General features: G+C 63.4%; 56 protein-coding genes and 3 tRNA genes (1 of these 59 running past the window's edge). 45 read left to right on the forward strand and 14 right to left on the reverse strand.

What is annotated here, in order from left to right; genetic code table 11:
• Positions 1-98 precede the first annotated feature (98 nt).
• Entirely contained in the window at positions 99-1,724 is a 1,626-nt protein-coding gene (locus ACOYJL_RS07765) for a DEAD/DEAH box helicase (protein ID WP_433569653.1), read from the forward strand.
• 94 nt (positions 1,725-1,818) lie between these two features.
• Here ACOYJL_RS07765 and ACOYJL_RS07770 read toward each other — a convergent pair.
• A tRNA-Ile gene (locus tag ACOYJL_RS07770) sits at positions 1,819-1,894 on the reverse strand.
• 46 nt (positions 1,895-1,940) lie between these two features.
• Positions 1,941-2,016 (reverse strand) — tRNA-Ala (locus ACOYJL_RS07775).
• A 195-nt stretch (positions 2,017-2,211) separates the two neighbouring features.
• Between ACOYJL_RS07775 and ACOYJL_RS07780 the strand changes: the two genes are divergently transcribed.
• From ACOYJL_RS07780 to ACOYJL_RS07915, 28 genes are all read left to right on the forward strand, one after another.
• Positions 2,212-2,586 carry a hypothetical protein gene (locus ACOYJL_RS07780; protein WP_433569654.1) on the forward strand — a complete coding sequence of 125 codons (375 nt, stop codon included), beginning with the start codon at positions 2,212-2,214 and terminating at the stop codon, positions 2,584-2,586.
• An 82-nt stretch (positions 2,587-2,668) separates the two neighbouring features.
• Positions 2,669-2,743 (forward strand) — tRNA-Val (locus tag ACOYJL_RS07785).
• Positions 2,744-2,902: 159 nt separating this feature from the next.
• Positions 2,903-3,277, forward strand: a complete 375-nt coding sequence (locus tag ACOYJL_RS07790; protein ID WP_433569655.1) for a VOC family protein — start codon at positions 2,903-2,905, stop codon at positions 3,275-3,277.
• Between the two features lie 95 nt (positions 3,278-3,372).
• A complete protein-coding gene (locus ACOYJL_RS07795; RefSeq protein ID WP_433569656.1) occupies positions 3,373-5,373 on the forward strand; it encodes an ABC-F family ATP-binding cassette domain-containing protein in 2,001 nt (666 codons plus the stop codon).
• Positions 5,363-5,686 (forward strand): hypothetical protein, encoded by a 324-nt coding sequence (locus ACOYJL_RS07800; RefSeq protein ID WP_433569657.1) that lies wholly within the window; start codon positions 5,363-5,365, stop codon positions 5,684-5,686. Before ACOYJL_RS07795 ends, ACOYJL_RS07800 begins: the two co-directional genes overlap by 11 nt.
• A 2-nt stretch (positions 5,687-5,688) precedes the next feature.
• Positions 5,689-6,396: a site-2 protease family protein gene (locus ACOYJL_RS07805; protein WP_433569658.1), complete on the forward strand. Its 708-nt coding sequence runs from the start codon at positions 5,689-5,691 to the stop codon at positions 6,394-6,396.
• A gap of 3 nt (positions 6,397-6,399) precedes the next feature.
• Entirely contained in the window at positions 6,400-7,314 is a 915-nt protein-coding gene (locus tag ACOYJL_RS07810) for a segregation and condensation protein A (protein WP_433569659.1), read from the forward strand.
• On the forward strand, positions 7,307-8,035 hold the full coding sequence (gene scpB / locus ACOYJL_RS07815) for an SMC-Scp complex subunit ScpB (protein ID WP_433569660.1): 729 nt from the start codon (positions 7,307-7,309) through the stop codon (positions 8,033-8,035). The genes ACOYJL_RS07810 and scpB overlap by 8 nt, the downstream gene beginning before the upstream one ends.
• A complete protein-coding gene (locus ACOYJL_RS07820) occupies positions 8,028-8,840 on the forward strand; it encodes a pseudouridine synthase (RefSeq protein ID WP_433569661.1) in 813 nt (270 codons plus the stop codon). The genes scpB and ACOYJL_RS07820 overlap by 8 nt, the downstream gene beginning before the upstream one ends.
• Entirely contained in the window at positions 8,841-9,524 is a 684-nt protein-coding gene (locus tag ACOYJL_RS07825) for a histidine phosphatase family protein (RefSeq protein ID WP_433569662.1), read from the forward strand. It begins immediately after the preceding gene.
• Positions 9,521-10,222 carry a (d)CMP kinase gene (gene cmk / locus ACOYJL_RS07830; RefSeq protein ID WP_433569663.1) on the forward strand — a complete coding sequence of 234 codons (702 nt, stop codon included), beginning with the start codon at positions 9,521-9,523 and terminating at the stop codon, positions 10,220-10,222. Before ACOYJL_RS07825 ends, cmk begins: the two co-directional genes overlap by 4 nt.
• The gene (locus tag ACOYJL_RS07835; protein WP_433569664.1) at positions 10,215-11,021 is read left to right on the forward strand and encodes a lysophospholipid acyltransferase family protein; all 807 of its coding nucleotides are present in this window, start codon (positions 10,215-10,217) and stop codon (positions 11,019-11,021) included. Before cmk ends, ACOYJL_RS07835 begins: the two co-directional genes overlap by 8 nt.
• 2 nt (positions 11,022-11,023) lie before the next feature.
• Complete coding sequence (gene ispH, locus ACOYJL_RS07840) at positions 11,024-11,869, forward strand: 4-hydroxy-3-methylbut-2-enyl diphosphate reductase (RefSeq protein WP_433569665.1); 846 nt, start codon at positions 11,024-11,026, stop codon at positions 11,867-11,869.
• The gene (locus ACOYJL_RS07845; protein ID WP_433569666.1) at positions 11,866-13,245 is read left to right on the forward strand and encodes a DUF512 domain-containing protein; all 1,380 of its coding nucleotides are present in this window, start codon (positions 11,866-11,868) and stop codon (positions 13,243-13,245) included. Before ispH ends, ACOYJL_RS07845 begins: the two co-directional genes overlap by 4 nt.
• A gap of 96 nt (positions 13,246-13,341) precedes the next feature.
• On the forward strand, positions 13,342-14,679 hold the full coding sequence (der, locus tag ACOYJL_RS07850) for a ribosome biogenesis GTPase Der (RefSeq protein WP_433569667.1): 1,338 nt from the start codon (positions 13,342-13,344) through the stop codon (positions 14,677-14,679).
• Entirely contained in the window at positions 14,679-15,368 is a 690-nt protein-coding gene (gene plsY / locus ACOYJL_RS07855; RefSeq protein ID WP_433569668.1) for a glycerol-3-phosphate 1-O-acyltransferase PlsY, read from the forward strand. The genes der and plsY overlap by 1 nt, the downstream gene beginning before the upstream one ends.
• A complete protein-coding gene (locus ACOYJL_RS07860) occupies positions 15,365-16,393 on the forward strand; it encodes an NAD(P)H-dependent glycerol-3-phosphate dehydrogenase (protein WP_433569669.1) in 1,029 nt (342 codons plus the stop codon). The genes plsY and ACOYJL_RS07860 overlap by 4 nt, the downstream gene beginning before the upstream one ends.
• A gap of 54 nt (positions 16,394-16,447) precedes the next feature.
• A complete protein-coding gene (gene rpe / locus ACOYJL_RS07865; protein ID WP_433569670.1) occupies positions 16,448-17,134 on the forward strand; it encodes a ribulose-phosphate 3-epimerase in 687 nt (228 codons plus the stop codon).
• A 4-nt stretch (positions 17,135-17,138) separates the two neighbouring features.
• A complete protein-coding gene (locus tag ACOYJL_RS07870) occupies positions 17,139-18,320 on the forward strand; it encodes a cysteine desulfurase family protein (protein WP_433569671.1) in 1,182 nt (393 codons plus the stop codon).
• A gap of 33 nt (positions 18,321-18,353) precedes the next feature.
• A complete protein-coding gene (locus tag ACOYJL_RS07875) occupies positions 18,354-19,088 on the forward strand; it encodes a zinc ribbon domain-containing protein (RefSeq protein ID WP_433569672.1) in 735 nt (244 codons plus the stop codon).
• Positions 19,085-20,329 (forward strand): bifunctional phosphopantothenoylcysteine decarboxylase/phosphopantothenate--cysteine ligase CoaBC, encoded by a 1,245-nt coding sequence (gene coaBC / locus ACOYJL_RS07880; RefSeq protein WP_433569673.1) that lies wholly within the window; start codon positions 19,085-19,087, stop codon positions 20,327-20,329. Before ACOYJL_RS07875 ends, coaBC begins: the two co-directional genes overlap by 4 nt.
• Complete coding sequence (locus ACOYJL_RS07885; protein WP_433569674.1) at positions 20,316-21,218, forward strand: deoxyribonuclease IV; 903 nt, start codon at positions 20,316-20,318, stop codon at positions 21,216-21,218. Before coaBC ends, ACOYJL_RS07885 begins: the two co-directional genes overlap by 14 nt.
• Positions 21,219-23,051 (forward strand): ABC-F family ATP-binding cassette domain-containing protein, encoded by a 1,833-nt coding sequence (locus ACOYJL_RS07890; RefSeq protein ID WP_433569675.1) that lies wholly within the window; start codon positions 21,219-21,221, stop codon positions 23,049-23,051.
• Between the two features lie 12 nt (positions 23,052-23,063).
• Positions 23,064-24,806: an ABC transporter ATP-binding protein gene (locus tag ACOYJL_RS07895; protein WP_433569676.1), complete on the forward strand. Its 1,743-nt coding sequence runs from the start codon at positions 23,064-23,066 to the stop codon at positions 24,804-24,806.
• The gene (locus ACOYJL_RS07900; protein WP_433569677.1) at positions 24,806-26,692 is read left to right on the forward strand and encodes an ABC transporter ATP-binding protein; all 1,887 of its coding nucleotides are present in this window, start codon (positions 24,806-24,808) and stop codon (positions 26,690-26,692) included. The genes ACOYJL_RS07895 and ACOYJL_RS07900 overlap by 1 nt, the downstream gene beginning before the upstream one ends.
• 65 nt (positions 26,693-26,757) lie before the next feature.
• Positions 26,758-28,242 carry an NAD(P)/FAD-dependent oxidoreductase gene (locus ACOYJL_RS07905; protein ID WP_433569678.1) on the forward strand — a complete coding sequence of 495 codons (1,485 nt, stop codon included), beginning with the start codon at positions 26,758-26,760 and terminating at the stop codon, positions 28,240-28,242.
• Positions 28,239-29,513, forward strand: coding sequence for an NAD(P)/FAD-dependent oxidoreductase (locus tag ACOYJL_RS07910; RefSeq protein ID WP_433569679.1), 1,275 nt, complete (start codon positions 28,239-28,241; stop codon positions 29,511-29,513). The genes ACOYJL_RS07905 and ACOYJL_RS07910 overlap by 4 nt, the downstream gene beginning before the upstream one ends.
• A 3-nt stretch (positions 29,514-29,516) precedes the next feature.
• Entirely contained in the window at positions 29,517-29,876 is a 360-nt protein-coding gene (locus tag ACOYJL_RS07915; protein ID WP_433569680.1) for a DUF1667 domain-containing protein, read from the forward strand.
• Positions 29,877-29,920: 44 nt separating this feature from the next.
• Here ACOYJL_RS07915 and ACOYJL_RS07920 read toward each other — a convergent pair whose 3' ends face one another.
• Positions 29,921-30,235 (reverse strand): MGMT family protein, encoded by a 315-nt coding sequence (locus ACOYJL_RS07920; RefSeq protein ID WP_433569681.1) that lies wholly within the window; start codon positions 30,233-30,235, stop codon positions 29,921-29,923.
• 74 nt (positions 30,236-30,309) lie between these two features.
• On the opposite strand from ACOYJL_RS07920, the gene ACOYJL_RS07925 reads away from it, so the two are divergent.
• Genes ACOYJL_RS07925 through ACOYJL_RS07935 form a run of 3 tightly spaced genes read left to right on the forward strand, consistent with a single transcriptional unit; the run spans position 30,310 to position 32,105 of the window.
• Positions 30,310-30,879, forward strand: coding sequence for a cysteine hydrolase family protein (locus tag ACOYJL_RS07925; protein WP_433569682.1), 570 nt, complete (start codon positions 30,310-30,312; stop codon positions 30,877-30,879).
• Positions 30,880-31,377: an acyl-CoA thioesterase gene (locus ACOYJL_RS07930; protein ID WP_433569683.1), complete on the forward strand. Its 498-nt coding sequence runs from the start codon at positions 30,880-30,882 to the stop codon at positions 31,375-31,377. It abuts the gene before it with no gap.
• 35 nt (positions 31,378-31,412) lie between these two features.
• On the forward strand, positions 31,413-32,105 hold the full coding sequence (locus ACOYJL_RS07935; protein WP_433569684.1) for an alpha/beta hydrolase: 693 nt from the start codon (positions 31,413-31,415) through the stop codon (positions 32,103-32,105).
• Between the two features lie 18 nt (positions 32,106-32,123).
• On the opposite strand, the gene ACOYJL_RS07940 is transcribed toward ACOYJL_RS07935, so the two are convergent.
• Positions 32,124-32,921: a biotin--[acetyl-CoA-carboxylase] ligase gene (locus ACOYJL_RS07940; protein ID WP_433569685.1), complete on the reverse strand. Its 798-nt coding sequence runs from the start codon at positions 32,919-32,921 to the stop codon at positions 32,124-32,126.
• A gap of 138 nt (positions 32,922-33,059) precedes the next feature.
• Here ACOYJL_RS07940 and ACOYJL_RS07945 point away from each other — a divergent pair, with 138 nt between their 5' ends.
• From ACOYJL_RS07945 to ACOYJL_RS07995, 11 genes are read left to right on the forward strand one after another with little or no spacing between them, the layout of a single operon-like run.
• Positions 33,060-34,016, forward strand: coding sequence for a beta-ketoacyl-ACP synthase III (locus ACOYJL_RS07945; protein WP_433569686.1), 957 nt, complete (start codon positions 33,060-33,062; stop codon positions 34,014-34,016).
• A 60-nt stretch (positions 34,017-34,076) separates the two neighbouring features.
• Positions 34,077-34,310 carry an acyl carrier protein gene (locus ACOYJL_RS07950; protein WP_433569687.1) on the forward strand — a complete coding sequence of 78 codons (234 nt, stop codon included), beginning with the start codon at positions 34,077-34,079 and terminating at the stop codon, positions 34,308-34,310.
• Between the two features lies 1 nt (position 34,311).
• The gene (gene fabK, locus ACOYJL_RS07955) at positions 34,312-35,256 is read left to right on the forward strand and encodes an enoyl-[acyl-carrier-protein] reductase FabK (protein ID WP_433569688.1); all 945 of its coding nucleotides are present in this window, start codon (positions 34,312-34,314) and stop codon (positions 35,254-35,256) included.
• Complete coding sequence (locus tag ACOYJL_RS07960; RefSeq protein ID WP_433569689.1) at positions 35,244-36,182, forward strand: ACP S-malonyltransferase; 939 nt, start codon at positions 35,244-35,246, stop codon at positions 36,180-36,182. The genes fabK and ACOYJL_RS07960 overlap by 13 nt, the downstream gene beginning before the upstream one ends.
• Positions 36,183-36,200: 18 nt before the next feature.
• Positions 36,201-36,971 carry a 3-oxoacyl-[acyl-carrier-protein] reductase gene (gene fabG / locus ACOYJL_RS07965; RefSeq protein WP_433569690.1) on the forward strand — a complete coding sequence of 257 codons (771 nt, stop codon included), beginning with the start codon at positions 36,201-36,203 and terminating at the stop codon, positions 36,969-36,971.
• 42 nt (positions 36,972-37,013) lie between these two features.
• A complete protein-coding gene (gene fabF / locus ACOYJL_RS07970; RefSeq protein WP_433569691.1) occupies positions 37,014-38,261 on the forward strand; it encodes a beta-ketoacyl-ACP synthase II in 1,248 nt (415 codons plus the stop codon).
• A 5-nt stretch (positions 38,262-38,266) separates the two neighbouring features.
• Positions 38,267-38,764 (forward strand): acetyl-CoA carboxylase biotin carboxyl carrier protein, encoded by a 498-nt coding sequence (gene accB / locus ACOYJL_RS07975; RefSeq protein ID WP_433569692.1) that lies wholly within the window; start codon positions 38,267-38,269, stop codon positions 38,762-38,764.
• Between the two features lie 3 nt (positions 38,765-38,767).
• Positions 38,768-39,193, forward strand: coding sequence for a 3-hydroxyacyl-ACP dehydratase FabZ (fabZ, locus tag ACOYJL_RS07980; RefSeq protein ID WP_433569693.1), 426 nt, complete (start codon positions 38,768-38,770; stop codon positions 39,191-39,193).
• Between the two features lie 38 nt (positions 39,194-39,231).
• Positions 39,232-40,572, forward strand: coding sequence for an acetyl-CoA carboxylase biotin carboxylase subunit (locus ACOYJL_RS07985; protein WP_433569694.1), 1,341 nt, complete (start codon positions 39,232-39,234; stop codon positions 40,570-40,572).
• Positions 40,562-42,361 carry an acetyl-CoA carboxylase, carboxyltransferase subunit beta gene (gene accD / locus ACOYJL_RS07990; RefSeq protein WP_433569695.1) on the forward strand — a complete coding sequence of 600 codons (1,800 nt, stop codon included), beginning with the start codon at positions 40,562-40,564 and terminating at the stop codon, positions 42,359-42,361. Before ACOYJL_RS07985 ends, accD begins: the two co-directional genes overlap by 11 nt.
• Positions 42,346-43,170 carry a DegV family protein gene (locus ACOYJL_RS07995; RefSeq protein ID WP_433569696.1) on the forward strand — a complete coding sequence of 275 codons (825 nt, stop codon included), beginning with the start codon at positions 42,346-42,348 and terminating at the stop codon, positions 43,168-43,170. The genes accD and ACOYJL_RS07995 overlap by 16 nt, the downstream gene beginning before the upstream one ends.
• A gap of 41 nt (positions 43,171-43,211) precedes the next feature.
• On the opposite strand, the gene ACOYJL_RS08000 is transcribed toward ACOYJL_RS07995, so the two are convergent.
• From ACOYJL_RS08000 to ACOYJL_RS08010, 3 genes are read right to left on the reverse strand one after another with little or no spacing between them, the layout of a single operon-like run.
• Positions 43,212-44,201: an amidohydrolase family protein gene (locus tag ACOYJL_RS08000; RefSeq protein WP_433569697.1), complete on the reverse strand. Its 990-nt coding sequence runs from the start codon at positions 44,199-44,201 to the stop codon at positions 43,212-43,214.
• 39 nt (positions 44,202-44,240) lie between these two features.
• On the reverse strand, positions 44,241-45,200 hold the full coding sequence (locus ACOYJL_RS08005; protein ID WP_433569698.1) for a HaeIII family restriction endonuclease: 960 nt from the start codon (positions 45,198-45,200) through the stop codon (positions 44,241-44,243).
• 37 nt (positions 45,201-45,237) lie between these two features.
• Positions 45,238-46,179 carry a DNA cytosine methyltransferase gene (locus tag ACOYJL_RS08010; protein ID WP_433569699.1) on the reverse strand — a complete coding sequence of 314 codons (942 nt, stop codon included), beginning with the start codon at positions 46,177-46,179 and terminating at the stop codon, positions 45,238-45,240.
• A 243-nt stretch (positions 46,180-46,422) separates the two neighbouring features.
• Here ACOYJL_RS08010 and folP point away from each other — a divergent pair, with 243 nt between their 5' ends.
• The gene (gene folP / locus ACOYJL_RS08015) at positions 46,423-47,610 is read left to right on the forward strand and encodes a dihydropteroate synthase (protein ID WP_433569700.1); all 1,188 of its coding nucleotides are present in this window, start codon (positions 46,423-46,425) and stop codon (positions 47,608-47,610) included.
• A 362-nt stretch (positions 47,611-47,972) separates the two neighbouring features.
• Here folP and ACOYJL_RS08020 read toward each other — a convergent pair whose 3' ends face one another.
• From ACOYJL_RS08020 to ACOYJL_RS08040, 5 genes are all read right to left on the reverse strand, one after another.
• On the reverse strand, positions 47,973-48,317 hold the full coding sequence (locus ACOYJL_RS08020) for a hydrogenase maturation nickel metallochaperone HypA (protein WP_433569701.1): 345 nt from the start codon (positions 48,315-48,317) through the stop codon (positions 47,973-47,975).
• Positions 48,318-51,260 carry an FAD-dependent oxidoreductase gene (locus ACOYJL_RS08025; protein WP_433569703.1) on the reverse strand — a complete coding sequence of 981 codons (2,943 nt, stop codon included), beginning with the start codon at positions 51,258-51,260 and terminating at the stop codon, positions 48,318-48,320.
• Between the two features lie 3 nt (positions 51,261-51,263).
• Positions 51,264-51,938 (reverse strand): hydrogenase nickel incorporation protein HypB, encoded by a 675-nt coding sequence (gene hypB, locus ACOYJL_RS08030; protein ID WP_433569705.1) that lies wholly within the window; start codon positions 51,936-51,938, stop codon positions 51,264-51,266.
• Positions 51,939-51,971: 33 nt separating this feature from the next.
• On the reverse strand, positions 51,972-53,360 hold the full coding sequence (locus ACOYJL_RS08035; protein WP_433569706.1) for an FAD-dependent oxidoreductase: 1,389 nt from the start codon (positions 53,358-53,360) through the stop codon (positions 51,972-51,974).
• Positions 53,361-53,517: 157 nt separating this feature from the next.
• Complete coding sequence (locus ACOYJL_RS08040) at positions 53,518-53,988, reverse strand: nucleoside deaminase (RefSeq protein ID WP_433569707.1); 471 nt, start codon at positions 53,986-53,988, stop codon at positions 53,518-53,520.
• 125 nt (positions 53,989-54,113) lie between these two features.
• On the opposite strand from ACOYJL_RS08040, the gene ACOYJL_RS08045 reads away from it, so the two are divergent.
• Positions 54,114-55,025 carry an ROK family protein gene (locus ACOYJL_RS08045; protein WP_433569708.1) on the forward strand — a complete coding sequence of 304 codons (912 nt, stop codon included), beginning with the start codon at positions 54,114-54,116 and terminating at the stop codon, positions 55,023-55,025.
• Here ACOYJL_RS08045 and ACOYJL_RS08050 read toward each other — a convergent pair.
• Positions 55,022-55,459, reverse strand: coding sequence for a DUF1810 domain-containing protein (locus ACOYJL_RS08050; protein WP_433569709.1), 438 nt, complete (start codon positions 55,457-55,459; stop codon positions 55,022-55,024). The two genes, ACOYJL_RS08045 and ACOYJL_RS08050, sit on opposite strands and share 4 nt — an antisense overlap.
• Before the next feature lie 499 nt (positions 55,460-55,958).
• Positions 55,959-56,366, reverse strand: the 3' end of a protein-coding gene (locus ACOYJL_RS08055) for an MFS transporter (RefSeq protein WP_433569710.1). Its footprint extends 876 nt past the window's final position; 408 of the gene's 1,284 nt are visible here — the last part of the coding sequence; its start codon lies off the right edge, out of view; its stop codon occupies positions 55,959-55,961.

Genomic DNA, 56,366 nt, shown 5'->3' on the forward strand with positions numbered 1-56,366 from the left:
CTGGTACTACACAGGCATCAACCAGAGGGCAGCCTAGATGAGAAGGACTACGATAGGGACACCATCAGGCATGGGCTTTCGCTAGCCAACGCTCGTTCGTGTCGAAGGATCTCAGCCAGTTCACCTCAATTGCACAGAACGCTGAGCTCGGAGACAAGTATCGTGAGTTCGCCTATGTCGTCAACTCGTCAATGGTTCGAAGGCTCCGTGAGAGGCAGATGCTTGACTCATTCTTTTTGGCTGTCGTTGGCAAGGCTGCAGACTTCTCGGTTCCTGGCGCGGGGAAGACGGCTACTGTTCTTGGAGTCTATGCCTATCTCAAGCACCTTGGCAAGGTCAACAAGGTTATTGTCGTTTGTCCCAAGAACGCATTTATGTCTTGGGAATCCGAATGGCGTGCAACGTTTGGCAATAAGGACCCACTAAGGTGCTTCTGCCTTGCCGACCCTCGAATTGCCAGGATGTCGAAAACGATGCAACAGCATACGCTCGAGCTTGACACCGGAAACGATAATCTTTTGTTGCTGAACTACGAGTCCTTGGGTAAATTTGTCCCGCAGCTCAAGGACCTTGTACCAAATCATACGTTGCTCGTCTTTGATGAGGTTCATAGGGTCAAGGCTCTCGGGGGCAAGCGAGCTCGTGCCGCTTTGGATGTGTCTTTTGGCTCAAAATTCACGATAGCCCTGACAGGCACACCAATCCCTAATACCTATCAAGACATCTACAACCTTTTGCATATCCTCTATCCTGACGATTACGATACTTTCTTTGGATTTGACCCTGATGAGCTTAAAGATCCAGATCCTAACTTAGCCGATCGTGTTAACGAAAGTCTCAAGCCCTTCTTCTGCAGGACGAGCAAGACTGAGCTGGGCGTCCCCGCTCCAGAGCCAGATACAATTCTTAGTGTTCCTGCAACATCCAGCGAGAACAGACTCCTCCATATCCTTTACTCGTCTTGCACAAACGCGCTGGCGCTAATCGTTAGAACGTTACAGCTTGAATCTGACCCCGAAATGCTCACGCGTGCAATTGACCCAGAGGATCTTAAGTATGTCCTCGATCAGGTTGGCGAGGACTATACCGACCTCGATTTTGTCGACTATTCACAAGAATTTCCCGAGCTCGTGCGAGAGAGCGGACCAACCAGCAAGCTGCTGCGCTGCGAAGGACTTGTCAAGTCGCTCGTACAAGAGGGGAAACCTGTCATCGTTTGGTGCATTTTTATCCGAAGCATTAACAACATTACAGATGATTTGAAAGCCTCTGGAATTGCAGCGGCTTCTATTCATGGATCAACGCCACAAGAAACGCGGGAGGAAATCCTCAACGACTTCAGAGCTGGAAAATACAGCGTTCTTGTCACTAACCCTCAAACTCTCGCAGAGTCTATTTCGCTCCACAAGGTTTGTCATGATGCTGTCTATTTCGAATATGGCTATAACCTCGTGCACCTTCTTCAATCGAAAGACAGAATTCACCGACTGGGTCTTTCACCAGACCAGAAGACCCGTTATTACTTCATGCAGTCAGATTTCACCAGAGACGGCATGCCCTTTTCTCTTGACGAGAAGATTTACAACCGACTGAAAGAGAAGGAGCAGACAATGCTTGAGGCTATAGATGGGGGTTATCTTGAGCCGGGGTATCTTGACAGCGAGGACTTGAGAATCATCTTCGGAGAGCTGCTTGGTGACGAATCCAGCAAGCTTACGTATTGAGCCGCAGAGCCGCAGCTCACGAAATTGATGAATAACATTGCACCATGGGATAAATAGCAGGTCAGCGAACGTATCCGCTGACCTGCGTTATATTTGGTGGGCCCGGCAGGATTCGAACCTGCAACCCAGGGATTATGAGTCCCCTGCGCTAACCGTTGCGCCACGAGCCCGTATTATGAAAAAAGGCAGCGACCAAAGCCGCCGCCCTTGAGTTTCTGGTGGAGAATAGGGGATTCGAACCCCTGACCTCGTGACTGCCAGTCACGCGCTCTCCCAACTGAGCTAATTCCCCGTGGGTTTGTGCGGGAACTAATATAGCAGACAGAAAATTTGGGTCAAGCTACTTTCCCAAAAAAATTATCGGCATCCAATTTGTCCCAAAGCATATTCCAGCTCTTTTAGAATATGCCCTGTTTATCGTACGATTCAGATTGAATCTGGGTATCTGTTTACCGTCAGCATGATTTGTCTTGCAGAAGGGATCCTCATGTCGCCTGAAGCCAAGAAGCTCAAGATCTCCAGCCTCGTCACCATGATCGTCGGCTTGGTCGCCATCGTGTGCGGAATCGTCTTCCTCGTCCAGGGAGCCGACCTCTCTGACGCGTGCGTGCTTGTCGCAGGCGTCGTCACCACCATCATCGGCGGCAAGGGCGCGCGCGTGGCAAACGTGCCCTCCACGTCCAACAAGCTCGTCGCGCCCGCCGGGGGAGCAACCGCGGCCAATGCCGTCTGCCTTGCGGGCGACGTCGCCTTTGGCGCTGGGCAGATTGCCCCTGTCGTCGTTGGAGCCGTCGTTTGCGTCCTCACGCTGGTCGTGACGCTGTTCGCGCGCACCATCAAGCGCAAGCTCGAGCGCGCTTAGCCGCACTTTCCACGTAAGTTGGGCGAAGAAGGCAATTCTCGCTTCCCAGAAGCAAAAGTTTTGGTATTATCGTTCACCGCACGGGCGATTGGCTCAGGGGTAGAGCACATCCTTCACACGGATGGGGTCGCTGGTTCGAATCCAGCATCGCCCACCATAGAACTGCAGGCGGCGGCGCTTTGGCGTCGTCGCCTTTTGTTTGGCTGCTTGTTTGGTGATGTGCTGCAGCTTGCCTACCGGGGCATTTCCGAGCGCTGAAGTCCCATATACTAGCTGTGCATGTCACTCGAACGCTCATTCAGGAGGGGCTGGTACCATGGCAACATCTGACGATCCCAAGCAGGCGCTCGGCCTGCGCCTTGCCCACGTTGGCATCAACGGCGGAACCCCGGAGAACGCCGAGAAGATCACCAAGCAGCTCTCGGCCCTTCTCGGGCTTGGCATGACGGAGCTCGCCCCCTCGTACTTCGTCGACTCCTACATCGAGATCATGAAGGGCGCCGGCCGTGGCGAGAAGGGTCACATCGGCTTCCACGTAGACGACATCGACGCCGCACAGAAGTGGTTCGAGGAGCGCGGCTTTGCGTTCAACGAGGAGTCTCGCGCCAAGTTCCCCGACGGCTCCACCCACCTCATCTACTTCAAGGACGAGATTGCCGGCTTCGCCATCCACATCACCGTGGACGACTAGCGGCTTGCCCCTTATCTAGGTTCACCAGGCACATCCCAAGGCCGCCGGGCTCAAACCGACGGCCTTGATTGAGAAGGACGGAAAGCAAGAATCTCGTGATTGCACTCGCAGACAAGATCTCAAAGTCATTTGGCGACAGGGTCCTCTACAGCCAGGCGACGCTTCAGCTGAACGCCGGCGAGAGGTGGGCGCTTGTTGGGCCAAACGGCGCCGGCAAGACCACGCTGCTCAAGATCATCATGGGCCTTGAGACCCCCGACGAGGGCACGGTCTCGTTTGCCAAGGACACCACCATCGGCTACCTGGAGCAGGAGACCAAGCTCGCGGGCGACAAGAGCGCCCTCGCCGAGGTGGTCGACTCTGCCAAGGAGGTCAAGCGCTGGGAGAAGCGCGTTGGGGAGCTCGAGAAGAAGATCTCCACTACCGCGCAAGGCCCCGAGCTCGACCGCCTGCTTGAGGAGTACGGCCACGCCCAGGACCGCTTCGAGCGCCTGGGGGGCTACGAGCTCGAGGCCCGCGCGCGCCAGATCCTTGCCGGCCTAGGCTTTCCCGTCGAGGACTTCGACAAGCCTGCCAAGGACTTCTCGGGCGGCTGGCAGATGCGCATCTCGCTCTCCAAGCTCTTGCTGCGCCATCCCGACCTGCTGCTCCTCGACGAGCCCACCAACCACCTTGACCTCGAGAGCGTCCAGTGGTTCGAGCGGTTCCTCTCGACCTACGACGGGGCCGTGCTGATCGTCTCGCACGACCGAGCCTTCATGGACGCGTGCGTGTCACACGTGGCGGCCATCGAGAACCGCCGCCTCACCACCTACACGGGCAACTACACCGAGTACCTGCGCCAGCGCGAGGACAACCTCGAGCAGATGCGCGCCAAGCGCGCCGCCCAGGAGCGCGAGATTGCCCACATGCAGGTCTTCGTCGACAAGTTCCGCTACAAGCCGACCAAGGCCGCCCAGGCGCAGGAGCGCATGAAGCGCATCGAGCAGATCAAAAGCGAGCTCGTGATCTTGCCCGAGGGCTCCAAGAAGGTGCACTTCTCGTTTCCCGACCCTCCGCGCACGGGCGACACCGTGGTGAGCGTGAAGGGCGTCTCTAAGTCCTTCGGCGACAACCACGTCTACTCCGACGTCAACTTCACCCTCTATCGCGGCGACCACGTGGCGCTCGTCGGCCCCAACGGCGCGGGCAAGTCGACCTTGATGAAGCTCATGAACGGGCTTCTGAAGCCCGACGCGGGCACCATCGAGCTCGGGCAGAACGTGACCGAGGCCTACTACGCCCAGCACCAGCTCGAGGAGCTCACCGAGTCGAATACCGTCCTGCAAGAGATGGACGAGGTCGCCCCTGGCTGGACCACCTCTGAGGAGAGAAAGCTCCTCGGTGCCTTTCTGTTCCACGGTGACGACGTGGACAAGCGCATCTCGGTGCTTTCCGGCGGAGAGCGCGCCCGCCTGGCGCTTGCGAAGATGCTTGTGGCGCCCGACCCGCTGCTTCTTCTGGACGAGCCAACCAACCACCTGGACATCGACTCGGTGGACGTGCTCGAGCAGGCGCTGGTCAAGTTCCCCGGGACCATCGTGCTGATCAGCCACGACGAGCACTTGGTGCGCGCGCTCGCCAACAAGGTGGTGGACGTGCGCGACCACAAGGTGACCGTCTACGAGGGCGACTACGAGTACTACCTCTACAAAAGGGCCGAGCTCGAGGCGGCGCAGCAGGGGGAGGCAGGCGACGCAACCGCTGCCGCGCAGACCCAAAAGGCCATGGCGGCCGAGGAGCCAGCGCCCACAGGAAGGAACATCAAGACCAAGGAGCAGCGTCGCGCCGAGGCCGAGGAGAGAAACCGCCGCAGCCGCGCGCTTCGCTCAACCAAGAAGCGCCTGAAGGAGGTAGAGGCAGCGCTCGATCCTGCGCACAAGCGCTATGACGAGCTCATGGGTATGATGGCCGACGAGAGCCTCTACAATGACTCTGCAAAGTTCAACGAGTGCCTGAGCGAGTACAACGCCCTCGCAAAGAAGATTCCGGCGCTCGAGAACGAATGGCTCGAGCTCACCGAGAAGATCGAGGAGGGCGAGGCTGATGACCAGTAGGGCCCGCCACGCCACGGCGAGCGCGCTTCGCGTCCTGCGCATCATCGCGCGAGTTCTTGCGTTCGCGCTTCTCGCGCTGACCGTCGTCAACGTGCTGGACCCCGAGCCTCTCCACGCTACCCTCCGCCGCATCAACGGCGCACTCACGCTGAACCTGCCCTCGCAGATCGCCGGCGTGCTCGTGGTGTCGACGCCCTTGGGAGGCGCCTTGAGGGGCGACTACGTCCTTCTCGCTGTCATCTTGCTTGTTGTTGGCTGGGTCCTGAAGAGGGGAGCGAACGCCTTGGAGTTTGGTCCCTCGAGAGGGGAATGACGATGTACTCAACCACAAGAATCATCCAGATTGCCATCTCCGTCCTTCTCGTGATGCTCTCCGTCGTCCCGCACGAGGTGGCTCACGGCTGGATGGCAGACAAGCTTGGAGACCATACCGCCCGCCAGGCAGGGCGCCTGTCGCTGAACCCCGCAAAGCACATCGACCCCGTGGGCTCGATCCTTCTGCCGCTGATCATGGGGCTTCTCGGCGGACCGATCTTTGCCTACGCAAAGCCCGTCCCCTATAACCCCATGAACTTCAAGCGCGAGACCCGACGCCGCGACGAGGCGCTCGTCGCCCTTGCCGGGCCTGTCATGAACTTCATCGAGGCGCTTGCCGGCACGGCGCTCTACTACCTTGCCTTGAACGGCTTTGAGGGCGCGCTCATGTCGGAGGCACTGCCGATCGACCCCTGGCTTGAGGTGGCCAGCTGGGTCGTGTCGATCCTCTACTCGTACGTCTATGTCAACCTCATGCTCATGTGCTTCAACCTGATACCGCTGCCACCGCTTGACGGCTCCAAGGTGATCTCCATCTTCATCAAGAGCGACGGGGCGCGCCGAGCGTACTACCAGGTGCAGCGCTACTCAATGCCCATCCTGATTGCGGTTCTCTACCTGATTCCATACGCCTTTGGCGTCGACCCGCTGGGATGGCTCTTAGACGTCACCGCTGGCAACCTCTGCAATCTTCTGCTGGGGGCCTAAGCGATGTCGTGGCATGTTCAGACACAGGCGTTCTCAGGACCGTTCGACCTGCTTCTGACGCTGGTCAGCAGGCAGAAGGTAGCCATTGGCTCCATCTCCATCTCGGAGGTGGCTGACCAGTACCTGGCCGAGGTGCAGCGCATGGGCGAGATGGACCTGGACGTGGCCTCCGACTTCGTCTTGGTTGCCTCCACGCTGCTCGAGATGAAGGCCGCCGCGCTCGTGCCGCAGGGCCAAGAGGCCCTGAAGGACGCCAAGAGCGCAGAGGATGACCTCGACGAGGACGAGGACCTTGCGGGCCTTGCGCCTGACGAGGCGCGCGAGGTGCTTATCGCGCGGCTGATCACCTACAAGCAGTTCAGGAACGCCGCCTCCGCGCTCGGCGCGCGCGCCGAGGCAGAGTCGCGCATGTTCCCCCGTACCGTGGGCCCCGACCCCGAGTTCCTGAACCTTATGCCCAACTACCTCGAGGGCATCAGCCTTCGGAGCCTCGCCGTCATCTGCGCGGACCTTGACAGCCGCCGCGAGACCTTCCTGCTTGAGTCCGAGCACATAGCCCCGCGCAGGCTGCCCATCGCCCTTACGGTGTCTTCGGTCGACCGGCTGCTCCGCTCGCGCAAGCACATGACCTTCTCCGAGCTCACCGAGAACTCAGACAGTCCCGAGGTGGTCGTGGCGAACTTCCTTGCCGTTCTCGACCTCTTCAAGCGCGGAAAGCTCTTGGTGTCGCAAAAGGAGCTCTTCGGAGAGATAGAGCTCGAGCACGTCGAGGGGGCCACGCCCTACGAGATGGACGAGTCGGTGATCGAGGAGCTGCACGAGATGGGCGAGGGAGAGCTGGCGGACGCGCTGAGCGACAACGACGAGTACGATGGTGTGGCACCAGACGCCGAGAAGGGCAATGAGGACGATGAGTGAGCTGGATCATCTAGAAGACAATTCGCTGAAGGGGCTCCTTGAGGCGCTGCTTCTTGTCTCTGACGACGCCGTAGCCGCGACCGACCTTGCCAAGGCGACGGGCGCCACCCCTGGCGAGGTGGCAAGCGCCCTGGCCGAGCTTTCGGCCGAGTACGCAGACGCAAACCGAGGCTTCCAGCTGCGCGAGGTCGCCGGGGGGTGGCGCCTCTTCACGCACCCCGCCTTCCATGACCAGGTTGCAGACTATGTGCTCTCGTGGGACCAGCACCGCCTCTCCCAGGCCGCGCTAGAGACCCTTGCCGTCATCGCGTATCACCAGCCGGTGTCGCGCGAGGGCGTGCGCGCCGTGCGTGGCGTCAACTCAGACGGCGTCATCGCCTCGCTTCGCGAGAAGGGGCTGGTGCGCGAGGTCGGACGCGACGCCGAGCACGGGCAGGCGGCGCTCTTTGGCACCACGCGCGCCTTTCTCGAGCGCTTCGGCCTCAAGAGCCTTCGCGAGCTGCCCCCGCTTGAGGACTTTGCCCCCGACGAGGAGTCCAAGCAGTTCATCCGCGAGCGCCTGTCCGGCCGCTCCATTGGCTCTACGCTCGAGGAGACCGCCGACGACATGGACGACGAGCGCGAGCTCATGGAGGACGACTTCTCCGGGGATGACGAAGAGGCCGCGGACCCAGGCCCCTTCGCTCCGAGCGCGCCCGAAGGGAGCGGCGCAGATGAGTGACGAGGGGAATCAGCTCTACCCCATGCGCCTGCAGCGCTTCCTTGCTCGCGCCGGCGTCGCCAGCAGGCGAGGCTCGGAGCGCCTCATGACGGCGGGTCGCGTCCGCGTGAACGGAGAGGTGGTGACCGAGCTGGGAAGCAAGGTCGACCCTGTCCGAGACGTCGTGACCGTAGACGGCAAGGTCTGCGCAATAGCCGAGAAGCCCGCGTACCTCATGCTCTACAAGCCGGCCGGATACCTTACCACGATGGCCGACCCCCAAGGGCGGCCCACGGTGGCCGAGCTTGTGCCAACGGGGCGCTATCCTGGGCTCTTCCCGGTGGGGCGCCTCGACATGGACACCACGGGGCTTCTGTTCTTCACGACCAACGGAAACGTGGGGCAAGACCTTCTCCATCCCTCGAAGCATGTCGAGAAGCACTACGTGGCGCTGGTCCACGGCACGCCATCTGCGCATGACTTGGAGCGGCTTCGCAGGGGCGTCATGCTAGAGGACGGACCGGCATATCCTGCGAAGGCGGAGATATTGTCGCCGGACGACCCGCTCTTCTCGGTCGTGGCGCCGCATGGAGCGGGCATGACGGGAGGGGGAGAGCCAAACGCCGTCGTGGGCATCACGATCCACGAGGGCAGGAAGCACCAGGTCAAGAAGATGATGCTTGCGGTGGGGCACAAGGTCCTTCGCCTCCATCGCGACAAGTTTGGCCCCCTCACGCTCGAGGGAGTCAAGGAGGGCCAGTGGCGCGACCTCACAGACGAAGAGGTCAAAGCCGTCGAGGCCTTAGGAAAGGGAGGGAGACGGTAGGTGGCAATTCAGCATCGCATCCTCGCGATGAGGCATCCGGAGACCTTGGCGAACACCGAGCATTTCTTTTCGGGGAGGCGCGACGTCGCGCTTACCGAGCGAGGCGAATACCAGCGCAAGCGCGCGGTTGACGCCCTCCAGGCATTCGCTCCCGACCGCATATGGTGCTCGCCGCTGTCGCGCTGCGCTGACCTTGCGGCCATGGCAGCCGCACGCTTGGGCATCGAGGCCGAGGTCGTGGACGACCTGGTCGAGATAGAGTTCGGCGTTCTTGAGGGGACGCACTTCAGGGGCGCGTTCCAAGGCGACATCTGGCAGTTCCCCTGGCCCCTGGACGAGAACGGCCACTCCATGCCCGCCGAGGGCGCGGAGTCGTTCGAGCACGTGTCCGAGCGAGCCCAGCGCGTCCTTGACCGCCTGCGCCCGCTCTCAGGCAGGACCGCGCTCGTGACGCACGGAGGCTTCTCGCGCGTGCTCCTCGCCACCATCTATGGGATGCCGCTCGACCGCTTCTGGTACGTGCACCTTTTCAACGCGTCGTCCGCGTTCTATACCTGCAATGGGAAGGATTTCTATCTGGGCGGCTTTAACCTCTCGCCAGACGAGGTCATTGCCCGCGCAACCACCACCAACGAGTTCGACACGCACGACCTCTGGGGCGTGCAGGAAAGGGAACAAGCATGATCGTAGCCATTGACGGGCCGGCCGGCTCGGGCAAGTCTACCGTGGCGCGAGCAATCGCCAAGCGGTGCGGCCTGACGTACCTCGACACGGGCGCCATGTATCGCTCCGTCACGGCGGAGTGCCTGCGACAGGGCATCGACCCCTCCGACGACGAGGCCGCGACGCGCGTCGCGCAAGGCATCAGGATCGTCTTTGGCACCTCCCCTGACGGGCAGACCGTGAGCGCCAACGGCCGCGACGTCACCGCCGAGATCCGCACGCCCGAGGTCGACCGCAACGTCTCCGCCGTCTCGGCCATTCCCGCCGTGCGAGAGGCCATGGTTGCCATCCAGCGCACCTATGGCGAGACCGGCGACGTCGTTGCCGAGGGGCGCGACATCGGCACCGTCGTGTTTCCGCAGGCAGACGTCAAGGTCTTCCTGACGGCCGACCCCAAGGCGCGCGCCCTTCGCCGCGCCGTCCAGCGTGAGGGCGGAGACGTGGCCAAGGACGCAAATGCGACTGCGGACGCCGAAGAGGTAAAGAAGATCCTGGAGGACCTCGAGCGCCGCGACCAGCTTGACTCCACGCGCAAGACCGCGCCGCTCAAGCCCGCCGAGGACTCCCATCACATTGACTCGTCCTCGATGACCGTAGACCAGGTTGTGCGCGCCATCTGCGCGCTCGACCCAAAGCTGGAGGAGCGCCTCGATGCCTAGCGACCAAGAAAAGCCTGCCAAGAATACCGCCGTCACTGCCAAGAAGAAGAGCTCCTCGGCCAAGAAGGGCAAGCTCCGCGCCTTCCACGGCAACACCTTTGACGACTACTTCGACTCGGCGATGAGGGACTTCCCGCTGCCGGGGCGCATAGCCTTGGGCATCGCGGTCTATGGCTGCGGCTTCTGGACCAAGTTCCGCTGGTACTGGAAGTTCGAGAACGACGAGAAGCTCGTGGGCGGCGACAAGCGCCCGCGCGTGGTCGTGATGAACCACACCTCGATGCTCGACCCCGTGGTCATGATCGTCCACCTATGGCTTCGCGGCATTCGCATCCGCACCATCTACAAGAGCGAGTTTGACAAGTCGCCAATCGTGAGCTGGGCCTTCTCGCGCGTTGGCGCAATCCCCATCAAGCGCGGAACGGCCGACATCAAGGCCATCCGCCGAGCAGTCGCATCGCTTAAGCGCGGCGAGTGGGTGCTGATCTTCCCCGAGGGCACGCGCATCAAGAGCGATGACGAGCCCGTTGAGATCCACGAGGGCTATGCTCTCATCGCCCAGATGGCCCACGTCCCCGTGCAGCCCGTGGGCTGCGTCGGCGCGCGCGACATCACCAAGCGTGGCAGCCACCTGCATCACTTCTCTCGCGTCTTCCTGAAGGCGGGGGACCTCATCGAGTTCTCCGACATCAACGCGAAGAGCCGCAAGGAGCAGGCGGAGGCCATGAGCCACGCTGGCATGGACGCCGTCTACAAGCTGCGCGACGAGCTCAGGCAAGAGCACCCCGGAAGGATGTAGCCGTGGCGAAGGTGGTTATTGCAGAAGAGGCGGGAGCGTGCTACGGAGTCGAGCGCGCCCTGCGCATGGTGCAGGAGGCCGTGGAGAAGAACGAGAAGGTCTGCACCCTCGGGCCCTTGATCCATAACCCCCGCGTTGTGGACGGGCTTGCCAGCCGCGGCGTCCGCGTAGTGTCCACGCCTGAGGAGGCGGCGGGCTCGGCGCTCGTGCTGCGCACGCATGGCGTGACGCCCGACGAGGAACGCCGCGCAAGGGAGGTCTGCAGCAAGGTTATCGACGCCACCTGCCCCTTCGTCAAGAAGGTCCACCAGGCCGTCGAGCGCCTTGCCAAGGACGGCTACCAGGTGGTCATCGTGGGCGAGGCCGGGCATCCTGAGGTGGTCGGCACCCTGGCGCACGCTCCCCAGGCGACGGTCATCGCGAGCGCGAAGGAAGCGGAGCGGCTTCCGCATGCGCATCGCATGGGCGTCGTGGTGCAGACGACGCAGTCGATAGCCGTGCTGCGCGAGTGCGTGGGGGCGCTTCTAGCGCGCTGCGACGAGCTGCACGTGGTCAACACCATCTGCGAGGCCACCTCAGGCCACCAGGGCGCCTGCGCCAAGCTTGCTCGCCAGGCCGACGTGATGGTGGTCATCGGCGGGAGGAACTCGGCCAACACGACGCACCTCGCGGAGATTGCCCGCAAGCTCTGTCCCAGCACCCATCACATCGAGGGTGCGGACGAGCTGTCTGGCCCGTGGTTCTCTGGCGCAAAACTGATTGGCGTCACGGCAGGGGCATCGACGCCCGCCGCCCAGATCAACGACGTGGCAGCCGCAATCCGCGCCATGGTGGGGGAGCAGGCGTGAGCGAGGGGCGTGCCGACTACGCATCGACGCGCGAGCGCCGGCTTGGGGCCTGGGTTGCCTCCGTCGAAGAGGAAAGCCCTGCCTGGGAGGCCGGCATCGAGGCCGGTATGCGCATTGACCGCGTGAACGGCATCGTTCCGCGCGACCTCATCGACTGGCGCTGGCATGCAGACGGCGACCAGTGCGACCTTGTCGTCTTTGACCCGCGCGACAACAGCCAGAACGAATGCACGCTCTTTCGCGAGCCTGGCGAGGACTGGGGCATCGACTTCACCGACGTGCTCTTTGACGGGATCAGGACCTGCGTGAACGCCTGCAAGTTCTGCTTCATGCGCATGCTTCCCGAGGGGTCCCGCTCCTCTCTCACCCTTCGCGACGACGACTACCGCCTCTCGTTTCTGCAGGGAAACTTCGTCACGCTGACCAACGTGACGGACGAGGACGTCGAGCGGATCATCGAGTGCCGCTTGGAGCCGATGAACGTGTCCTTGCACGCCGTCTCTGCTGATGTCAGGCGCTCCCTGATTGGGCCGCATGCGGGGCGCGGGATCGAGGCGCTCGAGCGCCTTCTTGCCGCAGGCATCGAGGTCCATGCGCAGATCGTGCTCTGCCCCGGCATCAACGACGGCCCCGAGCTCGAGCGGACGCTCGGCTGGATAGAGGCGCGAGAGGGCATCACCTCGCTTGCCGTCGTCCCCTTGGGCTACACCAAGTACTCGAAGAGCTTCTCTCGCTCGTTCTCTGACGACCAAGAGGCCTCGCGCTCCGTGGTGCGGCAGATCGAACCCTACCAGAGGCGCGCTCGGGAGAAGACCGGGCACACGCGCTTCCAGCTATCCGACGAGTTCTACGTGGATGCTGACCTGCCCGTTCCCGCCGCCGCTACCTATGACGGATACCCGCAGTTCTATGACGGGATCGGCATGCTGAGGAGCTTCTTGGACGAGGCCGCCGTGGCTAGCCGCGAGCGCGCAGATGAGCTCGCTCGGGTTGGGCAGGCGCTCTTGGCTCAGTCGCTGCGCGTTGTGCTCGTCTGCGGCGAGGCCGCCGAGAAGACCATCCAGTCGTTCTGCTCGCTCTTCCCTCAAGGGCTCGTGAGCACGAGGGCCATCCGCAACGACTACTTTGGCGGAGACGTCAACGTCACGGGGCTCATCGTAAGCTGCGACCTTCTCGCCCAGCTTGAGTCTGACCTGGCAGGGCAGCTCGTCGTGCTGCCCGAGGTGATGTTCAACTTCGACAAGGTGACCCTCGACGGGGACACGCAGGCGCGCATCATACAGGAGCTTGGGAGCCGAGGGGCAAAGGTCGTGGTCTCTCAGACCACGCCGAATGCCATCCTCGACGCCATAGAAGAGTCAGCTTCTGCCCGCTAAGGTCTGCCATGTGGGTGGAGTCCTTCCCGCGTTGGCGAGCCGCGCTGGATTGCATGGTAGACTTTCTAGCACTAATGGAATAGCAAGGAGATTTACATGCCAAAGCCCGTAGTTGCCGTCGTCGGCCGCCCGAACGTCGGCAAGTCTACCTTGGTCAATCGCATCGCCCAAAGCCGCGATGCCATCGTCCACGAGTCGCGCGGAGTCACGCGCGACCGCTCTTATCACGATGCGGACTGGAACGGCCGCGACTTCGTGATCATCGACACCGGCGGAATCGAGTCCATACACTCCAAAGACACCTTTGCTCCGCACATCCGCGAGCAGGCGGTCATGGCCGCAACCGAGGCCGACGTAATCATCTTCGTGGTCGACGGCTCCACAGGCGTGACCGACGAGGACGAAGAGGTCGCGCGCATCCTTCGCAAGCAGGACAAGCCCGTCTTTCTCGTTGTCAACAAGAAGGACGACCCTGCGACCGAGGAAGACGGCCTGTGGGAGTTCTACGCCCTTGGGGTTGGCGAGCCGCGCCCGCTCTCGGCAAGCCATGGCTACGGCACCGGAGACCTTCTGGACGACGTCGTCGCCGCCTTTCCGCCTGACGCCGGCGAAGAGGACGAGGAGGACACCCTCAACCTGGCCATCATCGGCAGGCCAAACGTGGGCAAGTCAAGCCTCGCGAACCGCCTTGCGGGCAAGAAGCGCTCGATCGTCTCGGACGTCGCCGGCACCACGCGCGACGCCATCGACACCACCATCGAGTGGCAGGGCCAGCGCATCCGCCTGGTCGACACGGCCGGCATGCGCAAGAAGAGCCAAGTCCACGAGGACGTCGAGTACTACAGCCTGGTCCGCGGGCTTATGGCCATGGAGCGCGCAGACGTCTGCCTCCTTGTGATCGACGCGACGGTGGGCGTGACCGAGCAAGACCAGAAGGTAGCCGGCATGGCCATCGACCGCGGGTGCGGCCTTGTCATCTGCCTGAACAAGTGGGACCTCATCCAGACCGACCAGGATCGCGACCACGTGATGGCCTCGCTCAACCAGCGCCTCTCGTTTGCCACATGGATTCCCTACGTGAACATCTCGGCGCTCACGGGGCGCGCGACAGACAAGGTCTTGAAGCTGGCGCTCAAGGCCCAGGAATCCCGCTGCTCCGCCATCAAGACCTCGCAGCTCAACGACCTTCTCGCCGAGATTCGCGAGGGAGGGCACTCCGTCTCGTACAAGGGTCGCCGCCTCAAGATCCACTACGCAACGCAGACGGGCACCAAGCCACCCGTCTTCACCTTCTTCTGCAACGCGCCCGACCTTGTGGACGACAACTTCGAGCACTTCCTCGAGAACCGCATCCGTGACCGCTTTGACCTCGAGGGCACTCCAATCCGCATGCGCTTTAGGGCAAAGGTCGAGAAGGGCGAGGTGGACCGCTAATGGAATCTGTCGTCATGCCGACGCTCGCGTTCTGCGCGCTGGCTTACTTTGTCTGCGGAATCCCGTTTGGCATGCTGATCGCCCGCGCGCAGGGCGTCGACGTGCGCAAGACGGGCTCGGGCAACATCGGCGCGACCAACGTCGGGCGCTCTGTTGGCGCCTGGGCGGCCGTCCTGACCTTCCTTCTGGACGCGGGGAAGGGCTGGCTCTGCACGGGGCTTGCGAGCTGGCTCATTCCCATGCTGTCCGGGGTAGAGCTGAAGGCGTTTTCCCCTGGCTCGCCCTTTGACGTCTGCTTCACCTGCGTCTACGCGGCCTGCGTTCTGGGCCACGTGTTCTCGCCCTATCTCAAGTTCCACGGCGGCAAGGGAATATCGGTCGGCTTTGGCGCCGCGCTCGGCTTTGACCCTCGCATTTCCTTTGGGCTGCTCGCCGTCTTTCTCGTCTTCGTCCTTCCCACGCGCTACGTCTCCTTGGGAAGCATCTGCGCGGCCGCCTCTCTTAGCATTTGGACGCTCTTCTTTGGCTACACCGTGCGAGCCATCATCCCTATGGTGATCGTTGCCGTCTGCGTCATCTGGGCGCACCGCTCCAACCTGAAGAAGCTCGCCTCGCACCAGGAGAAGAAGTTCTCGTTCCATCACAGCGACGGCGATGGCTCGTCGAGCAAGGGCGGCGACGCCAAGTGACGCGCGTTGCCGTCATAGGAGCTGGCTCTTGGGGCACCGCCATGGCGGGGCTTCTTGCTGCGTCGGCCGACGAGGTCACGCTCTGGGCAAGGAGCGCCGAGGCGGCGGAGTCTATCACCAGCAAGCACGTTAACCCCCGGCATCTCTCCGGCTACGCCCTGCCAATAAACGTCCGTGGCACCTCCTCTTTGGAGAAGGCCGCCGACGGGGCGGACGCAGTCGTCATGGCCGTGCCGTCCGCCTACCTCAGGGCAACCACCAGGAGCCTTGCCCCCTTTGTCTCGCCTGACGCCAAGGCGCTCGTGCTCACCAAGGGCATGGAGCCAAGAACCCACGAGCTCATGCACCAAGTCGTGGCAGACGAGCTTGGCGACGCCAGCCGCATCGCCGCGCTCTCTGGGCCCAACCACGCCGAGGAGGTGTGCCAGGGCGTGGTCTCGGCGGCCGTCATCGCCTCGGAGGACGCCGACTGCGCAAAGTGGTTCCAGCGCCTGATCACGCGCCCGAGCTTTCGCGCGTACGTGAGCGACGACGCCATCGGCCTTGGCTGCTGCGGGGCCGTGAAGAACGTCGTGGCCATCGCCTGCGGAATAGGCGCGGGGCTTGAGATTGGCGACAACTCGCTTGCGCTTCTCATGACCCGCGGCATCGCCGAGATAGGGCGCGTGGTGGCGACGCTGGGAGGAAACCCCATGACCTGTATGGGACTTGCCGGCATGGGCGACCTGGTGGTCACGTGCACGTCTCGCCACTCCAGAAACCGCAGCTTTGGCGTGGCGCTTGCCTCGGGCGAGACGCTCGAGGGCTACGAGGCCAGGACGCACATGGTTGTCGAGGGCGCGCGCGCCTGCGTGGCCGTCTCTGAGCTTGCCGAAGAGCGCGGAGTCGAGGTGCCCATAACCTCGGCCGTCAACGCTATCCTGTATCAGGGGATGCCCATCGCCGAGGCAATCGACACGCTCCTCATGCGCCCGCCGCACGAGGAGTTCTATGGAATGGACGATGCACCGACAGATAGGGCATAACGATAAAATCTTCAACTGAATAGCAATGGAGAAGCAACTAGGTTGGGAAGGGCAATGTCACTGGATACGCGCAAAATTCTAATAGCTCCGTCGATTCTTTCCGCGGACCTCGCTAACCTCTCGGCTGACCTCAAGCAGGTCGAGACAGCGGACTACGTGCACTTCGACGTCATGGACGGCCACTTCGTCCCCAACCTCACCTTTGGGCCGGGCATGCTCGCCGCCGTCAAGGCAGCGACTGACGTCCCGGTGGACGCCCACCTCATGATCTCAAACCCCGACGAGATGGTTCCCGCCTACCTGGAGGCAGGCGCCGACATCGTTACCTTCCACCTCGAGGCAACCAACCACGCCAATCGCGTGGCCGCCATGATCCGCGAGCACGGAGCCAAGGCGGGAGTAGCCATCAACCCCGCAACGCCCGTCATCATGCTCGAGGACATCATCGACTACGTCGACCTCGTGCTCGTGATGAGCGTGAACCCTGGCTTCGGCGGGCAGAAGTTCATTCCAACGTCCCTAAAGAAGCTCCGCCAGGTCAAGCACATGTGCAGCGATCACCGCGTGTCCCCGCTCATCGAGGTCGACGGCGGAGTCAGCGAGAAGAACGCCGAGAAGATCTGCCACGCCGGCGCAAACGTGCTGGTAGCAGGCAGCGCCGTCTTCCATGCCGACGACCGCGCCAAGGCGATTGCCGCCATTCGCGCAGCCGGCGAGTCCGCAAACCAGCTGAAGGCGTAGCACCGTGAGCGACAAGGACTTCATCTATCTTGACTACGCGGCGAGCGCTCCCGCAAGGGAAGAGTCGCTTGCTGCCGAGCGCGCCTACGAGCAGAGCCCGATCGCGGGAGCCAACCCCAACTCGCTCCACAGCTTGGGACGGGAGGCGGCGCGCCAGCTTGACGGCGCGCGCCGAGACCTGGCTCGCCTTGTCGGGGGCCGCTTCCGCCCCTCAGACGTTATCTTCACCTCGGGCGGCACCGAGTCGAACAACCTCGCCCTCATCGGCCTTGCCGAGGGCGCGCGCGGCCGCGACCGCAAGAGGCGCCGCATTGTGGTCTCGGCCATCGAGCATGACTCGGTCCTCGACCTGACCGGCGTGCTCCATGACCTCGGCTTCGACGTGACTCCCGTGAGCCCCGACCGCGACGGCCGCGTGAGCGCCTCGGCGCTCGAGCACGCGCTTGGGCCCGACGTGGCGCTCGTCTCCATCATGAGCGCCAACAACGAGACCGGCGTCGTGCAGCCGGTGGCAGAGCTTGCCCGCGCCTCCCACAAGGCAGGCGCCGTGTTCCACACCGACGCGGTGCAGGCCTTCGGGCGCATCCCGCTCGACGTGGCCGACGCGGACGCCGTGAGCATAGCGGCGCACAAGATCGGAGGACCCGTTGGGATAGGCGCCCTTCTCGTGCGCGGGCGCGTGCCGTTGCGTCCGCTCTCCTATGGCGGCGGCCAAGAGGCGGGACGGCGCGCAGGCACCCAAGACGTTCGCGGCGCGCTCGCCTTTGCCGCGGCGGCAAAGGCGTCGTGCGCAGACCTCGCGCAGACGCGAGCGCTTGTGGCAGGGCGAGCAAACCGCCTCTACCAGCGCATCTGCGCCCCCGGAACCGGCATAGTCCCCACGACGAGCGCCGTCGTGGACGAGGGACGCCTTCCCGGCATGGTCAGCGTCATGGCCCAGGGCGTCGACTCCGAGAGCCTCGTGCTGGGGCTCGACGACGCTGGCTTCGAGGTCTCCGCGGGAAGCGCCTGCTCATCTGCCTCGCTCGACGCGAGCCACGTGCTCACCGCAATGGGCATCCCGCGCACGCTGGCGCTGGGGTCCCTGCGCATCTCGTTCGACGAGCGCGTAAGCCAGGAGAGCCTGGACGCATTCGCGGATGCCTTGCTCGACCTTGTGGCCAAGCGCACCGGCCGAGCCAAATGACTGCAACCACCACCCACTGAGAGGGGACCAACCATGACAGAAGCCGAGGCGCTCATTCGCCTGCAGGAGCTCGACATCCAGCTGCTGCGCCACGCATCCACGCTTGCCTCAATGCCGCAACAGAAGAAGATCAAGACCGTCGAGCTTGCCAAGCGCCGCGTCAACTCGGAGCTCAACAAGATCGTGGGGCAGCGCAAGGACGTCGAGACCGAGATGGGCGACGTCACGTCCAACCTCGACTACTACAACGCGAAGACCGAGGAGGTCAAGGCAGACGCTGCGGCACGCCAGGAGAACTACCGCCAGATCCAAGACCTCGAGGCGTCGCTCACCTCGCTTGCCAAGAAGGCCGAGAAGTGCGAGCACCGCCTTGGCGAGCTCGACCAGAGCCTCTCCAAGCTCAAGCTTGCCGAGAAGAACGCCCACCTTACGCTCGACCGCCTAGACCAGCAGCGCGAAGCGCTCGACAAGTCGTTCGAGGACGACTCCGCCCAGATCAGGCGCGAGATCGTCTCGATGAACGACGAGCGGAACCGCGTCGTCGATCAGATCTCGCCCGAGACCATGGAGCGCTACGACGCAGCAAGGACCCGCTTCAAGGGCCTTGCCGTCGAGGTCCTGCACGGAAACGTGCCTTCGGTTTGCCGCGTCAAGCTGCAGCCTGCCTCCTACCACGACCTCATGCACGGCCCCGAAGTCTCCGAGTGCCTCTACTGCCATAGGATCCTGATCGTGCGCGGTCCTTTGGACGATGAGGAAGACAAATGATTGAGAACACATCCCAGGCGGTGGAAGGCAGGCGCGTTCTTCTCGCGGTGTGCGGTGGCATCGCCTGCTACAAGGCCGTAGAGGTCATGCGCGGCCTCCAAAAGGCCGGCTGCGACGTCCGCGTCACGATGACCGCAGACGCCGAGCGCTTCGTGGGCCCAGAGACCTTTGCGGCGCTCTCGAAGCACCCGGTGCTCGACGACCTCTACAGCTATCCCGATTCCATGACCGGACACGTCGACCTTGCCAACTGGGCCGACCTCGCCGTTGTCGTCCCCGCCACTGGAAACGTGATGGCTAAGGTCGCGGCTGGCATCGCAGACGACGCGCTCACGACCACGATGCTTGCCGTGCACTCTCCCGTGCTCGTGGCCGCGGCGATGAACGTCCACATGTGGGAGAGCCCCGCAACGCAGGCAAACGTCCGCACGCTCGCCAGCCGCGGCATGCGCTTCGTCCACCCCGAGAGCGGGCTTCTCGCCTGCGGAGAGGTGGGCACGGGCAGGCTCGCGAGCGTCGAGCAAATCGTCTCTTCGGCGCTCAAGATGCTTGCCGAGGCCAACGCGAAGCAAGACCTTGCTGGCATCTCGCTCATGGTGACCGCCGGGCCCACGCACGAGAAGATCGACTCGGTGCGCTACATCGCAAATTCCTCGACGGGCAAGATGGGCTATGCCATCGCGGCCTCGGCCGCGAAGCGAGGCGCCGAGGTCACGCTCGTCACGGGTCCAACGGCACTAGCCACGCCGGCTGGCGTAAAGCGCGTCGACGTTGTCTCCGCCGCGCAGATGAGGGAGGCGGCCGTGGCGGCCTTCGCATGCTCTGACGCCGCGATCTGCGCCGCCGCCGTCGCCGACTACACGCCCGCGCACCCGGCAGACCACAAGCTCAAGAAGGGCCGCGAGCAGCTGACCTCCATCGAGCTCGTGGAGACGACCGACATCCTGGCCGAGCTCTCCGGCGCCAAGGGCAGCCGCGTGGTGGTCGGCTTCGCCGCCGAGACGGACGACCTCATCGCAAACGCCCAGGCAAAGCTCGCTCGCAAGGGCTGCGACCTCATCGTGGCAAACGACGTGTCGCGCTCTGACTCCACGTTTGGCTCCGACACCGACCGCGTCGCCTTCGTGTGGGCAGACCGCGTCGAGCAGATGGAGACCCTGCCGCTGGAGCAGGTGGCAGACGAGCTTCTCGACCGCGTGGCAGCGCTCATCGCACAAAGGAGGCGCAATGGGCGGCGATAGCCAGACCAAAGGGACCTCGGCACAGCCAGTACGCGGCCCGCTTACCATAGGGCCGCACATCTCGGCGTCGGGCGGCTGGAAGGCGATGGGGGAGCGCGCCCTCTCGATCGGCGCCACCACCTTCGCCTTCTTCACCAGAAACCCCCACAGGGGCTCCACGCTCAAGTCGCTCGACGAGACCGACCCCGCAGAGCTCGCGCAGCTCATGGAGGACAACGGCTTCGGCACGCTCGTCGCGCACGCGCCCTACACGATGAACCTCTGCTCCGCGAAGCCGGACATCGTCGAGTTCGGACGCCAAATGATGGCGGAGGACATCGCCCGCCTCGACGAGGCCATCCCGGGCAGCTACTACAACTTCCATCCTGGAAGCCACGTCAAGCAGGGCGCAGACGAGGGAATCCGCCTGATCTGCGAGGGGCTCGACCAGGTTCTGGTACCAGGACAGAAGACGCGCGTCCTTCTCGAGACCATGGCAGGAAAGGGCTCCGAGGTGGGGCGCACATTCGAGGAGCTCGAGCGCATCATCGAGGGAACCAAGCACGGAGACATGCTGGGCGTGTGCCTAGACACCTGCCACGTGTGGGACGGCGGCTATGACATCGTGGGCGACCTCGACGGCGTGCTCGACGAGTTCGACCGCGTGATTGGCCTTGACCGCCTGTGCGCCCTGCATGTCAACGACTCAAAGAACCCCCGCGGCTCGCACAAGGACCGCCACGAGAAGATCGGGCAGGGCGAGATTGGACTTGAGGGCTTCAGGGGCATCGTCGCCAACGAGCGCCTGCGCGGCCTGCCCATGATACTCGAGACGCCGAACGAGCTCGAGGGCTTTGGCGCCGAGATACAGCTTCTGCAATCAATGGCCTCAGAAGGGGCGAGAGCGTAAGTGGGAATTCTGATAGGCTGCGAGCACCTGAGCCACGAGTGGCCGGGCAAGCGCGTGCTTTCTGACCAAACAATCGGCATCAACGAGGGCGAGAAGATCGGCATCGTGGGCAGAAACGGCGACGGAAAGTCGACGCTGCTGTCGCTGATCGCGCATCGCCTTGAGCCTGACAGCGGGACAGTAACCTGGAGAAACGGCATACAGGTGGGCTTTCTGGGACAAGACGACGAGCTGGACGACAGCGCGACGGTCGGCTTCTCCGTCGTAGGTGACACTCCCGAGTACGCGTGGGCGTCAGACCCCAAGACCCGCGCAATCATTGCTGAGCTCTTGGGCGACGTCGACTGGGACTCGCCCGTCTCGACGCTCTCGGGCGGACAGCGGCGCCGCGTTGACCTTGCGCGCGTGCTCGTGGGCAACTGGGACGTCCTCTGCATGGACGAGCCCACCAACCACCTTGACATGCATGCCATCACCTGGCTTGCGGAGCACCTCAAGCGCCGCTGGCAGGACGGAACGGGCGCGCTTCTCGTGGTGACGCACGACCGCTGGTTTCTGGACGAAGTCTGCGAGCACATGTGGGAGGTGCACGACGGCCAGGTGGAGCCCTTCGAGGGAGGCTACTCCGCCTATATCCAGCAGCGCGTTGAGCGCGAGCGCCAGGCCCAGGTTGCCGAGGAGCGCCGGCAGAACATGCTGCGCAAGGAGCTCAACTGGCTGGCGCACGGAGCCAAGGCGCGCTCGTCCAAGCCAAAGTTCCGCATCGACGCCGCCATGGAGCTGATCGCGAACGACCCGCCACTCAGAAACTCGATCGAGCTGAAGCGCCTGGCCGTCTCGCGCCTGGGCAAGCAGGTCATCGAGATGAAGGGCGCCGGCTTTGCCTACAGAAACGACGACGGGAGCGAGAAGCGCGTCTTCTCAGACGTCGACTGGCTGATAGGGCCGGGAGACCGCTACGGCATCCTGGGAGAGAACGGCGTGGGCAAGACGACGCTGCTCAAGGTCATGACCGGGGCGCTCAAGCCCACCGAGGGCCACGTCAAGGTGGGAAAGTCGGTCAAGTTCGGCTTTCTGACGCAGCATCTGGACAACCTCAACGCCAAGGAGACTTGGACGGTCAAGTCGGTGCTCGCCGACTATCGCACCAACCTCTACATAGACGGCAAGCCCACGAGCCCCGAGAAGATGCTCGAGCGGCTGGGCTTCGACAAGCGCGAGCTCATGAGCCGCGTGATGGACCTGTCGGGCGGCCAGAAGCGCAGACTCGCCATCCTCTGCGTCCTTCTCGAGGAGCCGAACGTCTTGGTTCTGGACGAGCCAGGAAACGACCTGGACACCGACATGCTGGCTGTGCTCGAGGACCTGCTCGACACCTGGCCAGGGACCATGCTCGTGGTGACGCACGACCGCTACCTCATGGAGCGCGTGACCGACGACCAGTTCGCCCTGATAGACGGCCATATCCGCCACGTTCCAGGCGGCGTGGACGAGTACCTGAAGCTTCTGGACGAGAGCGCTGCCGCCACAGCGCAGGCCCCAGAGGGGCCACGAGCGCAAAGCCCGTCCCCAAAGGCAGAGAAAGCAGTAGGCTCTGGTAAGCTCTCGAACAAGGAACGGCGCGAGGCCAAGAAGCGCCACGACGCGGTGGAGAGAAAGCTGACAAAAGCTTCTTCGTTGCCAGACGAAATCAAGAAGAAGATGGCCGAGGCTGACCCTACGGACTACCAGGAGCTCGAAAGGCTGCAGAACGAGCTCAAAGAAGCAGAGGAGCAGATCTCCGACCTCGAGACCGAATGGCTCGAGCTGGAGGACCTTCTCGCAGAAAGCTAAGGGACCACCCGCATGATTGAGCTGATGAAGCGTTACCTCAAACCCTACCGAGGGAAGGCGCTCGCAGGCATCCTGACCAAGATGGTCGAGGTCGTGTTCGAGTGCCTGACGCCCCTGGTCGTCGCCCGCATGATCGACGACGGCGTTGCCACGGGAAACACCGACGAGATCGTGCGCCTGGGGCTTCTCCTGCTTGTGTTCGCGGCGGTGAGCTACTGCTTCACGCTCGTGTGCCAGAAGATGGCGGCGCTTGTCTCGCAGGCGGTGGGCACCGACCTGAGAGACGCCCTCTACGCGCAGGTGAACCGCCTCTCGAGCGCCGAGGTCGACCGCTTTGGCACGCCATCGCTCGTCACGCGCGTCACCAACGACACCAACCAGGTGCAGGTGACGCTCGCCCTCACCATCCGGCAGCTCACCCGCTGGCCGCTTCTGGCCGTAGGCTCCGTGATCGCCTGCCTGCTCATCGACCTTCGGCTTGGCGTCATCACGCTCATCTGCACCCCGCTCGTGGGCCTCGTCTTCTATCTGGTTATGAGCCGCGTCCTTCCGTACTACCAGTCAATGCAGACCAAGCTTGACCGCATCTCGCTCGTCACGCGCGAGGCGCTCTCCGGCGTCCGCGTGATTCGCGCCTTCCGCCGCGAAGACCACGAGGACGCCCGCTTCAACGACGCCGCGCGCGACCAGGCGGACACCGCCATCGCATCGGGCAAGCTCTCGTCGTTCCTGAGCCCCGCGACCATGGTGATCATGGACATGGGAATCGTCGCCATCCTTTGGCAAGGCGGCATCCAAGTGAACCTGGGCAACCTCACGCAGGGCGAGACGATGGCGTTCATAAACTACATGACCACCTCGCTCACCTCGATTGGCTACCTCGCCAACCTGCTCATCCTCATGATGCGCGGGCAGACCTCGGCCAAGCGAATCCTCGAGGTGCTTGACTGCGAGCCCTCCATCACCGACGGCTCAGACGAGAGCCTCGCTCTTCCAGCGCGTGGCGAGAAGCCCGCGCTCGAGCTCGAGCGCGTGGCATACCGCTACGAGGGCTCCGAGGTGGACGCGCTCTCCGACGTGACGCTGACGCTTCCCGAGGGCGGGACGCTCGGGGTCATCGGCGGAACCGGCTCGGGCAAGTCGACGCTCGTCGACCTCCTGCCGCGCCTCATGGACGCAAGCGAGGGGAGCGTGCGCGTGCTTGGCCATGACGTGCGCAGCTACCCCATCGCGCAGCTGCGCCACGAGGTGAGCATCGTTCCGCAGCACGCGTCGCTTACCTCGGGCACCATTCGCTCCAACCTCACCTGGAGAAAGAAGGACGCCACAGACGGCGAGCTCTGGGAGGCGCTCGAGTGCGCCCAGGCTGCAGACTTCGTGCGCCAGAAGCCCGACGGCCTGGACACCCTCGTCGAGGCCGACGGGAAGAACTTCTCAGGCGGCCAGCGCCAGCGCCTGACCATCGCCCGTGCGCTCGTGGGGTCTCCCCGCATCGTCGTGCTGGACGACTCCGCCTCGGCGCTCGACTTTGCCACCGACGCCAGGCTGCGCGGGGCGCTGGCCGGGCTCTCCTCAAAGATCACGACCGTGATCGTGAGCCAGCGCGTCTCGGCCGTCATGGGCGCAGACCAGGTGCTTGTCCTTGACCACGGGCGCATGGCGGGCTTGGGACCTCATAGAGAGCTTCTGAGCACCTGCCAGCTCTATCGCGAAATCTGCCTCTCGCAGCTTCGCAAAGAGGAGGTGGAGCGCTGATGCCGAACATCTACACGGGAGCCGCAGGAGGGGCGGCCTCGCTTCGCATGGTCAAGGGCGACATGGGCCAGGGGGGAGGACCTGCTGGCAATGACCTCGACGCTTCCGTCTACTCCACGCGCGAGGTAGTCTCGCGCCTGCTGGGATACACGAAGCCGCACCGCATCTCGATGGTTGTCTCGCTCGTGACGGCTGCCGTCTCGACCTTGCTGCAGCTTTACGTGCCCATCCTGATTGGCCAGGGCATCGACCTTTTGATAAGCGAGGGGCACGTCGACTTTGCGGCGCTCCAGCCCATCTGCGTTCGCCTCGCCATCGTCGTCGTGATAGCGGGCTTCTCGCAGTGGCTCTCGGGCTGGTGCACCAACCGCCTCTCCTACGAGACGATTCGCGACCTTCGCATCGACGCGTACAAGAAGTTTCGCCACCTGCCTCTCTCGTTCATCGACTCCCACTCCCATGGCGACCTCCTGTCGCGCGTGGTGAATGACGTCGACATGGTGGGAGAGGGGCTGCTCCAGGGCTTCACCCAGCTCTTCACCGGCATCTTCGCCATCGCAGGGACGCTCGTCTTCATGTTCTCGCTCTCCGTGCCGGTGGCGCTTGTCGTGGTCTGCGTCACGCCGCTCTCGATTCTGGTTGCCTGGCTCATCGCGCGCTTCTCCGCCAAGAGCTTTGCCGACTCCCAGGCCATCCAAGGTGAGCTTGGCGGCTACGCCGAGGAGATGATCGGAAACCAGAAGCTGGTCTCGGCCTTCGCGCGTGGGGACGAGTGCAACAAGGAGTTCTCCGAGATAAACGGGCGCCTCTACACGGCAGGGGAGCGCGCGCAGTTCATCAGCTCGCTCTCTAATCCCTCTACGCGCCTGGTCAACAACATCGTCTATGCAAGCGTCGCCGTCTTTGGGTGCATCTGCGTCATCACCGGATACCCCAGCCCGCTCACCGCCGGGCAGGTCCAGAGCTTCCTCTCGTACGCCAACCAGTACATGAAGCCCTTCAACGAGATCTCGGGCGTGGTGACCCAGCTGCAGACGGCTCTTGCCTCCGCGCGGAGGCTCTTTGCCCTGCTCGACGCCGAGGACGAGCCTGACGAGGCAGGGTGCAAAGAGCTGGCGGAGCCAAGGCGCGGGCGCATCCAGTTTGAGGACGTATGCTTCTCCTACGTGAAGGACCGCCCCCTTCTTCAGAACATCACCTTCGAGGTCAAGCCCGGACAGACGTTTGCGCTGGTTGGCCCCACGGGATGCGGGAAGACCACGCTCATCAACCTGCTTCTGCGCTTCTATGACGTCGACTCGGGCACCATTCGCATCGATGGGCAGGACACCGCAGCCTTGACGCGCGAGAGCCTGCGCTCCGCCTTCGGCATGGTCCTTCAGGACACCTGGCTCTTCAAGGGCACCATCCGCCAGAACATCGCCTACGGCCGGCCCGACGCGACCGACGAAGAGGTCGTCGCCGCAGCGAAGCGAGCGCACGCGCACAAGTTCATCGTGCAGCTACCACACGGCTACGACACGGTGGTCGAGGAGAACGGAGGGTCGCTCTCGCAGGGGCAGTGCCAGCTGCTCTGCATCGCCCGCGTCATGCTGACGAACCCCGCAATCCTGCTTCTGGACGAGGCGACCAGCTCCATCGACACCCGCACCGAGCTGCAGGTGCAAGACGCGTTCGACCGCATGATGGAGGGGCGGACCTCGCTCGTCGTGGCACACCGCCTCTCCACCGTGCGAAACGCAGACTGCATTCTGGTCATGAAGGACGGCAGGCTCATCGAGCACGGAACCCACGACGAGCTCCTTGCGCAAGGCGGCTTCTACGCCACGCTCTACGAGTCGCAGTTCGCGAACAACGACAGCCGCCCGGGGGCTAAGGTGGACTAGGGAAGCCGGCAAGGGGGATAATCTGCACGGAGTCAGTTCAAATCTTGAACTTTTGGAGCGGCCCTATGGAAGAACCCAACAGCTACGACGTCATTGTGATTGGCGCAGGCGTCTCGGGCTGTGCCACGGCGCGCGAGCTCTCTCGAACCACGGCGTCGGTCATGGTGCTCGAGGCGGAAGACGACATTTGCTCGGGCACGTCGAAGGCGAACTCGGCCATCGTGCATGCAGGCTATGACGCGCAGCCGGGAACGCTGATGGCAAAGCTCAACGTGGAGGGCAACTCCCTCATGTTCGAGCTCGCCAAGAAGCTCGACTTCCCCTGCAAGCGGATTGGCTCGCTCGTCGTCTGCACCAACGAGGCCGACCGGCCAGGCCTTCTTGAGCTTCTGGAGCGCGGGCGCAAGAACGGCGTGCCCGACCTGCGGATCGTCGAGAGAGACGAGCTTCGCCAGATGGAGCCCAACGTCTCCGATGATGCCGTAGCCGCCCTCTGGGCTCCGACTGCCGGCATCGTGAACCCCTTTGACCTCACGGCCGCCTTGGCCGAGAACGCCGCTGCTAACGGCGTCAAGTTCACGTTCAACGCCCCTGTCACGAACATCGAGAAGAACGAGGACGGCACCTTCGAGCTGCAGACCACGCGCGGGATGTTCCACGCCCGCTGCGTCGTGAACGCCGCTGGCGTCTATGCCGACCTCGTGCACAACGCGGTGAGCCCAGAGTCCGACCAGATGAAGATCGTCCCGCGCCGCGGCCAGTACCTGCTGCTTGACACCACCGCAGGCGCTCACGTGAAGCACGTCGTCTTCGCCCTTCCCACCAAGATGGGCAAGGGCGTCTTGGTCGCGCCCACCACCCACGGCAACCTCATCGTAGGACCCACCGCAGAGGACATAGACGACCGGCAGGGAACCGACACTACGGCCGCCGGTCTTGCGGAGGTGGCAACGAAGTGCGGCATCACCGTCAAGGACGTGCCGCTTCGAGAGGTCATCACCTCGTTCTCTGGACTGCGCGCGCATCGAGCGGAGCACGAGTTCCTGATTGGCGAGAACCCCGCCGTGCCGGGGTTTGTGGACTGCGCTGCGATCGAGTCTCCCGGCCTTACCGCGTCTCCCGCCATCGGCCGCATGGTCGCAGGCATCGCGGCCAGAATCGTCGGCGCAGAGGAGAGGCCCGCCGAGGACATCGTCGAGACTCGCCGCGGAATCCCCAACCTCGACGAGGCCGGCCTTGAGGAGTGGGCAAAGCTCTGCGAGAAGGACCCCCGCTACGGCCATGTGATCTGCCGCTGCTGCCACGTCAGCGAGGCCCAGATCGTCGATGCCATCCATCGCGTGCCCGGAGCGCGCAGCCTTGACGGCGTCAAGCGCCGCACGGCAGCCCAGATGGGCCGCTGCCAAGGCGGCTTCTGCACGCCCAAGATCATGGAAATCCTCTCGCGCGAGCTGGACGACGTCCAGATGGAGACCGTGACAAAGTGCGGTCCAGGCTCGACCCTCATCGTGGGAACACCTAAGGACTCGCTCGGAGGCGATGCCAAATGAGCACCACTGACTATGACGTCGTCGTCATTGGCGCTGGTCCCGCCGGCCTTGCCGCCGCCATCAGCGCGCGCAAGGCGGGAGCAGGCCGCGTGCTTGCGATAGAGCGCGACTCAAAGCCTGGCGGCATCTTGAACCAGTGCATCCACAACGGCTTTGGGCTCATCACCTTCAAGGAGGAGCTCACCGGGCCCGAGTACGCGGCGCGCTTCGAGGACCAGGCCGCGGAGGCGGGCGTCGAGCTTCTCCTGAATACCATGGTGCTTGACATCTCTGGCCAGCGAGTCGTCACCTGCGTCTCTGAGAGCGAGGGCCTTCGCCAGATCTCTGCCGGCGCCATCGTCCTTGCTATGGGCTGCCGCGAGCGCCCGCGCGGCGCGCTCAACATCCCCGGCTTTCGCCCCGCAGGCATATACACCGCCGGCACGGCGCAGCGCCTGGTCAACATCGAGGGCCTCCTGCCCGGCCGCGAGGTAGTCATCCTGGGCTCTGGCGACATCGGACTCATCATGGCGCGCCGCATGACGCTCGAGGGCGCGCACGTCGCCTGCGTGGCCGAGCTCATGCCGTACTCGGGCGGCCTCAAGAGAAACATCGTGCAATGCCTGGACGACTTTGGCATCCCGCTTCTGCTCTCGCACACGGTGACGCGCGTAGAGGGCCAAAAGCGCGTCGAGGCCGTCTGGATCTCTGAGGTGGACGAGCATCGCCGCCCCATCCCTGGCACTGAGAAGCGCTATCCCTGCGACACGCTGCTGCTCTCCGTCGGGCTGATTCCCGAAAACGAGCTCTCGCGCTCCGCTGGCGTCGAGCTTTCGCCCGTCACGCACGGCCCCTCGGTCAACGAGCACTTCGAGACAAGCGTCCCGGGGGTATTTGCGTGCGGAAACGTCCTTCACGTGCATGACCTCGTAGATTACGTGTCGCAGGAGGCGACAAGCGCGGGCAAAGCTGCCGCCGAGTGGGCAGCCGGTGGCTCCGCAGCGGATGCCGCCCGCCACAACCTGCCCGTCTTTGCCGAGGGAGGGGTAAGGTACACCGTTCCCCAAACCCTCGACCCAAGCTTGATGGACAGCGAGACTACCTTGAGGTTTAGGGTTTCTGACGTCTTCGAGGACCGACGGATCAGCGTGTACGTGGACGACGAGCGCATAGTCTCAAAGAGGCGCCCCATATTGGTGCCGGGACAGATGGAGCAGGTCACGCTGAAGCGCGAAGACCTTCTCGCCCGCCCGAACGCGTCTAAGATCACCGTCAAGCTCGAGGAGGCGTAAGCGATGGAAAAGAGAACCTTGACCTGCATCAGGTGCCCCCGCGGCTGCGCCATCACGGTGACGCTTGACGAGGGGCAGATCACCTCCGTCACGGGCAACTCCTGCCCTCGCGGCGACCGCTATGCGCGCGACGAGGTGACGCACCCCGTGCGGACGGTCACCTCCACCGTTCCCGTGACGGGCTCGACGTCCGAGAAGGCCGTCTCGGTCAAGACCGCCTCCGACGTTCCAAAGGACAAGGTCATGGACGTCATGGCCGCCCTCGTCGGGGTCACGGCTAAGGCTCCCGTTGAGATAGGGGACGTCATCGTGCGTGACGTTGCCGGCACGGGCGTCGACATCGTTGCAACAAAGCGCGCCTAGCCAGACACAAAGAAAGACCAGGGAGGGCTTCCTCTGCCAGCGACTTATGCCTCCCACTGAAAGCGCCGCATGTCCACCTTGCCGTTGGGAAGAAACTCAATTCCTTCGGCATCGAGCATGCGGCGCTGCTCGTTAGGGCCGCCGAACGCAAAGCCCGGCGCGAGCGAGCCGTCCTTGAACACCACGCGATGGCAGGGAACCCCGCCGGCCATGCCTGGCGAGGAGTGCATGGCAAACCCGACGAAGCGGGCCTTGCGCGGCTCGCCCATCATGCGCGCTATCTGCCCGTACGTGGCGACACGACCTTGGGGTATCTGCCGCACTATGTCGTACGCTCGCTGAAAGAAGCCCTCGTCCATCGCATGCCCCCTATCGCTAAAGCCACCGCAAAGGGTACCATTAGCCCCAGTTGACTTGACCGAAGGGAGCAACCATGGCTCTAGACAAAAGCTCTACCGCCCTTCTCGTAATCGACGTTCTCGTGACCAAGGGCGAAGACACGCTCTACAAGGCAGACCCAGACGAGACGCGCCTTGTTGCGGCTTCCAAGCGCGTGGTGGACGCCGCCCGCAAGGCTGGCCTTCCCGTGCTCTTCCTGTGCGACCAGCACATCCCGGGCGTCGACAAGGAGCTTGCGCTCTGGGGCGAGCACGGCATCAAAGGCAAGGCCGTGCCGAACCCCGAGCTTCGCGCTGGCTCAGGCGAGCGCGACTTCATCATCCCCAAGCGCCGCTACTCAGGCTTCTTCCAGACAGACCTCGACCTCACGCTTCGCGAGCTGGGCATAAAGACCGTCATCGCCGTGGGGGAGGACACCAACATCTGCGTCCTCCATACGCTGGCAGATGCCTGGAACCTGGGATATGACTCGATCGTCGTCGAGGACGCAACCAGGACCTTCCTTTGCGGAACGCAGGAGGGGGCGCTCGAGCACTTCAGGAAGTGCTATGGCTCGAAGGTCGTGAGCGCAGACCAAATCGTCTCCGAGCTGGCGGAGGCATAGATGGCTGAGAAGCGACACTACAAGGCCATGAAGACGCCCTCGGACTCCATGGTCACGGTGACCAAGACGGTCCACTACGAGGACATCAACGGCATCAACCGCCTCTTTGGCGGCCGGCTCATGGAATGGATCGACGACGCGGCGGGCGTTGCTTCTCGCCGCCACTGCGGCTGTGCCGTCACGACCGCCTGCGTCGACCAGCTTGTCTTCAAGCGCCCTGTGCTCTTGAACGACATCATCACCATCCACGCGCAGGTCACCCATGTCGGCCGCACGTCGATGGAGGTCCGCGTGGAAACCTACGTGGAAAACGTCGCAGACGGCTCGCGCGCCCTTGTGAACATGGCCTACCTGACCGAGGTCTGCATGGACAAGAGCGGGAAGCCGACGCCGGTCGAGTATGGGCTTTTGCTGACGACAGACGAGGAGCGCGCCGAGAACGAGGCTGCGAAGAAGCGCATCGTCTTTCGCAAGACGCGCAAGGCCGAGGGCTTCTAACGGCAGGCCGCGCAGGAGTTTGGAGTGAGCAGGGCATGGCAAAGAGCACCAAGCGCTTCTCGCTTGACAGGTACCAGATATGCGTGGCGCCCGCAACAACGGCGGGAGCGCCGGTGGTCTATCTCAACATGTACGAGGACGAGACGGACCAGACCCTCGACGCGCTCGCCTCGCTTGGGTGCCCTGACGTGGCGCTCATTGGCATCAGCAACATAGACTGGGGCCGCGACATGACGCCGTGGGAAGCGCCCTCTGCCTTCGAGCGCAACAAGAGCTATGGCGGCCGCGCCGACGGCTACCTCGAGCTTCTCGTAAGCCAGATTGCTCCCTCCGCCGAGGCCGAGCTCGGCGGCGAGCCTGCGTGGAGGGGGCTTGCCGGCTACTCGCTCGCAGGGCTCTTTGCCTGCTACGCTCCCTACAAGAGCACGTTCTTCTCCAGAGTCGCCAGCATGTCGGGCTCCCTTTGGTACCCCAACTTTCTGGAATTTGCCACCTCGCACGACATGGCGCGCGTTCCCGAGCGCGCCTACCTCTCGGTCGGGAGCAAGGAGAGCCACACGAGAAACCAGGCCACCAGCACCGTGCGTGACCGAACCGAGGCATTTCGCGACTACCTTGAGTCCGTTGGCGCCCGCGCGTCCTTCGAGCTCAACCCGGGCGGTCACTTCAAGGACATATGCCTGCGCACGGCCAAGGGGATCATGGCGCTGGCCGACAAGGCGCGATGAACGCCTCCGTGCGAGGCGCTACTTTCCCACGGGACGAAGAGACGCCTGCTCGGGGGTAAAGCGCTGCGTGTTGCCGTCGTCGTCGCGAACGAGCGCACGGCCCCAGTCGTCGACGCCCACAAGGCTCCCCGTTGCAAGCAGCAGCCCCTCATGCGATAGCGCGACCACCCGCTGCCCCATATAGGCAAGGCGCGCGCAATACTCCTTCGCCAGAGAGGCGAGCGGACCCGTTGCCTCATCTTCGTCCCTCACGGCGTCAGCCCAGGCGCCGACGCTTTCAACGATGCCAGAGCTAACCGCCTCGGCAAGCTCTTCTAGCTGCGGCAAAGTCGTGCTCGCAACCTCCTCGAGGCCGATGGCGTCAAGGCGCGTCGGCTCGTCTGATGCCGGCTCGTCAAGCTTTGGAGCCTTCACGTCAAGACCTGCGCCGCACACGACGCCAGTGCCGGTTGGCGTGTCCACAAGCTCGCAGAGGATGCCGCCCATCTTGCGCCCCTTGGAAACGATGTCGTTTGGCCACTTCACAAGGACGCTGCCAGGCGTGCACCATGCGGATATTCCGCGCAGGATGCCAAGGACGCCCGCCACGCTGACACCTGAAAGCTTCGCGCTCGGCACGTTAGGCAGAACGAGCGTCGAGAGGTAGAGGTTTCCGTCCAGCGACTTCCATTTATGGCCGCGCCTGCCTCGCCCCGCCGTCTGAACGCGAGCGACCACGGACGTCCCGTTGGCGGCACCCTCACGCGCCAGGGCGGCCACCTCGTCGTTCGTTGAGCCGCACTCGTCGAGAAATATCAGCTTTCCGCTCAGCTCCATGCCAGAAAACGCCTCGTTTCACAAATCGTGAGAAATGTATAGCTAAAAGTTGTGTCGAAATTAGCTACTATTTTGAACAATTCTTCTGAAGCGGTAAAGTACTCTAGGTTTTAGTTGAAGGGTGGGGGGTGAAGCAAGGTGGGCTTCTCCATAGTTGGCACCGGGTCGGCGCTCCCAGAACGCGCCGTCACGAACGACCAGCTCGGCGAGTTTCTCGACACGTCAGACGCGTGGATCCGCCCCCGCACCGGCATCGCAGAGCGCAGGGTCTGCACGACCGAGACCCTAGACGACCTTGCCTTGCTTGCCAGCCAGCGCGCGCTCGCCTCGGCTTCCGTCACGCCTGGCCAGCTCGACCTCATCGTCTGCTGCACCACGAGCGCAGACCACCTGATGCCAGCAGAGGCCTGCGCCATCGCGGAGCTCCTGGGGGCTTCCTGCCCGGCATTCGACGTCTCGGCCGCCTGCGCCGGATTCGTCTTTGCGCTCGACGTCGCCGACGGATGGTTTGCGCGGGGACGCGCCCAGCACGTGCTTGTGGTTGCCGCCGAGAAGTTCTCGCGCCTCCTTGACTGGAGCGACCGCTCGACGGCGGTCCTCTTTGGCGACGGCGCAGCGGCTGCCGTGCTTGCGCCCGGAGACGGCGTCCTCTCGCTCAGGCTGTCCACTCAGCCAGACGTTGAGGCTCTGCACGTGCCAGGGCTTTCCGGCAACTCTCCCTTCGACCAGACCGCAAAGCCGCCCTCGCAGCTCAAGATGGACGGCCGCCGCGTCTTCAAGTTTGGCGTCACCACCATCTGCAGCTCAGTCGATGCCATGTGCGCCGACGCGCAGATTAAGCCAAGCCAGATCGACCACTTTGTGTTTCACCAGGCAAACGAGCGCATCCTCGCCGCCGCAGTCCGCCGCCTTGGCATAGACAACGGCAAGGTGGCCCGCACGCTTGAGAAGACGGGAAACATCTCGAGCGCCTGCATTCCCTTGGCGCTCGACAGCCTCGCCCGCAACGGAGAGCTGAAGCCAGGCGACCTCGTTGCCATGGTCGGCTTCGGCGCGGGGCTGGACACTGGCGCTTGCCTCATCAAGTGGGGCTAGCGCCTCGCAATTCATCCATCAAAAGCGCCTCCGGGCGCCAGAGAAGACAGGAGAAACAAGATGGCAGAGAGCACCTTCGATCGCGTTTGCGCAATCGTCCGCGAGCAGGGCGGTCTTGACGACACCGAGCTTACCGAGGACACCAAGCTTTCCGACGTGGGCCTGGACAGCCTTGCCACCGTCGAGATCGTCATGGCCTGCGAGGACGAGTTCGGCATCGAGATCGACCCTGACGCCAACCCCACCACGATTGGCGAGTTCGTGAAGCTCGTCGACGGCCTTCTGGAGAAATAGCATGCTGCGCACACCAATTTGCGACATCCTCGGCATCGAGAAGCCAATCTTCCAGGGCGGCATGGCATGGATTGCCGACGCAAGCCTTGCCTCCGCCGTCTCTGAGGCGGGAGGCCTCGGCATCATCGCGGCCATGAACGCCAATGCCGACTGGGTTCGCGACCAGATCCACCAGCTCCGCGAGAAGACCGACAAGCCCTTCGGCGTGAACGTTATGCTCATGAGCCCGTTCGCCGACGAGGTCGCCGACCTTGTCGCCGAAGAGCACGTCCCTGTTGTGGTCACGGGCGCTGGCAACCCCGCCAAGTACATGAAGGCGTGGATTGCGGCCGACATCAAGGTCGTCCCCGTCGTCGCGTCGGTCGGGCTCGCCAAGCTCATGCAGCGCGCGGGCGCCACCGCTGTCGTTGCCGAGGGCACCGAGTCTGGCGGCCACATCGGCGAGCTGACCACGATGGCGCTCGTCCCGCAGGTCGTCGATGCTGTCGACATCCCCGTCATGGCCGCGGGCGGCATCGCTGACGGCAGAGGCATGGCCGCCGCCATCATGCTGGGCGCCCAAGGCGTCCAGGTGGGCACGCGCTTCTTGGTTGCCGACGAGTGCACCGTGTCAGACGAATACAAGGACCGCGTCCTCAAGGCCAAGGACATCTCCACCATTGCCACCGGCAGGCGCTATGGCCATCCGGTCCGCTGCCTGAAGACGCCCTTCTCGAACGAGTACGCAAAGCGCGAGCTTGAGGGCGCATCGGAAGACGAGCTCAACAAGCTTGGCACCGGCGCGCTGCGCAAGGCGGCCAAGGAGGGCGACTACGAGCACGGGTCGTTCCTCTGCGGGCAGATTGCCGGCATGGTCACCAAGCGCCAGCCCGCTGCCGAAATCGTCGACGACATCGTCGGAGGCGCGGAGAAGTGCCTCAAGGAGGCAACCAAATGGGTAAAGTAGCCTTCCTCTTTGCGGGGCAAGGCGCCCAGAAGCCCGGCATGTGCGCCGACGTCGCGGCGGCCGAGCCTGCTGCGAAGGCAGTCTTCGACATGGCCGACTCCGTGCGTCCCGGCACGTCCAGCCAGTGCTTCAGCGGCACGAAGGAAGAGCTCACGGCAACCCAGAACACCCAGCCCTGCGTCTTTGCTGTCGACCTCGCCATTGCCTCGGCGCTCAAGAGCCATGGCGTGACGCCTGACGTCGTGGCGGGCTTCTCGCTTGGCGAGGTGGCAGCCCTCACGTTTGCGGGCTCGCTCACAAACGAGAAGGGCTTCGAGCTCGTCTGCCACCGCGGAGAGCTTATGGCAGACGCAGCGGCGGCGCATCCCGGACAGATGCGCGCAGTCGTGAAGCTTGACGCCGACGTCGTCAAGGACCTGGCAGCAAAGGCGGCCGCCCAGTCGGGAGGCGAGTGCTGGCCGGTCAACTTCAACAGCCCCCAGCAGACAGTCGTTGCCGGTACGCCCGAGGCGCTCTCGGCCCTGGACGGGCTTGTGAAGGCCGCGCGCGGCCGCGCGCTCAAGGTGGCCGTCTCCGGGGCCTTCCACAGCCCCTACATGGAAGACGCCACAAAGGGGCTTGCAGAGCTTCTTTCCGGCGAGTACGCGCTTGCCGAGCCGAGCCTTCCGGTGTACGCAAACCTCACGGGAAGCCCGTATCCGCAAAGCGCCGACGAGCGCGCCGACACCCTTGCCAAGCAGGCCTCGAACCCCGTCCAGTGGACCCTCACGCTCGCCAACATGAGGGAGGCAGGCGTGGACACCTTTGTCGAGGTGGGACCGGGTCACACGCTGACGGGGCTGGTGAAAAGGACGCTCTCTGGCGTCACGGCCATATCTTGCGAGAACGAAGAGCAGCTCACGGCGGTCGTCGCCGAGCTCGCATAAGCGTTGAGGAGATGCAACATGGCAACTAGCAGCGCCACCATCGAGCGCGACCAGTCTCGCCGCGCGGCCTTTGTCACCGGCGGCTCCCGCGGCATCGGACGCGCCATCGCGGAAGGCCTTGCCGAAGACGGCTTCGACGTAGCCATCGCCTACGCCGGAAACGCCGCGGCAGCTGATGAGACCGTCGCCGCCCTTGAGGCCGCAGGCGCCACCGCGCGCGCCTATCAGTGCGACGTGTCGGACTCCGCGCAGGTAGACGCCGTGTCCAAGCAGGTGCTCTCAGACTTTGGAAGCGTCTGGGCCGTGGTCAACGACGCGGGCATCACGCGAGACGGGCTTCTCATGCGCATGAAGGACGAGGACTTCGACCGCGTGATCGACGTGAACCTTCGCGGCGCCTTCCACGTGACGCGCGCCTTCTCGCGCAGCCTCATGCGCCAGAAGGGCGGCCGCATCGTCAACATGGCGTCGATCGTCGGGCTCTCGGGGAACGCCGGCCAGGCCAACTACGCCGCATCAAAGGCTGGCCTCGTCGGCCTTACCAAGTCGTGCGCCCGCGAGCTGGCACCGCGCGGCATCACCGTGAACGCCGTCGCGCCTGGCTTTGTCGAGACCGACATGACGGCAAAGCTCTCGGACGCCATCCGCGAGCAGTACGCCAAGCAAATTCCGCTCGGCCGCATGGCAAGCGCGCAGGAGGTCGCTGCCGTCGTGCGCTTCCTCGTGAGCGACGCTGCCGGCTACGTGACGGGCGAGGTCATCCGCGTGGACGGCGGCATGGCAATGTAGCAGGGCCTTCGCCTTCGGGCAAGGACAGTTAGGGGTAGTAGCATGGAGCACAGGGTAGCAATCACCGGCATCGGAGCCGTCACGCCCGTGGGCAACACCGCCAAGGACACGTGGGACTCCCTCGTTGCCGGAAAGTGCGGAGTGGGCCTTATCACCCACTTTGACACCGACGACTTCCGCGTCAAGGTAGCCGCCGAGGTCAAGGACTTTGACGGAGCAGAGCTTCTCGGCAAGCAGCAGGCCATGCACTCTGACCGCAACGTGCAGTTTGCGCTTGTCGCGTCCGACGAGGCCATGGCAGACTCCGGCCTCGACGCCGAGGGCGCCATCGACCATGAGCGCCTTGGGGTCTACATCGGCTCGGGCACGGGAGGCCTCAAGTCGTACACCGACAACGTCTACACCATCGAGAAGCGCGGTCCCAGGCGCGCCTCTCCGTACATGGTGCCGATGATGATCTCAAACATGGCGGCGGGGGAGGTCTCCATCCGCCACAAGGCGCAGGGGCCCACGCTCCCCGTCGTCACCGCCTGCGCCACCTCGGCGCACACGATCGGCGAGGCGTTCCGCGCCATCAAGCACGGCTATGCCGACGCAATTCTCGCCGGCGGCACCGAGGCCTGCATCATCCCCGAGTCCATCGCCGGCTTCACGAGCTGCCGCGCGCTCTCCACTAACCCCGACCCCGCAACGGCCTGCCGCCCCTTTGACGCGGACCGCAACGGCTTCATCATGGGCGAGGGGGCCTGCGTGCTCGTGCTCGAGGACATGGACCACGCGCTTGCCCGAGGTGCGCACGTCTACGCGGAAGTCGTCGGCTACGGCAACACCGCCGACGCCTATCACGTGACGAGCCCCGACCCTAAGGCCACGGGCATCGCCCGCGCCATCAAGCAGGCAGTGGAGGAGGGCGGCGTCAAGCCCGAGGAGGGCCTCTACATCAACGCCCACGGCACCTCTACCAAGCTCAACGACTCCTCCGAGACCAAGGGCATCAAGCTGGCGCTGGGAGACGCGGCCGCGCATGCCGCGCACGTCTCGTCCACCAAGTCGATGACCGGCCACATGATAGGCGCGACGGGCGCCGTCGAGGTCATGGCCTGCGCGCTGGCGCTTGAGAACGGCGTCGTCCCGCCCACGATCAACTACCGCACGCCCGACCCCGACTGCGACCTTGACTACACGCCCAACGAGGCGGTTCGCTGCAAGCTCGGCTGGGCGCTTTCCACCAACCTCGGCTTTGGCGGCCACAACGCGGCCATCGCGCTCAAGGCGTTCGACGGGGAGTGACGTCCATGGACATCGATAAGATCACTGAGCTTGCGTCTTTGATGGACGAGAAGGGCCTCTCGCGCGTGCGCGTGGAGGAGGCGGACGGCACGGCCTTCGAGCTCGAGCGCACCGTTCCCCAGCCGCCAGCGCAGGTCGTGATGCCCGCCGCAATGCCGGCAGGCGTGCCCGCTGCTGGCCCGGCGCCGGCGCCTGCCGCGCCCGAGCCGGTCGACGAGGACGAAGGGGATGACGACGAGCCGCTGGACCTTGCCAAGGCAACGGCGGTCCGCGCCCCCATGGTCGGCGTCTTCTACGCCGCGCCCTCGCCGGGCGCCGAGCCCTTCGTCCACGTTGGCTCAAAGGTGAAGGCCGGCGAGACGCTCTGCGTCATCGAGGCCATGAAGGTCATGAACGAGGTCACGGCAGAGGCGGACGGCGAGGTCATCGACATCTGCGCCAACGACGGCGACCTTGTTGAGTATGGCAGCATCCTCATGAAGATATCCGAGCAGGGGGCATAGCGCATGAACAGGGAAGAGTTGGAGAAGATCTTGCCGCACCGCCCGCCCATGCTGCTTCTGGACGACGCCGAGGTCGTGGACGGAGAGGCCGTGGGGCACCTGGCCATCCATGGTGACGAGTGGTTCTTGCAGGGCCATTTTCCCGGCAACCCCATCGTCCCCGGCGTGATCCAGTGCGAGATGCTTGCGCAGAACTGCTGCGTCCTTATGGCAGACCAGCTTGCTGGAGCCGATGCCACGCCCTACTACACCAGCCTCGACAAGGTGCGCTTCAAGCGCCCGGTGCGTCCAGGCGACACGGTTGAGCTGCGCTGCCACATCACGCGCTCGCGCAAGCCGTTCTTCTTCGCGACCGGCGAGGCAAGCGTAAACGGAGAGCTCTGCTGCAAGGCAGACATGTCGTTCGCCCTCATGCCAAACGGCAAGTAGCCAACTGCCGCCAGAGGGCGCGCACGGAGGGGCTTAAGTTGTTCGACAAGATACTGATTGCAAATCGCGGCGAGATCGCGGTGCGCGTCATCCGCGCCTGCAAGGAGATGGGCGTGAAGACCGTCGCCGTGTTCTCGACCGCAGACTCAGAGGCACTTCACGTGTCGCTCGCCGACGAGGCCTATTGCGTCGGAGGCCCGCGCGTTGGGGAGTCCTATCTCAACGAGGACGCCATCCTCACCGTGGCCTTGGAGTCGGGAGCCAAGGCAATACACCCTGGCTACGGCTTCTTCTCGGAGAACGCGCACTTCGCGCGGGAGTGCGAGAAGAGCGGCCTTGTCTTTGTGGGGCCCTCGCCCGAGGTGATCGAGCGCATGGGCGACAAGGACGCTGCGCGCCGCACCGCCCGCGCCGCCGGCGTTCCCGTGGTTCCCGGCTGCGACCTTCTGTCCGGCCCTGAGGACGCCGAGGCCGAGGCCAAGCGCATAGGATGCCCCGTGCTGATCAAGGCCCGCGCAGGCGGAGGCGGCCGCGGAATCAGGAAGGTGCTTCGACCTGAGGACGCGGCGGCGGCCTATACCGAGGCAAAGGCCGAGGCCGAGGCCGCGTTCGGCGACGGCGAGTGCTACATGGAGAAGTTCGTCTCGCCGGCCCACCACGTCGAGGTGCAGATCCTGGCCGACCAGTACGGCAACGTCGTGAGCCTGGGCGAGCGCGAGTGCTCGGTACAGCGCAGGAACCAAAAGCTTCTGGAGGAGAGCCCCGCGCCCTGCCTCGAGGGCAAGCAGGACATCCGCGAGCGCATGTACAAGGCGGCGCGCGACCTGGCCGCAGCGGTTGGCTACGTAGGCGTCGGCACCATCGAGTTTCTCTACTCTGACGACGGCAGCTTCTACTTCATGGAGATGAACACGCGCCTGCAGGTCGAGCATCCCATCACCGAGTTCGTGACGGGGATCGACCTCGTGAAGTGGCAGCTACGCGTTGCCTCGGGCGTCGAGCTGCCCTTCTCGCAGGACGACATCCACGTGACCAACCACGCGATCGAGTGTCGCATCAACGCCGAGACGCCTGACTTCAAGCCATCCTGCGGCGAGATCACCATGCTGCACGTGCCCAACGGGCCTTGGACGCGCTTTGACTCCGCGCTCTACATCGGCGCGAAGGTCCCTCCCTTCTACGACAGCCTGCTTGGCAAGCTCGTCGTAATGTCCCCCACGCGCGAGGAGGCAATCCGCAAGATGCGCTCCGCCTTGGGCGAGCTGGTCATCGAGGGCGTGTCCGAGAACTCCGAGCTTCAGCTGGACATCCTTGCAAACCCCGAGTTCAACTCGGGCTGCTATCACACCAATTTGATGGAGCACCTCTATGAGCAATAGGCGCGACAAGAGCGTAAACGAGCTAGAGTCACCGGCAACAGACGTTGAGGTCGAGATGCCCCAGCGTCACATCTTGGTCAAGTGCCCGGGCTGCCGGCGCATCATCGACCAAGAGCAGCTGCATGCAAACATGGACGTATGCCCGCGCTGCGGCCATCACCTGCGCGTCAGCGGGCGTGACCGCCTGAAGATCACCGTGGACGAGGGAAACTTCCAGGAGTGGGACGCAGAGCTTGCCGTCACCGACTTCCTGAACTTCCCCGGCTATGCCACCAAGCTCGACACCGCCCGCGCAAAGACGGGCGACCCTGACGCCGTCGTCTGTGGCAGGGGCACCGTCGGCGGCCACGACTGCGTGCTCTTCTTCATGGACCACAAGTTCATGATGGGCTCGATGGGCTCGGTCGTGGGAGAGAAGATCTGCCGCTGCTTCGAGCGCGCCACCGACCTCGGACTTCCGGTTGTCGGGTTCACGGTCTCGGGCGGCGCCCGCATGCAGGAGGGGCTCATGTCGCTCATGCAGATGGCGAAGGTCTCCGCCGCCGTGCGCCGGCACTCCGAGGCCGGCCTTCTCTACCTTGCGGTGCTGACCGACCCCACGACAGGCGGCGTCACCGCAAGCTTTGCCATGGAGGCGGACATCGCGCTCGCAGAGCCCGGCGCCCTCATCGGCTTTGCAGGGCCGCGCGTAATCGAGCAGACCACGCACAAGAAGCTTCCTGCGGGCTTCCAGCGCTCCGAGTTCCTTCTCGACCACGGGTTTGTCGACATGATCGTCGAGCGCTCGAAGATGAAGGCGACCATCGCCGAGCTCCTGTCGCTTCACGAGGGCGTGGCGCCCGGCGCGGATGCTCCGCACGCGATTGCTCACGAGAGCGCCTCCGACGGGCACGGCCTGGGAGAGCTTGTTGCCGAGCCGTTGAAGCACGTGCTCGACCTTCTCCCCAACGGCCGCGGCGAGACGGCCTCGGACGCCTCTGGCCAGGGCATCGAGCCCACGGCCTACGAGATCATCCGCAACACGCGCTCGACAGACCGCGCGACCTCGCTCGACCTTATGGAGGCCATGCTCGACGGCTTCGTCGAGCTACACGGCGACCGCCTGTACGGCGAGGACCCCGCCGTCGTGGCCGGCATAGGCTGGCGAGGCGAGCGCATACTCACCGTCATTGGCATCGAGCGCGGCCGCAACACCAAGGACCGCATCCGCAGGAACTTTGGCATGGCAAACCCCGAGGGGTACCGAAAGGCCCGCCGCCTCATGGAGCAGGCCGAGAAGTTCGGCCGTCCCGTCGTTTGCTTTATTGACACCTCTGGCGCATACTGCGGCATTGGCGCCGAGGAGCGCGGCCAGGGAGACGCCATCGCGCAGAACCTTGTCGTGATGAGCGGGCTTCGCGTGCCCATCGTCTCTGCGGTCGTAGGGGAGGGCGGCTCGGGCGGCGCGCTCGCGCTGGGAGTCGCCGACAGAGTCTTGATGCTGGGGTCTGCGGCGTACTCAGTCGTGAGCCCCGAGGCCTGCGCCTCGATACTCTGGAAGGACACCGAGCATGCTCCCGACGCCGCGCAGGCGCTGCACCTGACGGCGAAGGACCTCTCCAAGCTGGGTCTCATCGACGAGGTTGTCGACGATAGCGGGGCGGACGCGCAAGAGGTCTCCAGCCGCCTTGCGACCGCGATTGATGACTACCTGGACGAGCTCTCTCCGCTGTCTGCCGACGAGCTCGTCGGCAGGCGCTACGACAAGTTCCGTGCGATGGGAGGGAACCGGCTGTGCTCGATATCATAACGGACTCCACAGTTGGGCTTGCCAGAAACGAGGCGCACGAGCTGCACACCCACGTCTGCCCCACGAGCTACGTGAACTCCCAGGGCGAGTGGGTCTCCGAGCGCTATGTGGGCGAGAATGGCAACTATGCGCCTGACTACTCGCTCCGCGGCAGGGTGACGACCGAGGCCGTGCGCGTCTCTGCCTTCATCAAGGCGTACGAGACGTCGTTTGGCAAGGGCCGGCAGTGCATCGCGCTTCCGATGTCCTCAAGGCTTTCGGGCACGTATCGCAGCGCCGTGGAGGCGGTCCCGCTCTGCTCGCGCCCTGACGACGTGCGCGTTGTCGACACTGGCGTCACAGCAGGGGCGCTCGAGTTTGCCGTCCGCCATGCGCGCAAGCTTGCCAACGAGGGCAAGACCATCGACGAGGTTGCTGACGGCATCAGGGAATGGGCCAAGAGCACGCACGTCGTGTTTGCCGTCGTGGACCTGGACGTGCTCAGCGCCAGCGGCCGGCTGGGCGCCACGAGGCAGTCGATGAACACGGCCATGAACCGCTATCCGGTGCTGGGCCTTCGCGACGGGGCAATCGTCCAGATGGGAGTCGGCCGCGGCGTGCGCGGGACGGCAAAGAAGCTTGTGTCCGAGGTTCCCGAAGGGGCACCCGACCTCGTGATTTCCTGCTATGGCGTGAGAGGAGACCTCGCGCGCGAGCTTCTTCTCGCCGCGCATGAGCGCTTTCCCGAGAGCCTTGTCCGCGTGAAGGACGGAGGCCCGGTGCTTACGGCAAACCTCGGGGTAGGGGCCGCGAGCATCGCCTGGGAGTAGCGCACAAGGACCGCACAAGGACGTCTAAGGTATCCGCCAGCCTAAGCCTCAAGGCCGTAGAGCGAGGCGGCATTGCCCCTGAAGATGCCATCTGCGAGAGGCGCCAGTGCCTTGTCGGCACGAAGCGCCTCTCGCTTTTTCGCAATGGCGGCAGGAGGCGTATAGGGGAAGTCAGAGCCATAGAGCAGGTGCGTCGGGTCGGCGACCTTGAGCAGCGCCTCTGCCATAACTGGCTCGGCGTCTCCCGCCAGATCGTAGTACAGAGCGCGCAAAGACCCCATCACGTCGACGCGCTCCATGAGCCCTGCAGGCACCAGCACCTGCGAGATGCCTTGCAGACGGCCAGCCACCTCGGGCAAGAACGACCCGCAGTGCGGAACGACCCACCTGATGCGCGGAAAGCGCTCAATCGTTCCCGTCGACACCAAGTTGAGCACCGCACGGGTCGTATCGGCAAGGTACTCGAAGAGCGGCGCTGGCCCTGCGGTAAAGACGTTTGGGGGAACCTCTTGAGGCCGTGACGGGTGGATCGTGACGACAGCCCCGTAGTCGTTCAGGCATTCCATGACCGGGTCGAGCGAGGCGTCTCCCAAATAGACGCCGCAGGCGTTGCTCGGCACCTTGACGCCAAGCACGCCGAGCTCGCCAAGGCCGCGGCGCGTCTCGTCAATCGAGGCCTCGACCGCCGGAAGCGGAAGCGTCGTCGCAAAGCCGAGCCTGTCGGGATGGCGGGAGCAGAGCTCTGCCAGCTGGTCGTCTATGCGGCGGGCGAGCGCCGCTGCCTGAGCGTCGTCTCCTCGGTTGATGTGAGGCGTCGAGACTGACAGCACAGAGAAGCCGATGCCCTGCTCGTCCATGAACGCGAGCATCGACCGCTCGCTCCACGAGGGAGTTGGAAACCCGTCCTCGTCGATGGGGGAAACCCCAGCCGCCGAGAGGCCGTCCAGATACGCCGACGGCAGCGCGTGAGCGTGCACGTCAATCATGCCTGGCGCAATCCTCTTAGAGCCATGCTCTGGTTTCTCGCCCATGCGAACCTCCAACCACGATTGGCCGTTTGCGACGCCCCGCTAGGCGTCCCATGGGATGAACTCGTTGTAGACGTCGCGGGGATATGAGACGAGCTGCACGTCAAACTTCAGAGAGGGCTCCACCTTCGAGCTTGCGTTGTGGATGCGAAGCGAGATCTCCCAGCCCTGGTCGCAGATCACGAGTGCCGTGTTGTCCGAAGGGCCGCCGTTCTCGCTCTCCAGAAAGCCGATGTAGTAGATGTGGCGAGGCATCCTGATCACAGGGACCTCCACAATCGGCTTGCGGCTGCTTGACGGCATGTTCAAGGTGCCTGCGAGATTGAAGGCAACGAGGCGCGTCGCGCGGCTGTTCTCATAGGAGATTACCTTGTAAAAGTCGTTTCTGCCTATCAAATATCTTACGAGGCGCTCGGGGACGTCACGATATTGGGAGTTGAGCCGGCGCAGCTCGTCCATGAAGGCGTTGAGGATGGGGACGTAGTAGCCATCAATCTTGTCTGGAAGGTCTCGCCAAAGGGCACCACGTTTCTGAAGGCCGTCCAGGCGCGAGAAGAGCGGGTCTATGGCTTCAAAGTACTGGCGGGAGCAGGGGTGAGCGAGCCACTTTGCGCCAAAGTCGATGCTCGAGGAGAGCCGGCTGTGCTTGACGGCGTCATTGTTGTGCTTGCACGAGATGCCTATCTGCCAAGGACCGCGACTGCACACGACGTCGCGCACGTCGCCGGCGATGCCTTTGGCGTCTGACTGAAGGCCAATCGAGAGACTCTGGGAAGAGCTTTCGCTCAGGCATGGCTCAAGGCGCTCGAGAGCCGAGACGACGGCAGTCGCTCCCGACGAGAGGTCCCGCTGACGCTTAGGCGTGCATTCATTAAAGAAGAAGCCACTTGCAGTGTCTAGGGCAGCATCCTTCCTCAACACTGCGCCGGGACACCTGTTTGCGAGAGAGCTCGCGCACGCATACTCGAACGCCTTGCCGAGAATCGACTGCTTGCTTGCCATGGCATCCTCCAATGCGAATGTGCGGCCCTCGCGTTCGCTACTCGCCCAGAGCCGGAGTCAGCGCCGCGCGGACCGACGTAGCCACGCGCTCGGCAAGCTTGCAGGGGACCGCGTTGCCAATCTGCTTGTAGACGCTCGTCTGGTCGCCAAAGAAGTGCATGCCCGCCGGAAACGTCTGGACTGCCGCCGCCTCCTGCCAGCTCAGGCGACGCGTGGGACCGCCGTCGCCAAAGCGCCAGAGGTCCTTGCCCAGCTTCACCATGTCGGGCGAGCCCGGCCACAGGGGGACCTGCTTGGCCATGGCGGGGATGGTGTAGCTCACCTGGTCCCAGCCGCGCTTGCGGTTACGCGACATGTAGCGGCTGCTGTAAGGAGCCTCGCACACGTCGCCAGGGCCCGGCTCGGGCACGTCAGCCAGGGCCTCGCCGAGCGTGACCAGCGTCTCGGAGGGCTCGGGATAGGAAAAGCCATCGATTCCGAGGTCCTTCCTGAAGCCGACGATGATCACGCGCTCTCGGTCCTCTGGGACGCCGTACCACTTGGCATTGAGCAGCTTGTAGCGCACGTCGTAGCCGCAGTCGGAGAACGCCTGGATGATGGCCTCGACGATCTGGCCTCCGCCCATGGTCAGAAGGCCCTTGACGTTCTCGCCGACAAAGGCGAGCGGCTGCTTCGCGTTCACGATGCGAACGTAGTGCTTGTAGAGCACGTTTCGGCTGTCGTCGAGCTTGCGCGGACCGGACAGAGAGAATCCCTGGCAGGGAAACCCGCCCAGGATGATGTCCGTATCTGGGATGTCGTCTGCCGAAACCTTGCCAATGTCGCCGCAATAGACCTCGGCGCCGCTCCACTCGCGGAACGTGTCGCAAGCGTCCTTGTTGAAGTCGTTTGCCCAGACGGTCTTGAAACCAGCGCGCGAAAAGCCAATATCCAGTCCGCCAGCCCCGCAGAACAGGGACGTGGTAGTGATCTCCTTCATGCAATTCCCCTCGTAGCGAAAACGAGTGCTCGCAAAGGGCGAGCTATTTTTCGGTCATAAATTCTAAGTCATTTTCAAGAAGACCGCCGAGCGCAGGACGATGCTTCACGTTTGTCAGAGGCCCCGCCGGAAATCGGGAAATCCTTTGATATACTGGCACGCGTTGGGCCTACCGCGCCCGACCGGTCTTGCGACCGAACATTAACGGCAGGGGCGGTCCGGCCTTTCTCCTGGAGGATTGCCATGTCAAGAGCACCAATCTGGAACTGCGCCGATGCTGTCGTCGACCTCTCGCGCCCGCGCGTGATGGGGGTTCTCAACGTGACGCCCGACTCGTTCTCCGACGGAGGCGCGCACAACGACCCCGCTTCAGCTATCGCGACCGCCTCGGACATGCTTGCCAACGGGGCAGACGTCATTGACGTGGGCGGGGAGTCCACAAGGCCGGGGTTCAAGCCCGTCACCCCAAAGGAGGAGCTCGGCAGGCTTGAGCCCGTCGTATGCTGGCTTGTCCGCGAAGGGGCGCTCGTCTCCGTTGACACGCACCATCCCGAGGTAGCACGCAAGTGCGTCGAGCTAGGCGCGCAGATCGTCAACGACGTCACGGGCTTCTCGGACCCTGACATGGTCTCCGTTGCTGCGGAGTCTTCCTGCGGATGCGTCGTGATGCACTCTGGGCCAGTTTCGGGGTCCGCGACCGCAAGCTCGGCGGTAATGGCAAAGGCGGGGACCGACGACCTCTCGTCGCTCATGAGCAACGCCTCGGCTGGGGACCTTGGCTGGGAGCGCAAGGGAGACCAGGCGCTTCTGCCGGATCACGAGGGCGTCATGGGCCTTTTGGAAGGATACCTGCTCGATCGCGCGCGCGACCTTGAGGCCGCCGGCGTGGACCCGTCGCGCATCTGCCTCGATCCCGGCGTCGGCTTTGGGAAGAGCCCAGAGGACAACATCGTGATACTTCGCGAGACCGCCCGCCTTGCGGACCTTGGCTACCCGCTCATGTGCGCCGTCTCGAGGAAGCGCTTCGTGGGAACGGTCAGCGGGGTTGCCAAGGCAGCAGAGCGCGACGCAGCCACAATAGGCATCACGCTCGCGGCCGTGGCGCAAGGGGCGCGCGTGCTCAGGGTTCACGACGTTGCCGGCATGGCGCAGGCGCTCGATGGCTTCTGGATCGCCTCCGACAGCTGGACTAGCAAGTTCAGCGTCACCGTTGCTCCCAACGATGGGAAGCCGGATGCGGAAGAGTCCGTTGCGTCCGCCCTCGACAAGATGCCGTTGACGCGCGTCGTCTCGCCTGCCGAGGCTGCGGGCAAGAGCGGAAGCGTCAGCTTGCGCGTTGTCACCGCGCTGGACAAGGTCCCATTCTCCCGGGCGCTAGGGACCGCGCTTGATGGCTGCGGCGCCACGCTTGAGTCCATTTCGCCACAGTAGCAGACAGCCAAGTGCGCATAACCTCAATCGCCGCAGCTACCAGCACCTGCAAGATCGAGCTTATGCGCATCCCCTTCATGCCTAAGGAGGCCTTTACGCCCCTCGTGCGGCGGCAGACCGCGCATAACCTCAACGCAGGGGGCAAGACGGGGCCTCTTCTGTGAGGTTATGCGCACTCCCGTCCCCGCTCACCTGGCTCTTGCCACCTTCGAAGCGGAAGCCAAGTGCGCATAACCTCAATCGCCGCAGGTATAGGAAGCCTTTGCGTTGAGGGTATGCGCGCCGCCACGTGGACGCAGCGCAAAAAGGAGGGGCCCGCCAGCTGCAGGGCCCCTCCCTCTCTCGTGCATTGGGCGATGGCGCTAGACTGCTTGGATGTCCCTCACAATGACGTCGCTCCCCGTCACCAGATAGGTGTTGTATCCGCCGCACAGCGGACAGGCGCGGCCGTACTCGGTTGTCCGATAGGTCTTCTTGCAGTCGCGGCAGTACGAGATGCCCTGCACGATGATCATGTTCAGCTCGCACTCCTGCATGTACTTCGTCCGCTTGATGGCCCACTTGTAGCAGTCGCGGAAGTAGTCCGGCACGATGGTAGAGACCTCGCCGACCTCGAGGTCAAGGCGAAGCACCTTGCTGACGCCGTTTTCCTCCGCTGCCTTCTCGACCATGTCGATAACGTGGACCACGATGCCAAGCTCATGCATCTAGCGGCTCCCCCAGCTCTTGCGAGCCTCCTCGCGCCTGCGCGTCTCCTCAACGGTCTCCGCGCTGGCGTTTCCGGTATAGGGGTGCGTCTTGTCGAACTCCCTATGCGTGCGCTCGTATTCCTTCCTCTTGGCGCGCATGGCCTTCGCGTCCTCGGAGCCGGCGTTGCCCACGATCTTCATCGCGCGCTTCAGCTGATAGCCCATAAGCCCGCCGACCTTGTCCTCCGCGCGGCGCATGTCGGTCATCTCGGGGTGGTCGCGATACAGGTGGATGGCATCAAACTTGCAGCGAGTGGTGCAGATGCCGCAGCCAATGCACTTGTTGGGGTCGACGACGGACGCTCCGCAGGACAGGCACCTCGAGCACTCGGCGTGGACCTGCTCCTCGGTCAGCGTGCGGTGCACGTCGCGGAAGCGGTCGGCTCCCTCGGGGTCCATGCCCTCCTCCTGGCGGCCCGCGTTGTCGTAGTTGTCAACCAGCAGGTCGTCCTTGTCGAACGCCAGGTAGTTGTGGCGGTCGCGACCAATGGTCAGGCTCGCGCCCTCCTGCACGAAGCGATTCAGCGAGTCGGCGGCGTAATGGCCCTCGGCGATGGCGTCGATGACGAACTTAGGACCGGTCAGCACGTCTCCGCCCACAAAGATCTCGGGGTCGGCAGTCTGGAAGGTCAGCTCGTCTGCCTGCGGATAGTTGCCATGATGGAACGTGACGGAGCGCCCGTTCAGAAGCCCGCCCCATTCGACGGCCTGCCCGATGGCAAACACGATCCGGTCGCACTCGACGGTCTTGGTCTCGTCCTCGTCATATAGCGGCGAGAAGCGCCCGGTCTGGGGGTCGATGACGCGCGTGCAGCGCTTGAAGACGATGCCCGACACGTGGCCGGCATCGTCGGTCAGGACCTCCTTGGGACCCCAGCCGTTGTCCACAACGACGTCGTCCCCAAGCGTCTCGGCGATCTCTGCGTTGGTAGCCGGCATCTCGTCGCGCTGCTCGAGCGAGACCATCGTGACGATGTCTGCCCCGCGGCGCTTGGCGTTGCGCGCGCAGTCGACGGCCACGTTGCCGCCGCCCACGACCACAACGCGCCCGCTCATGGCAGGGTTGCCGGCGGCCATGGAGCTCTCGAGGTAGTGCACGGCGACGTCGGTTCCCTCGGCGTCGTCGCCGGGAACGCCGGGACGGCGGCCGCCCTGGCAGCCTATGGCAAGGTAGAAGGCCGCAAACCCCTGCTCCTTGAGCTGCTCCAGCGTCACGTCCCGCCCGACCTCGACGCCGCAGCGAATCTCGACGCCCAACTCCTCGATGATCTTGACCTCGGCCTGAAGCACGTCCTTCTCGAGCTTGTAGGTGGGGATGCCGTACATCATCATGCCGCCAGGCTGCTCGTGCTTCTCGAACACGACGGGGGAGTAGCCCATCAGAGCCAGGTAATAGGCGCAGGAAAGCCCGGCAGGGCCGGCGCCGATGATGGCGATCTTCTCGTCAAAGTGGCCCTTCACCGACGCGACGCGGCGCTTGGGCAGGGCGTGCTGGGCCTGCGCGAGGTCGTAGTCGGCAACGAACTTCTTGACCGCGTCAATCGAGACGGGCGCGTCGATGGTGCCGCGCGTGCAGGCGTCCTCGCAGCGCTTGTTGCAGATGCGGCCGCAGACGGCGGGGAAGGGGTTCATCGTGCGGATGAGCTCGATCGCCTCGTCGTACTTGCCCTCCTTGGCCTTCTGAAGGTAGGCCTGGACAGGCACGTGAGCAGGGCAGGCCGCCTTGCATGGAGAAGAGCCCGTCGGCCAGGTGTTGCTCATGCGGGCGGTGTCGCGGTAGTTCTCGTCCCAGGCGTACTTGCCCCAGCGAATCTTGTCGGGGAGAATCGCGCGCGGGTAGTTGGGCTGCGTGCCGTCGGCGCGACAGAGCTTCTGCCCCAGCTTGACGGCGCCTGCGGGGCAGGACTCCACGCACAGGCCGCACGCGACGCACTTCTCGGGCGTTACCTTGGCGGTGTAGGAGCTGCGCGAGAGGTTCGGCGTGTTGAAGAGCATGCTCGTGCGCAGGGCGTTGCAGATCTTGACGTCGCAGTTGCAGATGTCGAAGATGTGCGTCTCGCCGTCGATGTTGGTGATCTGGTGCACAAAGCCGTTGTCCTCGGCCTTTTGCAGGATGTCGAGCGCCTCGTCGGCGGTGATGTAGTGCGCGCGGCCGGTCTCGACGGTGTAGTCGGCCATGTCGCCCACCTGGATGCACCAGTCGTCGGGGTCGTCTGCGCAGCCCTCGCCGAGCTTCGTGCGCGAGTAGCGGCACGAGCAGATGCCCGCGGAGATGTGGCCCTCGTACTTCTTCAGCCAATAGGAGATGCGCTCGAGGTCGACTGCCTCGTTCTGGAAGTTGACCGCCTCCTCGACTGGAATCACGTGCATGCCGATGCCGTCGCCTCCGGGCGGGACCATCTGCGTGATTCCCGCGAGCGGCTGGAACGTCATACGCTCGAAGAAGTTCGCAACGGCAGGGTTCTTGTCGACGCGGTCCTTGCTCGAGTTGAAGAGCTCCGCGGATCCCGGAACGAAGTACGGCACGCGCCAGCGCTTGATCTTGGGCGCGTCTTCGATTGGCGCGTCATGGCTGTAGTTGTCGCCGTAGTCGTACTCGAGGATGCCGACCCAGCTCATCTGGTCGAGAAGCTCCTGCAGGTGCGCGGGCTCGATGTCGGGCGCCAGCTGCATCATCTCCTCGAGGGTGTAGAACTTGCGCAGCTTCATGCGGTTGGCAAGGTCGACCATCTCGTCGGAGAGGACCTCCTTGAGGCCCCAGTACTCTGGGTCATCGGTCTTGATGCCGCCTATCTTGTGGGCGACGACGTCGGTGATCTTGCGTCCAAGCTTGGCCACGGCTGCGTCGCGCTCGGCCTCGTTCTGATAGATGGAGCGATGCTCCTTGAATTGCTCAGGCATCGGCTATGCCTCCCTCCACGCGCTGGCCTCGCGGCGAACCCACGCCGCGAGCTCGTCCACGCCCTCTCCGGTCTTGGCTGAAATGGGGATCACCTGGCAGCTGGGATTTCGCGCAGCCAGGTATCCCTTGAACTTGTCAATGTCGAAGTCAAAGTAGGGAAGGACGTCAACCTTGTTCAGCACAACGACGTCGGCCTTCTCGAACATCAGCGGGTACTTGAGGGGCTTGTCGTCGCCCTCGGGCACCGAGAGAATCACGCAGTTCTTCGACGCTCCGGTATCGAACTCCGCAGGGCACACCAAGTTGCCGACGTTCTCAAGGAAAAGCAGGTCAAGGCCATCGGTCTCAAGCGAGTCAAGACCAGTTTTTGTCATGCCGGCGTCCAAGTGGCACATGCCGCCCGTGTGGAGCTGGATGGCCTTGGCGCCGGTGTCGCGCACGATGTCTTCGGTGTCGACCGCGCCGTCGATGTCGGCCTCCATGACGCCGATCTTGTAGTCGCTCTTCAGCAGGTTGATCAGGCGCGTGAGCGTGGTGGTCTTGCCAGAGCCGGGAGAGCTCATCACGTTCACCAAGAACTGCCCGCGGCTGCGAAGCTGCTGGCGAACGCGCTTGGCCTCGGCGTCGTTGTCGGCGAACACGCTCTCCTTGAGCTCGATGACCTTGACTTCTTCCATGTAGTTCCTCTCCTTGGGACCCTTCCGGGGCAGCTAGTCGGCAAAGAACCTGCGAACGAGGTCCTTGCTATATTCTACGGTCTCCTCCATGTCGCCGAAGGCCATGACCTCGCCGGCGAAGTAGGCGTTGCGCTGCCCCTGCAGGGCCTCTACCTTGTCGTACCATCCGTCTGCGTAGTCGGCGCTCGAGACGTGCGGGAAGTAGTACCAGTCATCGATGCGCTCGGTCTTGACCACGGGAAGGCCAGACTTCGCCATGTCGGCAAGGGTGGTGTCGCGAGCCTGCTCAAAGGGCACGTCGGGCATGCCCTCGTGGTTGCGCAGCGTGAAGGTGACAAGCGGCTGAGGCCCGCAGTCTGGCCAGCGATGATAGAACACCATCAGGTGACCGCGGGTCTCGTTGGTCATGTTGGCGAAATAGTAGTACGAGATGTCCGGGGCCTTGTCGTCCTCGGTGCGCACCGCCATGGTGAAGTACTCCTTGTTCTGGATCTTCGAGAAGAGCTGGCGCTCCTCGTCGGTGGCGTCGCCATAGTCCATGAACATCTCGAGCGGCGTGCAGATGATGATCTTGTCGAAGACCTCCTGGCGCTCGCCGTCAGGGCCCTTCACGGTCACGGTCACCTTGCTGTCGTCGCGGACGACGCCCACGACCTCGGTGTTCAAGACAGCGGGGTGCTTCAGGTGGTCGTTCACGCCCTGCCAGATGGACTCGGTGCCATTCTTCCAAGTCCAGAGCTTTCCCGTCGAGAGGAACTGCCTCACGGTGTAGGCGTCAAGGTACTTGAGCACGTAGGCAGCCGGAATCTCGTCGAAGTAGCCATAGCCGAACGACGTGAAGGGACCCTTCCAGACCATCTCGGCATCCTCGCAATGGTTGAGCTTCAGGAACTCCGAGAAGGGAAGGGACAGGTCCTTCAGGTTGGGGTTCTCGCCCTCGATGTGCGCGAGCTTGAGCTCGGGGGAAGGGCAAAGGCCCTCGTAACGACCTTGGGCCACGCCGCGGTGGCCGTTGACGTCGTAGCCCTTGTACTTGGTTGCGAGCAGCTTGGAGAGCTTGCGCATCTTGAGAAGCTTGTTCAGCATCGAGATCTTGGACTGCTTGAGAGGCGTGCCGTCAGTGTTGGTGAAGCGGCGCCCCATGGCAGGACCGTCGGCGTGCGACGTGCCGCCGAACTCCTCGCACTCATGCACCGCGAAGTAGGTCTCGCAGCCCATGACCGCGCCCATCTCGATGGTGCGCTGCTCCTTCTTGCCGTCCTTTGTGGTGACCTCCATCTTGGGGGAGAACGCCTTGCCGCCAACGCGCCCGCTCTTCTCGTAGATGACGTAGTTGTCGTAGCCCGCCTTCTCAAGGTACATGGCCATTGAGGTGCCGGCCGGGCCTCCGCCTACGATGCAGATGCGCTGGTTCTTGTCCATAAGTGATTCCTCTCGCGTTTGCTGACGGCTGTGTGCATTTTTTCAGCAGCCTTACATACAGTTGTCTAGTCTATACGCGAATATAGTCACTGCGACCAAGAATCTGTCCGCATTTAGTCAAATAAATTATCAGTTGTGTGCTTGCTCGCTGCGAGAGCTATGAGATGTGGGGATATCGGTCATAGTATGCGCGCAAAAGCGAGATGCTATCCCTTCTGAGAACGCCCTTCGTCACCTTGGGCTCCCAGGCGGAACTCCTGAAGACGGTATCGGCGCACTTGCTGCCCGGGTCGCAGATGATCTTGCCCAAGTCCTTGTCGGTGGCTGCATACACAAGGCGACCGACGTGCGCCCACACGATGACGCCGCAGCACATGAAGCACGGCTCGCAGTTGGCGTAGATCGTGTAGTCGGAAAGGTCCTTGATGCCGGTCTGCGCGCAATACCTGCGGATGAGCCCCGAGGTTGCATGCATCGTCTTGTCTCCCGAGGTCTTCACCTGGTTCTCGTTCTCAAAGACGATGCTGCCGTCCTTCACCAGCACGGCGCCGAAGGGTTCGTTTCCGTGCTTGACTGCCGAAACGGCCACCTTGATTGCCTGGCGCATAAATCGTTCGTCTTCGGTCATGGATGCTCCTCACGCTCTCTCTGTACGAAAGGTGATTTTCCCACACAGCAAGGGACCCTTTCATGCTGAAACGCATCCGGATTAAGATTGGGTGATATCGCAGGAAAAGAGCTTAGGAGAACGAAATGGCGAGATACGTCGTGCTCGACATCGGCGGGACTTTCGTGAAGTGCGCGACGATGGACGAGAGCGCGTCGTTCATCGACCGTAGCAAGGTTCCGTCTGTGCGCTCTAGCCTTGATGGCTTTCTCAGCTGTCTCGATGCCTGCATCGCACCGCGACTAATCGGCGCCGAGGGTATCGCCGTCAGCATGCCGGGCCGAGTGGACACGGACCGAGGCGTGGCCATAAGTGGTGGAGCCTTCAGCTTCATTGACAGCCTTCCCATAGCGCAGAAGCTGCAAGAGCGCTACGGGATTCCAGTGACCGTGGCGAACGATGCGAAGTGCGCGACGGCGGCCGAGCTTTGGGATGGCGCGCTCAGCGATGTCAATAGCGGGCTTGTTTACGTACTGGGAACTGGCATCGGAGGCGGCATTGCGATGGACGGCCACGTGGTCATGGGCAGCCATTTTGCCGCAGGCGAGCTGAGCTTCTGCGTGGGGGATGCTTCGAGGCCTTACGGAGTCAACAACCTAATCGCAGCAAAGCTTGGAACGAAGGGGCTCTTGCGCACCTATGAAGAAGCGTCCGGCGAAAAGGTTGACGGCATCGAGCTCTTTCGGCGCATCGACGCTGGCGAAAGAGAGGCTGCAACCGTCTTTGACGAGTTCTGCGACCTGACCGCAAAGTTCCTTTTTGACCTGCAGGCGATCCTCGACGTTGACCGCATCGCTATTGGCGGAGGCATCAGCGCACAGCCAATATTGATCTCCGAGCTCGATGCTCGCCTGAAGGGGCTTTACGAAACTCTGACCGAACAACTTGGGACAATCGCCTGCCAGGCTCCGGAGGTCGTCCGCTGTCGGTATGGCAACGACGCAAACTTGATTGGGGCGCTTGGAATTCACTTAAGAAAGATGGAAGCACAGGGCTAAAGCCCAAGAAGCTCCAGAGTCTTGGGGTCTGGCCTGCCGTCATAGAACTTTTTAAGCACACGGGAAAACACGGCGTCATCTGATGAGGCAACTTGGTCAAAGAGCGTCATGGAAGATCGTAGCTTGAGGTCGTCAGGATGGCCCATCACGGCGTGGGGGTCATCCGTCGGAAGCTCCAAAAGGGCAGAAGAGATGGTGCGGAGGTTGGCACCAAGATAGGGGTGTGCCAAGAAAGCGCGCGCCTCATCGGCATCCTCGATTCCGTAATACTTGGCAGTCGAGCTGTAACCGAGCTCTTTTAGCTGGGGGAATATATACCAGATCCAGTGAGAGCGCTTGTGCCCTGAGCGAATCTCAGCCAAGGCGGTGTCGAAGTCTCGCCGCTGCGCCTTAACGAACCTCTCTAGGTCATAGCCATAGGTCGAAGTTGCCATCAGAGCCACCCCTCAAAGCCATGCAAGCTCGCACGCAAATAGAGCTGTACCGCAACGAGACAGCGAAGTCAGGGCTTTCTTGAAGCCACGGCGCAAAAAAGCGCATCCACAAGACGATTGTAGGCGCGCTGCAAAGGTACCGTGTCGGCGAGTTAGCGGCCGTAGGCCGCCAAGAGGGCACCACCCTGCGCTGAACTCGCCTTAGTGCAGACTTTGCCGATCTCCGTGCACCGAACTCGCCTTAGTGCAGACGGTCAACACGACAGCATGAGACATGACAGGCAAAGCAAAATCTGGGACCCCCATCTACCAGGCATTCTATATAGTTTGAAGTTTGATGGTACGAGAGGGTTCTCGCAAAGGGCCTGCACTAAGGCGAGTTCGGCGCAAGAAGGGGGCAGTCTGTCGCATTAGGGGCGGTTCAGCGCAAAGGATGCCAAAGAAGGCGGACCGGGGAACCCGGTCCGCCTTCTTTTTAAGGTCGTTACGCGCCAGGGCGCTAACGAGGGGTGTAGCCCATCGACTCGATTTGCTTCTGGCTCACCTTGCTAGAAAGTCCATACAGCACGGAGACAACAATCATTAGGAACGCGAAAACGATCCATGCGTTGTTATAGGTGCCCGTCACATCGAAGATCAACGCTGCCACGGTGGGACCGACGATCTGGCCCACGTTTCCCGCAATGTTCATCCATCCGCTAAGGACGCCGTACTCTTTGTCGCCAAAGTTGCGCGCCGTAATCAGGAACGGAACGGTGGACGGGAGCGCTCCGCCAATCATGTAGAGCGGCATCATGATGTAGGCAAACATCATGTTCTGCGAGGACAGCGTCATGCAGACGAAGACCGCAGCGTAGAACAGCGGCACAATAACGGCCATGCGACGAATGCTGATAACGTCGGAAAT

The sequence above is a fragment of the Tractidigestivibacter sp. genome (assembly GCF_050946515.1).
Classification (GTDB): domain Bacteria; phylum Actinomycetota; class Coriobacteriia; order Coriobacteriales; family Atopobiaceae; genus Tractidigestivibacter.

Bases quoted from the DNA above. Each gene is read 5' to 3' on its own strand.
- ACOYJL_RS07915 (WP_433569680.1), top strand. From the start codon at position 29,517: ATGGAAAAGAGAACCTTGACCTGCATCAGGTGCCCCCGCGGCTGCGCC.
- ACOYJL_RS08045 (WP_433569708.1), top strand. From the start codon at position 54,114: ATGGCGAGATACGTCGTGCTCGACATCGGCGGGACTTTCGTGAAGTGC.
- ACOYJL_RS08035 (WP_433569706.1), bottom strand. From the start codon at position 53,360: ATGGACAAGAACCAGCGCATCTGCATCGTAGGCGGAGGCCCGGCCGGC.
- ACOYJL_RS07905 (WP_433569678.1), top strand. From the start codon at position 26,758: ATGGAAGAACCCAACAGCTACGACGTCATTGTGATTGGCGCAGGCGTC.
- ACOYJL_RS07900 (WP_433569677.1), top strand. From the start codon at position 24,806: ATGCCGAACATCTACACGGGAGCCGCAGGAGGGGCGGCCTCGCTTCGC.
- ACOYJL_RS07820 (WP_433569661.1), top strand. From the start codon at position 8,028: ATGAGTGACGAGGGGAATCAGCTCTACCCCATGCGCCTGCAGCGCTTC.
- ACOYJL_RS07835 (WP_433569664.1), top strand. From the start codon at position 10,215: ATGCCTAGCGACCAAGAAAAGCCTGCCAAGAATACCGCCGTCACTGCC.
- ACOYJL_RS08005 (WP_433569698.1), bottom strand. From the start codon at position 45,200: ATGGCAAGCAAGCAGTCGATTCTCGGCAAGGCGTTCGAGTATGCGTGC.
- ACOYJL_RS08050 (WP_433569709.1), bottom strand. From the start codon at position 55,459: ATGGCAACTTCGACCTATGGCTATGACCTAGAGAGGTTCGTTAAGGCG.
- ACOYJL_RS08020 (WP_433569701.1), bottom strand. From the start codon at position 48,317: ATGCATGAGCTTGGCATCGTGGTCCACGTTATCGACATGGTCGAGAAG.
- ACOYJL_RS07950 (WP_433569687.1), top strand. From the start codon at position 34,077: ATGGCAGAGAGCACCTTCGATCGCGTTTGCGCAATCGTCCGCGAGCAG.
- ACOYJL_RS07935 (WP_433569684.1), top strand. From the start codon at position 31,413: ATGGCAAAGAGCACCAAGCGCTTCTCGCTTGACAGGTACCAGATATGC.
- ACOYJL_RS07805 (WP_433569658.1), top strand. From the start codon at position 5,689: ATGTACTCAACCACAAGAATCATCCAGATTGCCATCTCCGTCCTTCTC.
- fabF (WP_433569691.1), top strand. From the start codon at position 37,014: ATGGAGCACAGGGTAGCAATCACCGGCATCGGAGCCGTCACGCCCGTG.
- ACOYJL_RS07885 (WP_433569674.1), top strand. From the start codon at position 20,316: ATGGGCGGCGATAGCCAGACCAAAGGGACCTCGGCACAGCCAGTACGC.
- fabZ (WP_433569693.1), top strand. From the start codon at position 38,768: ATGAACAGGGAAGAGTTGGAGAAGATCTTGCCGCACCGCCCGCCCATG.
- ACOYJL_RS08025 (WP_433569703.1), bottom strand. From the start codon at position 51,260: ATGCCTGAGCAATTCAAGGAGCATCGCTCCATCTATCAGAACGAGGCC.
- accD (WP_433569695.1), top strand. From the start codon at position 40,562: ATGAGCAATAGGCGCGACAAGAGCGTAAACGAGCTAGAGTCACCGGCA.
- ACOYJL_RS07780 (WP_433569654.1), top strand. From the start codon at position 2,212: ATGTCGCCTGAAGCCAAGAAGCTCAAGATCTCCAGCCTCGTCACCATG.
- accB (WP_433569692.1), top strand. From the start codon at position 38,267: ATGGACATCGATAAGATCACTGAGCTTGCGTCTTTGATGGACGAGAAG.
- ACOYJL_RS07910 (WP_433569679.1), top strand. From the start codon at position 28,239: ATGAGCACCACTGACTATGACGTCGTCGTCATTGGCGCTGGTCCCGCC.
- der (WP_433569667.1), top strand. From the start codon at position 13,342: ATGCCAAAGCCCGTAGTTGCCGTCGTCGGCCGCCCGAACGTCGGCAAG.
- ACOYJL_RS07790 (WP_433569655.1), top strand. From the start codon at position 2,903: ATGGCAACATCTGACGATCCCAAGCAGGCGCTCGGCCTGCGCCTTGCC.
- ACOYJL_RS08010 (WP_433569699.1), bottom strand. From the start codon at position 46,179: ATGAAGGAGATCACTACCACGTCCCTGTTCTGCGGGGCTGGCGGACTG.
- fabK (WP_433569688.1), top strand. From the start codon at position 34,312: ATGCTGCGCACACCAATTTGCGACATCCTCGGCATCGAGAAGCCAATC.
- hypB (WP_433569705.1), bottom strand. From the start codon at position 51,938: ATGGAAGAAGTCAAGGTCATCGAGCTCAAGGAGAGCGTGTTCGCCGAC.
- ACOYJL_RS07800 (WP_433569657.1), top strand. From the start codon at position 5,363: ATGACCAGTAGGGCCCGCCACGCCACGGCGAGCGCGCTTCGCGTCCTG.
- plsY (WP_433569668.1), top strand. From the start codon at position 14,679: ATGGAATCTGTCGTCATGCCGACGCTCGCGTTCTGCGCGCTGGCTTAC.
- folP (WP_433569700.1), top strand. From the start codon at position 46,423: ATGTCAAGAGCACCAATCTGGAACTGCGCCGATGCTGTCGTCGACCTC.
- rpe (WP_433569670.1), top strand. From the start codon at position 16,448: ATGTCACTGGATACGCGCAAAATTCTAATAGCTCCGTCGATTCTTTCC.
- ACOYJL_RS07940 (WP_433569685.1), bottom strand. From the start codon at position 32,921: ATGGAGCTGAGCGGAAAGCTGATATTTCTCGACGAGTGCGGCTCAACG.
- coaBC (WP_433569673.1), top strand. From the start codon at position 19,085: ATGATTGAGAACACATCCCAGGCGGTGGAAGGCAGGCGCGTTCTTCTC.
- fabG (WP_433569690.1), top strand. From the start codon at position 36,201: ATGGCAACTAGCAGCGCCACCATCGAGCGCGACCAGTCTCGCCGCGCG.
- ACOYJL_RS08000 (WP_433569697.1), bottom strand. From the start codon at position 44,201: ATGGGCGAGAAACCAGAGCATGGCTCTAAGAGGATTGCGCCAGGCATG.
- cmk (WP_433569663.1), top strand. From the start codon at position 9,521: ATGATCGTAGCCATTGACGGGCCGGCCGGCTCGGGCAAGTCTACCGTG.
- ACOYJL_RS07875 (WP_433569672.1), top strand. From the start codon at position 18,354: ATGACAGAAGCCGAGGCGCTCATTCGCCTGCAGGAGCTCGACATCCAG.
- ACOYJL_RS07920 (WP_433569681.1), bottom strand. From the start codon at position 30,235: ATGGACGAGGGCTTCTTTCAGCGAGCGTACGACATAGTGCGGCAGATA.
- ACOYJL_RS07960 (WP_433569689.1), top strand. From the start codon at position 35,244: ATGGGTAAAGTAGCCTTCCTCTTTGCGGGGCAAGGCGCCCAGAAGCCC.
- ACOYJL_RS07810 (WP_433569659.1), top strand. From the start codon at position 6,400: ATGTCGTGGCATGTTCAGACACAGGCGTTCTCAGGACCGTTCGACCTG.
- ACOYJL_RS08040 (WP_433569707.1), bottom strand. From the start codon at position 53,988: ATGACCGAAGACGAACGATTTATGCGCCAGGCAATCAAGGTGGCCGTT.
- ACOYJL_RS07930 (WP_433569683.1), top strand. From the start codon at position 30,880: ATGGCTGAGAAGCGACACTACAAGGCCATGAAGACGCCCTCGGACTCC.
- ACOYJL_RS07895 (WP_433569676.1), top strand. From the start codon at position 23,064: ATGATTGAGCTGATGAAGCGTTACCTCAAACCCTACCGAGGGAAGGCG.
- scpB (WP_433569660.1), top strand. From the start codon at position 7,307: ATGAGTGAGCTGGATCATCTAGAAGACAATTCGCTGAAGGGGCTCCTT.
- ACOYJL_RS07925 (WP_433569682.1), top strand. From the start codon at position 30,310: ATGGCTCTAGACAAAAGCTCTACCGCCCTTCTCGTAATCGACGTTCTC.